Annotated in this window: 42 protein-coding genes, 3 pseudogenes, 1 CRISPR repeat array and 1 riboswitch (2 of these 47 only partly in view); of the genes and pseudogenes, 33 read left to right on the top strand and 12 right to left on the bottom strand. The window is 49.9% G+C overall.

The annotated features are described in order from the left end of the window. From ACTVIM_RS01910 to ACTVIM_RS01920, 3 genes and pseudogenes are all read right to left on the bottom strand, one after another. Positions 1-253, bottom strand: a pseudogene (locus ACTVIM_RS01910) (IS5/IS1182 family transposase) (its annotated part extends 27 nt beyond the left edge of the window); the annotation flags it as partial. A 28-nt stretch (positions 254-281) separates the two neighbouring features. Beyond that, positions 282-1,514 (bottom strand): CPBP family intramembrane glutamic endopeptidase, encoded by a 1,233-nt coding sequence (locus ACTVIM_RS01915; protein ID WP_445613464.1) that lies wholly within the window; start codon positions 1,512-1,514, stop codon positions 282-284. A gap of 177 nt (positions 1,515-1,691) precedes the next feature. Then, positions 1,692-2,066 carry a transposase gene (locus tag ACTVIM_RS01920; RefSeq protein ID WP_445613465.1) on the bottom strand — a complete coding sequence of 125 codons (375 nt, stop codon included), beginning with the start codon at positions 2,064-2,066 and terminating at the stop codon, positions 1,692-1,694. A 430-nt stretch (positions 2,067-2,496) separates the two neighbouring features. On the opposite strand from ACTVIM_RS01920, the gene ACTVIM_RS01925 reads away from it, so the two are divergent. Both ACTVIM_RS01925 and ACTVIM_RS01930 read left to right on the top strand, forming a co-directional pair. After that, complete coding sequence (locus ACTVIM_RS01925) at positions 2,497-3,885, top strand: hypothetical protein (RefSeq protein ID WP_445613466.1); 1,389 nt, start codon at positions 2,497-2,499, stop codon at positions 3,883-3,885. Between the two features lie 346 nt (positions 3,886-4,231). Beyond that, a pseudogene (locus ACTVIM_RS01930) lies at positions 4,232-4,454 on the top strand (aldehyde dehydrogenase family protein); the annotation flags it as partial. Between the two features lie 422 nt (positions 4,455-4,876). On the opposite strand, the gene ACTVIM_RS01935 reads toward ACTVIM_RS01930, so the two are convergent. Then, on the bottom strand, positions 4,877-6,589 hold the full coding sequence (locus ACTVIM_RS01935) for a M56 family metallopeptidase (RefSeq protein ID WP_445613467.1): 1,713 nt from the start codon (positions 6,587-6,589) through the stop codon (positions 4,877-4,879). Between the two features lie 810 nt (positions 6,590-7,399). Here ACTVIM_RS01935 and ACTVIM_RS01940 point away from each other — a divergent pair. The 4 genes from ACTVIM_RS01940 to rlmD (ACTVIM_RS01955) all read left to right on the top strand — a co-directional run bounded on the left by ACTVIM_RS01940 (position 7,400) and on the right by rlmD (ACTVIM_RS01955) (position 12,186). Beyond that, complete coding sequence (locus tag ACTVIM_RS01940) at positions 7,400-7,939, top strand: hypothetical protein (RefSeq protein ID WP_445613468.1); 540 nt, start codon at positions 7,400-7,402, stop codon at positions 7,937-7,939. A gap of 21 nt (positions 7,940-7,960) precedes the next feature. Further along, the gene (locus ACTVIM_RS01945; RefSeq protein ID WP_445613469.1) at positions 7,961-9,478 is read left to right on the top strand and encodes an SPFH domain-containing protein; all 1,518 of its coding nucleotides are present in this window, start codon (positions 7,961-7,963) and stop codon (positions 9,476-9,478) included. Between the two features lie 201 nt (positions 9,479-9,679). Then, the gene (locus ACTVIM_RS01950) at positions 9,680-10,600 is read left to right on the top strand and encodes a diacylglycerol kinase (protein ID WP_445613470.1); all 921 of its coding nucleotides are present in this window, start codon (positions 9,680-9,682) and stop codon (positions 10,598-10,600) included. A 209-nt stretch (positions 10,601-10,809) separates the two neighbouring features. Further along, a complete protein-coding gene (gene rlmD / locus ACTVIM_RS01955; RefSeq protein ID WP_445613471.1) occupies positions 10,810-12,186 on the top strand; it encodes a 23S rRNA (uracil(1939)-C(5))-methyltransferase RlmD in 1,377 nt (458 codons plus the stop codon). 420 nt (positions 12,187-12,606) lie between these two features. Further along, a CRISPR array of direct repeats spans positions 12,607-14,377; the repeat unit is 30 nt; unit sequence GTTTTTATCGTACCTATGAGGGATTGAAAC. An 86-nt stretch (positions 14,378-14,463) separates the two neighbouring features. On the opposite strand, the gene istB is transcribed toward rlmD (ACTVIM_RS01955), so the two are convergent. Together istB and istA are read right to left on the bottom strand one after the other, a co-directional pair. After that, positions 14,464-15,216 carry an IS21-like element helper ATPase IstB gene (istB, locus tag ACTVIM_RS01960; RefSeq protein ID WP_445612972.1) on the bottom strand — a complete coding sequence of 251 codons (753 nt, stop codon included), beginning with the start codon at positions 15,214-15,216 and terminating at the stop codon, positions 14,464-14,466. Beyond that, positions 15,213-16,718: an IS21 family transposase gene (gene istA, locus ACTVIM_RS01965; RefSeq protein WP_445612379.1), complete on the bottom strand. Its 1,506-nt coding sequence runs from the start codon at positions 16,716-16,718 to the stop codon at positions 15,213-15,215. Before istA ends, istB begins: the two co-directional genes overlap by 4 nt. Before the next feature lie 526 nt (positions 16,719-17,244). On the opposite strand from istA, the pseudogene ACTVIM_RS01970 reads away from it, so the two are divergent. The 10 genes and pseudogenes from ACTVIM_RS01970 (at position 17,245) to ACTVIM_RS02015 (ending at position 28,995) form a co-directional block, all read left to right on the top strand. After that, positions 17,245-18,379: pseudogene (locus tag ACTVIM_RS01970) on the top strand (IS701 family transposase). Positions 18,380-18,602: 223 nt separating this feature from the next. Continuing rightward, a complete protein-coding gene (locus tag ACTVIM_RS01975; protein WP_445613472.1) occupies positions 18,603-20,318 on the top strand; it encodes a hypothetical protein in 1,716 nt (571 codons plus the stop codon). A 20-nt stretch (positions 20,319-20,338) separates the two neighbouring features. Next, positions 20,339-21,928: a Cas10/Cmr2 second palm domain-containing protein gene (locus ACTVIM_RS01980; protein ID WP_445613473.1), complete on the top strand. Its 1,590-nt coding sequence runs from the start codon at positions 20,339-20,341 to the stop codon at positions 21,926-21,928. Beyond that, complete coding sequence (locus ACTVIM_RS01985; RefSeq protein WP_445613474.1) at positions 21,906-22,541, top strand: RAMP superfamily CRISPR-associated protein; 636 nt, start codon at positions 21,906-21,908, stop codon at positions 22,539-22,541. Before ACTVIM_RS01980 ends, ACTVIM_RS01985 begins: the two co-directional genes overlap by 23 nt. Before the next feature lie 11 nt (positions 22,542-22,552). Next, complete coding sequence (locus tag ACTVIM_RS01990) at positions 22,553-24,049, top strand: RAMP superfamily CRISPR-associated protein (protein WP_445613475.1); 1,497 nt, start codon at positions 22,553-22,555, stop codon at positions 24,047-24,049. 16 nt (positions 24,050-24,065) lie between these two features. Next, positions 24,066-24,869 (top strand): type III CRISPR-associated RAMP protein Csx7, encoded by an 804-nt coding sequence (csx7, locus tag ACTVIM_RS01995; protein ID WP_445613476.1) that lies wholly within the window; start codon positions 24,066-24,068, stop codon positions 24,867-24,869. Then, on the top strand, positions 24,856-25,641 hold the full coding sequence (locus ACTVIM_RS02000; RefSeq protein ID WP_445613477.1) for an RAMP superfamily CRISPR-associated protein: 786 nt from the start codon (positions 24,856-24,858) through the stop codon (positions 25,639-25,641). Before csx7 ends, ACTVIM_RS02000 begins: the two co-directional genes overlap by 14 nt. After that, positions 25,638-26,042 (top strand): hypothetical protein, encoded by a 405-nt coding sequence (locus tag ACTVIM_RS02005; RefSeq protein ID WP_445613478.1) that lies wholly within the window; start codon positions 25,638-25,640, stop codon positions 26,040-26,042. Before ACTVIM_RS02000 ends, ACTVIM_RS02005 begins: the two co-directional genes overlap by 4 nt. Then, positions 26,043-27,305 carry an RAMP superfamily CRISPR-associated protein gene (locus ACTVIM_RS02010; protein ID WP_445613479.1) on the top strand — a complete coding sequence of 421 codons (1,263 nt, stop codon included), beginning with the start codon at positions 26,043-26,045 and terminating at the stop codon, positions 27,303-27,305. It abuts the gene before it with no gap. A 214-nt stretch (positions 27,306-27,519) separates the two neighbouring features. Then, complete coding sequence (locus tag ACTVIM_RS02015; protein ID WP_445613480.1) at positions 27,520-28,995, top strand: alanine/glycine:cation symporter family protein; 1,476 nt, start codon at positions 27,520-27,522, stop codon at positions 28,993-28,995. A 470-nt stretch (positions 28,996-29,465) separates the two neighbouring features. Here ACTVIM_RS02015 and ACTVIM_RS02020 read toward each other — a convergent pair whose 3' ends face one another. Both ACTVIM_RS02020 and ACTVIM_RS02025 read right to left on the bottom strand, forming a co-directional pair. Continuing rightward, the gene (locus ACTVIM_RS02020) at positions 29,466-30,341 is read right to left on the bottom strand and encodes an SDR family oxidoreductase (RefSeq protein ID WP_033020213.1); all 876 of its coding nucleotides are present in this window, start codon (positions 30,339-30,341) and stop codon (positions 29,466-29,468) included. 78 nt (positions 30,342-30,419) lie between these two features. Next, positions 30,420-30,836 (bottom strand): Rrf2 family transcriptional regulator, encoded by a 417-nt coding sequence (locus ACTVIM_RS02025; RefSeq protein ID WP_033020211.1) that lies wholly within the window; start codon positions 30,834-30,836, stop codon positions 30,420-30,422. 443 nt (positions 30,837-31,279) lie between these two features. Between ACTVIM_RS02025 and rlmD (ACTVIM_RS02030) the strand changes: the two genes are divergently transcribed. Beyond that, on the top strand, positions 31,280-32,662 hold the full coding sequence (rlmD, locus tag ACTVIM_RS02030) for a 23S rRNA (uracil(1939)-C(5))-methyltransferase RlmD (RefSeq protein WP_445613481.1): 1,383 nt from the start codon (positions 31,280-31,282) through the stop codon (positions 32,660-32,662). A gap of 180 nt (positions 32,663-32,842) precedes the next feature. On the opposite strand, the gene ACTVIM_RS02035 is transcribed toward rlmD (ACTVIM_RS02030), so the two are convergent. Both ACTVIM_RS02035 and ACTVIM_RS02040 read right to left on the bottom strand, forming a co-directional pair. Beyond that, entirely contained in the window at positions 32,843-33,604 is a 762-nt protein-coding gene (locus tag ACTVIM_RS02035; RefSeq protein WP_445613482.1) for a sporulation protein, read from the bottom strand. 381 nt (positions 33,605-33,985) lie between these two features. Further along, positions 33,986-35,152 carry a Gfo/Idh/MocA family protein gene (locus ACTVIM_RS02040; protein ID WP_445613483.1) on the bottom strand — a complete coding sequence of 389 codons (1,167 nt, stop codon included), beginning with the start codon at positions 35,150-35,152 and terminating at the stop codon, positions 33,986-33,988. A 293-nt stretch (positions 35,153-35,445) separates the two neighbouring features. On the opposite strand from ACTVIM_RS02040, the gene ACTVIM_RS02045 reads away from it, so the two are divergent. The 16 genes from ACTVIM_RS02045 (at position 35,446) to ACTVIM_RS02120 (ending at position 56,235) form a co-directional block, all read left to right on the top strand. After that, complete coding sequence (locus tag ACTVIM_RS02045) at positions 35,446-36,489, top strand: sugar phosphate nucleotidyltransferase (RefSeq protein WP_445613484.1); 1,044 nt, start codon at positions 35,446-35,448, stop codon at positions 36,487-36,489. After that, positions 36,486-37,673 (top strand): glycosyltransferase family 4 protein, encoded by a 1,188-nt coding sequence (locus tag ACTVIM_RS02050; RefSeq protein ID WP_445613485.1) that lies wholly within the window; start codon positions 36,486-36,488, stop codon positions 37,671-37,673. The genes ACTVIM_RS02045 and ACTVIM_RS02050 overlap by 4 nt, the downstream gene beginning before the upstream one ends. After that, positions 37,654-38,769: a glycosyl transferase gene (locus tag ACTVIM_RS02055; protein ID WP_445613486.1), complete on the top strand. Its 1,116-nt coding sequence runs from the start codon at positions 37,654-37,656 to the stop codon at positions 38,767-38,769. The genes ACTVIM_RS02050 and ACTVIM_RS02055 overlap by 20 nt, the downstream gene beginning before the upstream one ends. Then, positions 38,720-40,126, top strand: coding sequence for a phosphomannomutase/phosphoglucomutase (locus tag ACTVIM_RS02060; protein WP_445613487.1), 1,407 nt, complete (start codon positions 38,720-38,722; stop codon positions 40,124-40,126). Before ACTVIM_RS02055 ends, ACTVIM_RS02060 begins: the two co-directional genes overlap by 50 nt. Before the next feature lie 229 nt (positions 40,127-40,355). Further along, complete coding sequence (locus ACTVIM_RS02065) at positions 40,356-41,999, top strand: LuxR C-terminal-related transcriptional regulator (protein WP_445613488.1); 1,644 nt, start codon at positions 40,356-40,358, stop codon at positions 41,997-41,999. A gap of 246 nt (positions 42,000-42,245) precedes the next feature. Then, positions 42,246-42,647: an ATP-binding protein gene (locus ACTVIM_RS02070; protein WP_144972669.1), complete on the top strand. Its 402-nt coding sequence runs from the start codon at positions 42,246-42,248 to the stop codon at positions 42,645-42,647. A gap of 21 nt (positions 42,648-42,668) precedes the next feature. Beyond that, entirely contained in the window at positions 42,669-43,001 is a 333-nt protein-coding gene (locus ACTVIM_RS02075; protein ID WP_033018122.1) for an STAS domain-containing protein, read from the top strand. 6 nt (positions 43,002-43,007) lie between these two features. Continuing rightward, positions 43,008-44,537, top strand: a complete 1,530-nt coding sequence (locus ACTVIM_RS02080; RefSeq protein ID WP_445613489.1) for a SpoIIE family protein phosphatase — start codon at positions 43,008-43,010, stop codon at positions 44,535-44,537. Between the two features lie 27 nt (positions 44,538-44,564). After that, a complete protein-coding gene (locus ACTVIM_RS02085) occupies positions 44,565-44,780 on the top strand; it encodes a hypothetical protein (protein ID WP_445613490.1) in 216 nt (71 codons plus the stop codon). Between the two features lie 68 nt (positions 44,781-44,848). Next, positions 44,849-45,256, top strand: coding sequence for an RDD family protein (locus ACTVIM_RS02090; RefSeq protein ID WP_445613491.1), 408 nt, complete (start codon positions 44,849-44,851; stop codon positions 45,254-45,256). An 829-nt stretch (positions 45,257-46,085) separates the two neighbouring features. Beyond that, positions 46,086-47,339, top strand: coding sequence for a methyl-accepting chemotaxis protein (locus ACTVIM_RS02095; RefSeq protein ID WP_445613492.1), 1,254 nt, complete (start codon positions 46,086-46,088; stop codon positions 47,337-47,339). A gap of 126 nt (positions 47,340-47,465) precedes the next feature. After that, a riboswitch (TPP riboswitch) is annotated at positions 47,466-47,579 on the top strand. Positions 47,580-47,746: 167 nt separating this feature from the next. Then, on the top strand, positions 47,747-49,438 hold the full coding sequence (gene thiC, locus ACTVIM_RS02100; RefSeq protein ID WP_445613493.1) for a phosphomethylpyrimidine synthase ThiC: 1,692 nt from the start codon (positions 47,747-47,749) through the stop codon (positions 49,436-49,438). A gap of 727 nt (positions 49,439-50,165) precedes the next feature. Continuing rightward, entirely contained in the window at positions 50,166-51,344 is a 1,179-nt protein-coding gene (locus ACTVIM_RS02105) for an aminotransferase class I/II-fold pyridoxal phosphate-dependent enzyme (protein WP_445613494.1), read from the top strand. Further along, positions 51,341-52,996: a thiamine pyrophosphate-binding protein gene (locus ACTVIM_RS02110; RefSeq protein ID WP_445613495.1), complete on the top strand. Its 1,656-nt coding sequence runs from the start codon at positions 51,341-51,343 to the stop codon at positions 52,994-52,996. Before ACTVIM_RS02105 ends, ACTVIM_RS02110 begins: the two co-directional genes overlap by 4 nt. Positions 52,997-53,184: 188 nt before the next feature. Further along, positions 53,185-54,666, top strand: coding sequence for an aldehyde dehydrogenase family protein (locus ACTVIM_RS02115; RefSeq protein ID WP_445613496.1), 1,482 nt, complete (start codon positions 53,185-53,187; stop codon positions 54,664-54,666). Positions 54,667-55,080: 414 nt separating this feature from the next. Next, positions 55,081-56,235, top strand: coding sequence for a saccharopine dehydrogenase family protein (locus ACTVIM_RS02120; protein WP_033018491.1), 1,155 nt, complete (start codon positions 55,081-55,083; stop codon positions 56,233-56,235). A gap of 94 nt (positions 56,236-56,329) precedes the next feature. Here the strand turns inward: ACTVIM_RS02120 and ACTVIM_RS02125 are convergent, their stop codons facing one another. Both ACTVIM_RS02125 and ACTVIM_RS02130 read right to left on the bottom strand, forming a co-directional pair. Then, positions 56,330-57,487, bottom strand: coding sequence for an MFS transporter (locus ACTVIM_RS02125; protein WP_033844631.1), 1,158 nt, complete (start codon positions 57,485-57,487; stop codon positions 56,330-56,332). Further along, positions 57,487-57,671, bottom strand: partial view of a MerR family transcriptional regulator gene (locus tag ACTVIM_RS02130; protein ID WP_033018488.1) — the 3' end only. It continues 241 nt past the right edge of the window; only the last 185 of its 426 coding nucleotides appear in the window; its start codon lies beyond the right edge, outside the window; it ends in the stop codon at positions 57,487-57,489. Before ACTVIM_RS02130 ends, ACTVIM_RS02125 begins: the two co-directional genes overlap by 1 nt.

The following is a 57,671-nucleotide window of genomic DNA, read 5'->3' on the forward strand; positions in this document are numbered from 1 at the left end:
GGTTGGGGATTTTTTTCTCCCCTTGCGGCGCAGCGACAAGAGCGGCGTGATGCCCTAGACGAAGAGCGCTTTCAAATCCTCCGTGGTGCCCTACGCTTTGCCTGCGGACAAGGTTCGTGATCGACGGGGGCGAAACCGAATGGAAGCCAGCTGCTCCCAACTCGTCTCCCGTTTCACCGCTCCGGTGGCAAGGCTGGCCCGTCGGGACAAAATCGTGCGACTGGACATCGATGACGTCGTGCACTAGATCCCGCCTGAAAATTGATTCAAGACTGCCGAAATCATACATTATTTTTCAAGTCATTTTTTGTAATATATGGCCAACATATTAATGCTATTAAAGCATAAAATACCACTAAATTCGCAATATCTTCAGTATACGGAATTATTTCTTTTGGATAAAAGAGTGGAACGTGATAATCAATCAAGCCATGAATAAAAATAGACACATATAGGCTACCTGTTCGAAGGTAAACAAGCACAAAAAATATACCGAGCATAAAAGTTCGAAGCAAATAATCCCATCCCATTCCAAACTCTGACCATTTAGGCAAGTGATACATCCCAAAACAAACCTGTGATATTATTAAAGAAATGAAAATACTCTGCTCTTTTTTGAATGGAAATTTACTTGAAAAAAGTGCATAAAGTTGAGTGAACATAACCCCCCGCATCAAAAGTTCCTCAGGCAATCCCACGCCCCAAATATACCCAAAATGATTTCCAAGCCATTCTACAGGCATGATATCATCATGGGTAAATACCCAAACAACTCTATTCGTCAAAAAATAAACAACAGCAAATTGCGTGAACTGGATCAAAACCCAAATAAAGAGAAATATTGCAATACCATTTATAAAGTTCAATGCGTTGAATAGTCCTAGACTTCTAATATTTAACTTGCCAAACAACTTTATACTTATTAAAAGTATAATAAAGTGAACAATACCGATCACTAGAATTGGTTGAACAACATAAAAAGTTTTGTTTTTCAAGTATTGGGTGATTTGAGAAACTTCTTCCTTATACATGACAAGTGCTATTGTGATAAAAAAATCGACTATAGCGATAGCAAGTAAGCCAATAAAGGAAGATGTCTCTAACGGTTTATAGATCGGAAGTCTCCAAATAGCCAATACCATTAAAATTATCTGTAATAATAATAAAGCATCAATGATCATGTCTGTGCGGTATACAGTAATAAATTTAAAAATATTAGAGCCAATAAAGAAAAAGGAACAACAAACGCCTACTAAACTATAAAAAACTAGATTCCTTCGATGAGGGGAAGCCCCCTTTTTTTCCATTTCCAAAAGAACATTTAATGTTATTAGTAAAATCACAAATGTGAATTCATCTTTGAGTACGAGCGTTTTTCGGTTCTCTAAGAACAATTCTACTAAACTGTATGCAGTACGTGTAAAACAAAATGAACATACTAAGACTATGAACAAAAAACTAATAAAAAAAATAGCGAAACTTTTTATATCTATTTTTCTTTGATAATGAATCATTGCTAAACACTCCCTCTATTTCAGACCAAGCTGTTTTGGGGGCGACTATATAGGATGCACCTTGAAAAGTTCACTTCTCGATTACGCTGCACACCCCAGGCGTTGCAGCACTTCCCCGGGGCGTTCATGAATGTAGTCCACCAACCGGGCAATGGCTTGGGTGAATCGTTTCGATCCTTATGAAAGACATTGGTGATGACGGTGTCTTTCCGCCATTTTCCGCAAGCGTTCGATCGGATTCCGTTGCGGAGAATACGGAGGAAGGGAAATGAAGTGAACCCACGGTCCTTCTTCCTGCAAAAACGCTCTTCCCATTTTGGCATGATGAATTTGGGCGTTATCCAGCACCAAGACGATGAGTCGATCCGGGCAACGCTCTTTGAGAGCTGGCAGGAAATCCAAAAACGTTGTCGCATTGGCCGTCCCTGCTGATTGAAGAACCGTTTTGCCATCATGGACGTGAACCGCCCCAAACAGCGATACGTGGGCATGATGGCCGAACGTCGGCACTTGCGTTTGACGGCTAACTTCTGACCATGTCGTACGCCGCACATGATACGACCGGATGGGCGTTTCATTATAACAGGACGGAACCTTAGGAGCAGTATCACCGGAGTGGGCCCCACGAAGGTGAATCTTTTAATGAAGTTGATTTCATTTCAAGTCGTTGATGCTAACTATTTTATCATTTTATATAAACAATTTCCATACGATGTGTTGTATATACAATCGTTTCGTGTCACCATGTATGAAAATCGTTGATTTACTGTTTTTTTCTTTAGAGTAAAGAAGTATGGCATGTTTTCAAACAGTCAAGTACAACTTTTGGTGAAGAGCCGAGAAAATGAGGATTTACCAACTTTGTGGAGGGAAGCAAAATTTCAGCAGTTATTTCATTGGAGGAGAAAATCTTTTCACAAAGAAGGAAACAGTATCCATTTCATCGAATATTCCAACTATCATGACTGGAAGGGGATGCAACATGGGTCCAAGTGCACCGTTATGGATGACAATGTTGTACTACATCGTATGCATCGCAACGCTGCTCGTCGGTGTGGTGATGCTAGTGAAAGGGACGGTTCACCGCTTGTATTCGCTCGCTGCGGTGCTCGCAGTGCCGCTCTTTTTTCTGAACAATTTTCACACGATCGCCAGGGTCGGTGTCGATCCGTTCGAGTATTGGCAACAATCCCTTATCGAAGGACAATGGTGGGCGTGGCTGTCGCTTGCGTTGTTCCTTTACATCATATGGTACTGGGCATGGCTTGTTCAACGCATAGGAGGTCAAAAGGAAGGACAAGTTTGGTGGAAGCGGCAGAGATGGATATGGGTGGTGCTGGCGGCAGCTATGCCTGTCATCGTGTATTGGGGGCAGAACATTGACGATTCCGTTGTCTCTTCAGTGCGGACGTACGAGCCATCCAAAGCCCGCTTGCCGCAAGATCCGTCGGCGCGTATTTTCTTTTTGTATTCTCATCCGTTAGAACGAGAGTCATATATCGTGGAGGCGGACGAACATCATGTGCGCAAAGTGGTGACGCTCAAAGCGGTTGGAATTTCTCACCTTTCGCCCGTTTCCTCAACAAAGGAACTATTGTTGTGGTCCGATTATACGGGAAGGTATGTGTATCGACTGAATCCAAGCAAATGGACGGTTACCGATCAAGAAGCGCTCTCCGATCCTCTTTCGTTTGCCTCGTTGCAAGGAGAGTGGGATATTCGTTCGCTCAATCAAGATGTACAAACGAATAAACTCGAAGTACGAAAAGAGGGGAAATTGCGATTTTCTAAACGCCTCCCTCCTTACATCCTTCAAGTTTTGTACGTAGCGCCGTATTTCTATGTATTCGCCGATGCGATTGAAAAGGAACAAGGCGTATTGTATGTGATCGATCAACGCGGTGAGGTCGTGAAAGAAATTCCGTTGCTCACTTCCTCCGCCCGATCGATGGCGGCTTTCCGCAACCACCTTGTCATCGCCACAAAGCCTCGTCTCACCATCATTGATTTGCGTTCATGGCGGGTGGCGTATAGGGATATAGGAGAGGAAGAAACACGATTCGATCAGCTTCAAGTACAAGGAGACACGCTGTGGGTGAGCTACGTACAGCGGGAGAAATCGGGATGGGTGGCTTTGAACGCTCAGTTCCAGCCGATCGAAAAACACGAACTGCCCGCATCGTACTGGGAAGCCCGATTTCATGGCGACTATGTGTATGTGCTATTGGAGCCGCCAGCAGGAAGCGAGTCGGATCATGCAGGGGAAATGCAAATCTTTCATTTGCGCACGTCTCAACCGGTGTCGCGCCTGAATGTGCCAAAACAAGAACACAACTTGCAGACATTTTGTGTCATGGATGACATTCAATAAGCAATGGTACTATATACATGCAATATGAAGAGTTCACCCTCCGTTATCCTGCACCCCCTAAGCGCTGCATCATTTCTTGCAAAGATCCTGTAGACCCAACCTGCAAGCAGAGCGATGCGGAGGAAACTCGCTACAGAAGAGGCCAAATGTTCATTTTTCAATGAGCGTGTATATAGATGCCGCTATGGAGGGTGAAGGTTGGTCATCGTCACGTTCCTTGTTGGCGTGGCGGCCGTTCACGGAGCGGTTCGCCGCTTGTATTCGCCCGCTGCGTCGCTATTTCGCCCTGTTCACACGATCGCCAGTTTGAATAGGAATAGGAAGCCATTCAACGGGGACTAAATTGGGGTTTGTTCCAAGCATTGGGCCATCAGATGTAAAGAGGGCTCATCGTGTTGCAGAAAGGGTTCAATCTGGACAGGTTTTTACCAAATAATTATAGGGCAGGTCGAGGTATTCAAATGCTTTTCGGCAAATATAAACGAAGTGGGTTCGGAAGAGAAAAAGGACTAGAAGCATTGAGAAATTATACACAGTTAAAAAATATAGCTTTGACATACTCTGACTAGGTTTACTCGTTATTATATAAGTGGCAATTTTGTTTTACATGGTATTGTTCGCCCTTCTTGTCACGGTGCCAATTTGTCAGGTGATAAGATGGAACACGGAGATCGGAAACTCTTTATGACAAACTAATATAATTTTGTATTTGTGGTGATGATAACGTCTTCATTATTTAAGGTGGTATTTGGATGAATTGAAAAGAGGGTGTTCTCGAATTCGAACGATTTAGGAAAGTTTCTATAACGCTAAATAAGCCAATTATCCAATCGATTGACGACCAAAAAAAGAGACACGAACCGAGCAGAGCTCATAGGCATATGCCCATCACGAGTCACAACGCGGTTCGTGTCTCATGTGTACAATGACGAGATCTCACGAGGAGATCTCAGTTGACCATTGAGATGATTCAGTCTGCTCCCCTACAGTTTCAATGGGGCAACGACTCCCGGAAGCGGCTGCATAACCATAATTTGATTTTTCCGATGCTCCAGCCGGTTTCTGTTGTTTGCAGCGAATGAACACGCCAATACATGGGTGGATGAGACATAAACTGAAACTCCAAAAATCTGAAAAACCAAGAATCTCTTTCTAAAGAAGAGATTTTTTTGTTCTTTTGATTCACTTCCTGCTCCTTTTCAAACGTAACACGGTATCCCGCAGACTTTTCCAATGCTCGATCTTGATATTCACACAGGATCGTCAAGCTGTTAGCCATTTGAGCATTCCCACCGTCCAGCAGCGTTGCTCCTAAATGATCTGCCCGTACTTCCATCCACTGTGTGAATAGAGACTGGAAAGCAGGAAGCAGAAAAATCAAGAGCCAAAGGCTGAGAAATGCAAAGGTTTTTCCGTTTTCATCGTGAACATATTTATTAAAAAAGAAAACGCTAGCTAAAATCAACCCGATCAACAAAAATCGCAATAGCTGTCCAATCAAGACATCTCGCTTTTTCACATGAATGGCCTCGTGAGCCAAAATGCCTTTAATGGCTTCATGAGGAAGTTTCAGTGTTTCGGAAGTCAGGGCTACCAATGATCGGCCGATATTCGCGCCTATCGCAAAACCGTTATATTCGGTTGATTCCGTGACATAAATTTCGACATGGGAAAGGCCGGCGCGTGAAAAAACGTTCTCGATGATAGGCAGCAAATCGGGATCGTCTATTTTCTTCATATCTAAAGCGATTTTTAATACGCGATCAGAAATCCATAGATTGAATATCCAAAATAGTACCATAACAATGGTTGTTACGATCGGTCCGATCCCCATCAAAGTAAACAGTGTGATGAGAGCTGCATAAGCTCCCACCCCTTTTACCGCAGCTGCAAAATACCATTTTCCTAAAAGACGTTTCCAATTGTTTTGATGATAGAAAGGCTTTACTTCGACCTCTTCCATTTTATGTATTTCTTCTTTGAGGAGAAATGCCATTGATTCCGATGGATCCGGAGTGAGATAGACTTTTTCACCGGAAAAAGATAGCTTCCACGTTTTCCCCATGCTGGTCGTATAGTCCACGTTAGGAGAGAACAAAGAAAAAAGCTGGAATAGTTGCAACACATCCGGCCGGGTTTGAACGCTGACTTCTGAAAGTTCCTCCAATGGATACTTTTTTGTTTCAAACAAAGATACAGCATATAGTACTTCTTCGTGTTCTGCGTAAAAAAGGCGGAGAGAGCGAAACAACTCCACTCTTTTTGTCAGTCCAACGACAAGAGAGACGAAGCTATATAAAAGTATGAGCGTGATCGGGGAATCCGGTCCGAAAAGGAAGTAAAGAACAGCGATGACTATAAACAATCCGGAAAATAAGAAATCCACTAAAAGGCGCTCTTTATTTTTAGACAAGACAATTTCTCTCGCGCCTTGTTCTTTTAGTTGATCGATGATCTCTTGCAATTGGACCTTGCTTCTTTCTGGTACCGGAGAGCTAAAAAAGCTAAATACAAATATAAAAAAAATAGACACCGTTTTTATAAACCCTTGATCTAAGAACACATAGACGATCCATCCGCTTCCGAGTATAGCCGTCAGGATATGGACATATAAATAAGGGATCCATTTTTTTAAAAAGTAGGCTAAGAAACTAAGAAAAAAGCCAGCCGCAGCAGTCCAAATCGATATCGTCATATCTGGCATCTGTTGTTCCCCCTGTCTAGTTGAAAAAAGTGCAAGAAAACCCCCAGTCATTATTTATCACTTAAGTAAATCCACTAACACCCATTGGTAACGAAACTCCTCCTTTCTACATGTAGGTAGGTTGACAATGACATGTTGTTGAACGTTCATGAACGTTTTCTTCTAATATTGGTTTTTTTTTCTAATTAGCATTATAGCAGGGATAGGTCCTTTTTGTATATCTTTTTTTTCACTCCACTGCGCTTGTTGGGGAACCTGAATGTGACCTACAATATTTTCATCACATGTAACGGATAACGATCATTCATGTAGGAGAGGAACCGTATGATTAAGAGAACCGTTTTTGTATGACTCATGTTGTTGCCTTCCTCATGATTCGGGATTCACGCTTACGAAAGCGAGCGGTCAGTGCCCTGATATGTTCTTTGCATGGGTGGATCAGCAGATTGTTGCTGATGTTTTGGCCATTCATTGTAGTAAAGGTGGGGCGAGCATGTCATGACGGAAGGGCATCGGCATCGCCACGCTCATTGCTGGCATCATTACAAACACATTCTGTCGTTCGTATTTGTTCGTTGTTGTACTCTTGGTTCCAGTATTTGTTCTGAACAACTCAATGGATGGGTCAGCCGATTTTTTGGGACTTGATTTTCTGAACCTAGGAACAATCGTTTGTGAACAGAATGTATGTTTTTTCTCTGGAGACAGGAAACATGAGGAATGTTGTCGAATATTGATGGAGGTGGAAAAATCATGAAACCTCTAACGGCTTCGGTCGTATGAATTGTTGACAGGAAAGGAGGGGAGGAGATGGTGTTCGGCTATTCGCCTGAAGTCGTATACGGCGCGGTGCTGGTGGTCAGTGCGTTGCTTACGGTGTTGTATTTTTTCTTCAGCGATGTGCTTGACGGTCTGTTCGATGTGGCCGACCATCCGCTGTTCAGCCCGCAGCTCGTCTTATCATTTTTCATCGTCGCGAGCGCGGTCGGTTTGTTGGCGGAATGGTATACCGATTGGGCGTCCCGGTGGATCGTTTGGCTGAGTGTCGGTGTGGCGCTTGTCGTGGTGTTGCTTTTGCACTTTTTCGTTTTTTTGCCGCTTCGGTCGGCTGAGGCGTCGCTTGGGTATACGGATGCCGACTTGGAAGGGTCGCTGGCGAAGGTGATCGTGTCCGTGCCGCCGGATGGGTTTGGTGAAATTCTCATCTCCCGTCAAAGCGGTGTGGTGGCCAAAACAGCGAAAAGCGCAAATAATGAAGCCATTCCGTCAGGAGAAGAGGTCATCATCGTGCAAATGGAAAACGGCGTCGCCGTGGTGGCGAGGCACGATCCGTATCATCTTTCCATCTAAAACAAAGAAAGGGGACCTGTCATGGTTGCGCCATGGTTGATTGTCATTGGTGTTGTCGTCTTGCTTCTCGTCGGACTCATTGCCATTTTTATCGCCCGCTACCGCACGGTCGGGCCGGATGAGGCGCTTATTGTCACAGGTAGCTACTTAGGAAGCAAAAACGTTCACGTGGACGAATCGGGAAACAAAATTAAAATCGTCCGCGGCGGCGGCACGTTTGTCGTGCCGATTTTCCAGCAGGCTGAGCCGCTCAGTTTATTGTCGATCAAGCTCGACGTGCAAACGCCGGAAGTGTATACGGAACAAGGCGTTCCCGTTATGGCGGACGGGGTGGCGATCATCAAAGTCGGAAGTTCGATCAGCGAAATCGCGACCGCGGCCGAGCAGTTTTTAGGCAAGACGCGCCAAGATATGGAAAACGAAGCAAAAGAAGTGCTTGAAGGCCATCTCCGCTCGATCCTCGGGTCGATGACGGTGGAGGAAATTTACAAAAACCGCGATAAATTTTCGCAAGAAGTGCAGCGTGTCGCTTCGCAAGATCTCGCGAAAATGGGGCTTGTCATCGTCTCGTTCACGATCAAAGACGTGCGCGACAAAAACGGCTATCTCGATGCGCTCGGGAAGCCGCGCATCGCCCAAGTGAAGCGCGACGCCGATATTGCGACGGCCGAAGCAGAAAAAGAGACACGCATCAAGCGGGCCGAAGCGGATAAAGAAGCGCGCAAAGCGGAACTCGAGCGGCTGACGGAAATCGCTGAGGCGGAAAAAATCAACCAGCTCAAACTCGCTGAATTCCGCCGCGAACAAGATATCGCCAAAGCGCGCGCCGATCAGGCGTATCATCTCGAAGAAGCGAAAGCCAAACAAGAAGTAACGGCCCAACAAATGCAAATTAAAATCATCGAGCGGCAAAAACAAATCGAGCTTGAAGAAAAAGAAATTTTGCGCCGCGAGCGGCAATACGACTCGGAAGTGAAGAAAAAAGCTGATGCCGAACGCTACGCGATCGAACAAAAAGCGGCCGCCGAGAAGGCGAAACAAATCGCTGAAGCCGACGCGCAAAAATACCGCGTTGAGACGCTGGCCAAAGCGGAAGCCGAGCGCATCCGCCTCGACGGGTTGGCGAAAGCCGAGGCCGAGAAAGCGAAAGGGGAGGCGGAAGCGGAAATTATCCGCCTGAAAGGTCTCGCCGAAGCGGAAGCGAAACAAAAGATTGCCGAAGCGTTCGAACGCTATGGCCAGGCGGCCGTGCTCGACATGATCATCAAAATGCTTCCAGAATACGCCAAACAAGTGGCGAGCCCGCTTGCGAACATCGAGAAGCTGACGATCGTCGATACGGGATCGGGAACAAACGGCGGCGCCAACCGCGTCACGGGATATGCGACGAACTTAATGGCGAGCCTGCAAGAGACGTTAAAAGCATCGACCGGCATCGATGTCAAGCAGCTGCTTGAGAATCTCACAACGAGCGGCGCATCATCGGCCGTCACGGCCAAGCCAATCGCTTCCGAACAGGCGAATGCGAGTGAGTTATAAACAGTGTCAGGCGCCCTTGGTCGAACAAAGGGCGCTTGTTTCCCACGATAAAAGGGGGAAGGTTCGGGTTATCGCACAAAAAGTATTTCCTTCGCGTCCATATCGGCCAATGTTCACGACATTCTTCGGAGTTGCGCGTCAAGCATTATTTCGCTATGATGGGAACGGGTGGAATGGAAAAAAGGAAGTAGGTTGAGGACAATGAAACGAGCTCGAATCATCTACAATCCGACATCGGGCCGCGAGCAGTTTAGGCGCCATTTGCCCGATGTGCTCGTTCAGTTGGAAAAAGCGGGCTACGAAACGTCGTGCCATGCCACCGAGGGTCCGGGAGATGCGACAAAAGCTGCTCGGCAAGCGGTGGAGCGCGAATTTGACCTCGTGATCGCCGCCGGTGGCGACGGAACGATCAACGAGGTGGTCAATGGACTGGCTCATCAACCGTACCGGCCCAAACTGGGAGTCATCCCGGTGGGAACGACAAACGATTTCGCCCGCGCCATCGGCGTGCCGCGTACGATTGAAGGAGCGTGCGAGGTGATCACCACGGGCGAGCCGGTGGCGATCGACATCGGCTGTGTGGCGAACGAAGACAAAACACGCTATTTCATCAATATCGCGGGCGGCGGCCGTCTGACGGAGCTCACCTACGAAGTGCCAAGCAAACTCAAAACGATGCTCGGTCAGCTGGCCTATTATTTAAAAGGGATGGAAATGCTTCCGTCCATTCGCGCCACTGAAGCGAGCATTGAATATGACGGCAAACTGTTTGAAGGCGAAATCATGATGTTTTTAGTCTCGCTGACCAACTCGGTCGGCGGCTTTGAAAAGCTGGCGCCCGACTCGTCACTGAATGACGGCCTGTTTGACCTCATTATCGTCAAGAAAACGAATTTGGCCGAATTTGTCCGCCTTGTGACGCTGGCGGCGCGCGGGGAGCACATTAACGACCCGCATATCATTTACACGAAAGCGAATCGGGTGAAAGTCCGCTCACCGATGCAGCTGAACTTAGACGGCGAATTCGGGGGCATGCTTCCGGGCGAGTTTGTCAACTTATACCGCCATCTCGAAGTGTTGATGCCAAAAGAAAAGGCGGAACAAGTAAGAACAGGGTCATAAGCCTGTTCTTTTCTTATGTGATGACGCCCCTAAAAGGTTGGTGAAAAACCGCTGTTTGCCTTGATCGATGATGGAACGCCTGAACATAGAGGTTGATGCAACAAATTTTTCCACTTGAGAAATGATTCCTAGAAAGCGGTTGTGCGAGTCAATCACCAGCCTCCGAAGGGAACGCTAACTTTACACGAATCGGCAGAAAGGGGAACGATATGGCGAAACAACAAACACCAGTCGCCAAAAACGACTATTATGACGTCACATTCACCGATTTGACCCATGACGGGCTCGGCGTGGCGAAAGTGGACGGCTTTCCGTTGTTCGTGAAAAACGCGCTTCCTGGCGAGCGGGCCAAAGTGAAGGTGATCAAAGTGAAAAAAGGATACGGGTACGGCCGTCTCATCGAGCTGTACGAACCGAGCCCCGACCGCGTCGAGCCCCCGTGCCCTGTTTATCGTCAATGCGGAGGCTGTCAGCTGCAGCACCTGAGCTACGAAGGCCAGCTGAAGGCGAAAGAGAAGCACGTGAAAGAAGTGCTCGCCCGCATCGGCAAGCTAGAACACGTCACCGTCCATCCCGTCATCGGGATGAAGAACCCGTGGCGCTACCGAAACAAGGCGCAAGTGCCGGTCGGCGAGCGCGAAGGGGGGCTGGTCGCCGGATTTTACAAAGAGCGCAGCCACGAAATCATCGACATGGACGTCTGCCTCATCCAGCAGCAGAAAAACGACGTCGTCGTCCAAGCGGTGAAACGGATCGCCGCGCGCTACGGCGTCCTGCCGTACGATGAACTCACCCACCGCGGTGTCCTCCGCCATATTGTCGCCCGCTACGGCGCGGCAACAGGCGAGGTGATGGTCGTGCTCGTCACCCGCACCGGCCATTTGCCTCATAAACAAGAGATCGTCCGCGACATCCTCCGCGCCATTCCGGACGTCAAATCGATCGTGCAAAACATCAACCCCGAGCGGACGAACGTCATTTTCGGCGCCAACACGCAGGTGTTATGGGGAAGCGAGTTCATCACCGACCGCATCGGCGACATCCAATTCGCCATCTCCGCCCGCTCGTTTTATCAAGTCAACCCGGAACAGACGAAAGTGTTGTACGACAAAGCGCTCGAATACGCTGAGCTGACCGGAACGGAGACGGTTATGGACGCCTACTGCGGCATCGGCACGATCTCGCTCTTTTTAGCCAAAAAGGCGAAGCATGTCTACGGCGTCGAAATCGTCCCCGAAGCGATCGAAGACGCCAAGCGCAACGCCGAGCTGAACGGTATCAAAAACGTCACCTTCGAAGTCGGCGCCGCCGAAGACGTCATCCCGCGTTGGTATCAGGAAGGTATCCGGGCTGACTGTCTCGTCGTTGACCCGCCGCGCAAAGGCTGCGACGCCACGCTTCTTGAGACGATCATCGCCATGAAGCCGCCGCGCGTCGTCTACGTCTCGTGCAACCCCGCCACCTTGGCCCGCGACTTGCGCATTTTAGAGGATGGGGGTTACGAAACGATCGAAGTCCAGCCGGTCGACATGTTTCCCCATACGGCGCATGTGGAGTGCGTAGCGAAATTGCAATGGCGGATGTAAACGTCAAACAACTGATCTCGATTGAACGTCATTGTCCAAAAGAAGTGTCCGCCTCAAGAAATGGACAGTCCGACCGACCGCTGAGCAGGCGAGCGAGGAAGGCCGTCAGCCATCATCAACGAATTGGGTCAGTGGTGGTGAGAATGAATACCTTCGGAACAAAGGGAAGCAGAAAAAGCGGATGATGCACGCTCTCCAATCGCTTGAAGCCTCTTCTCTAAGCGAAGCGCAAATGGCCGATCCATTCACTTGTCGTCGACCTCCAATCGTGCAAAAACCCCAGGGGGTCGACGACATTGATTTTGATCGCTTGATCCCTACAGCCATGACGAATGAACTGGATTGACAGAATCTTCGGAATGTGTTATTCTGAGGATGGCGTTTAAGGGAAAAGCTTGATATAACAACGCCTTTTGGGGGGTTTTTATCGTACCTATGAGGGATTGAAACCATTTACAGCGGTTGCGCTGTCTACACGAACGGTTGGTTTTTATCGTACCTATGAGGGATTGAAACATCGTGCAGTCGGAACCAATGGACTGTTCCGAGATGGTTTTTATCGTACCTATGAGGGATTGAAACTACAGTTCAGCACCGCAGTGACGGCACTCGCCGACCGTTGGTTTTTATCGTACCTATGAGGGATTGAAACATCTTTGAAACATCACCGACCAAACCAGTCGTCAAAATAGGTTTTTATCGTACCTATGAGGGATTGAAACACTAAGTTTTGCACTGTTGTTCCATACTTTTTCGCAATTCGTTTTTATCGTACCTATGAGGGATTGAAACGCCGGATTGACCAAGAACGCCGTTCCGGCAGGCATGTTTTTATCGTACCTATGAGGGATTGAAACCATGCGCGTGACCCTAGAAGACATGGAAAAAGACCTAGAGTTTTTATCGTACCTATGAGGGATTGAAACATTCTCGTGATTGGCAGCACGAGCGTCAGGCTCGACAGGTTTTTATCGTACCTATGAGGGATTGAAACTGTAGTGATTCGAAATGTCAAAAACCCGAAAGAAGAGTTTTTATCGTACCTATGAGGGATTGAAACTGTGAAATGAAAGCGAAAATAGAAAGGTGTAAAGAGTTTTTATCGTACCTATGAGGGATTGAAACTCGTGAAATGGAAAATGGATGATCGGGAGTGGATAAGGTTTTTATCGTACCTATGAGGGATTGAAACCTCCATCATCAACTTCTTCAAAATCCGACCATTTTAAGTTTTTATCGTACCTATGAGGGATTGAAACACCAGTATCCTGATCCACAAAATCATACGGCCTCGGTTTTTATCGTACCTATGAGGGATTGAAACTAAGCTGCCTGTGTATATTGATCGGGCTAAACGGCGTTTTTATCGTACCTATGAGGGATTGAAACGCAAATCAAGGTCGTTTCTTCTAACCGCCAATATTAACGGTTTTTATCGTACCTATGAGGGATTGAAACCGCTGTCCGCAAGTTGCTGGGGGGAGCTTCATGATTGTTTTTATCGTACCTATGAGGGATTGAAACAATAGTCCACCTTCGTTGTTCCTGTACGTTTCAAAAGTTTTTATCGTACCTATGAGGGATTGAAACATCGATTTCCTCTTGGGTTTTCTTGATCCGGCTGACGGTTTTTATCGTACCTATGAGGGATTGAAACCCTACATCATCATGAGAATCCATCTTTACGGCGATGTTCGGTTTTTATCGTACCTATGAGGGATTGAAACTTCTTTGTATTGCTCTTGGAATTTTTGAGTTTAGTGAGTTTTTATCGTACCTATGAGGGATTGAAACTTCTTCAAGCTGTGCTTTCTTTTCCTCATCGACCTCGTTTTTATCGTACCTATGAGGGATTGAAACATCGATTTCCTCTTGGGTTTTCTTGATCCGGCTGACGGTTTTTATCGTACCTATGAGGGATTGAAACAAATCTCGAAAATCCGCAAATGTCCTTTTTTCATCAGTTTTTATCGTACCTATGAGGGATTGAAACTTCCACCAGTTTTCCTCCCCTACTTGTCCGCTTTCGTCGTTTTTATCGTACCTATGAGGGATTGAAACACCCCGGCAACGAAGGAAAAGGAAAAATCGTGTTCGTTTTTATCGTACCTATGAGGGATTGAAACCCAAAAGAGGAGCCAAAGCAGCCGACGCCGTTTGAGTTTTTATCGTACCTATGAGGGATTGAAACCACTGATATGAAATCACATGTTTTTTGCAAGCAAAAAGTGCAGAGAATTGCAAGAAAAAATACATAGGCTTGCCGGCTCAATGAATTTACCTTTCAACCGAGTGAGAAGGGAGCGACTGAACGGCAGAAAGCGCATGCCGCAAGCGGTAGCTCTCACCCGTAAACGCGAGAATGTGGGCGTGATGGACCAAACGATCCACCAGCGCTGCCGTCAGGCGGTTGTCCCCAAACACTCGATTCCACTGTCCAAACTCTAAATTCGATGTCACGATGACACTTTTTCGTTCATAACAATCGGCAATGATGTGAAACAGCAGTTCCGACCCCTGCTTTTGGAAAGGTACATAGCCGAGTTCGTCCAAAATCAACAGCTCGCATGTGTCGATTTGCCGTTTGAGCCGTCCGAGGGTGCCGTCTTTTAACGCCTCTTCGAGCTGGGCGACAAGATCGGCGACACGGAAAAACCGAACTTCATGGCCCCGTTCACACGCTTTTAATCCTAATGCGGTGGCGAGATGGGTTTTTCCTGTTCCCGGCGAACCTAAAAGCAGGACGTTCTGTTTTTGCTCCAAAAAGCGAAGGTCGCAAAGTTCTTCCTTCGAGGTCGTGGTCGGCCAATGAATCTGATCCGACCATTCGTAATCTTTGAGCCATTTCAACTCCCGGAACTTCGCCTTCTTGATCAATCGAGCCTGTTTTGCTTTCTGACGGAACGACAGCTCCAACGCCAACACATCACGCAAAAACTGTTCCTTGGTCTCGTAGGCCACCTCCTCGAATCGATCCGCGATGTACGCCAAATGCAGGGCTTTACAAATCTCTTTTACATCCATCTTCATGCCCGGCTTCCCCCTTCCCTTGACGGACAAAGACGTTGATCATACACATGTAAATCGGTTTCATAGTCGACGAAAACGGAAGGGGTATAGGCTTCTTCCCATTTCGCGGGATACTCCGAACGCTTCGCCTCCATCAACACCCCGATCTCATGGGGCGCCAAATCCCACCGTTGATACTTGTCAAGCCACTGAGCGATCTCATAGACGGTGTACCGGTCCAGCAGCTTCTGCACCCCTCGAATGCGTGATGCCGTCTGTTTCGGTTGTTCCATGAAGTATTTCCTAATGGCCTCCGGTAAGTAAACTCGAAACCGCGAATACTCCACCACCCGGGGCTTTTGCGCCCATTCCGCCAAAATGTCCTTCCAAGGGAGCTCCCGTTGCTTTTTCGTGTACGGCCTTGGCGCTTCCAGGTACACCTCCCCTTCTTGGGACAAAACCATGAAACGATCCCATTCCTTTTTGACAAGGACACGGTTGGGGACCGGGATCCCATGAACCACAAACGCCTCCCCATCCACCGTTACTTCCCCGTATTTATTGACATTGGCGTGGTGGAAGGAGAAGATCGGGAGATCTCTCTCCGGCAGGACAAGCAACTCCTTTTGTTCTTCCTGCCATAATTCCTCAATGGTTCTCCCTTTTTCATAGTGGGGGCGGGCTCGATCTTCGATCATCTTGCGATGCAGCCACTCCGTCAGTTCTTCATCCCCCTCGATCAACGGAGCAGGGACAAAGCAGTGTTGCCGAGTATAGTAAACTTTCCGTTCGACATTCCCTTTTTCGTGTCCGCTATACGGATTGCATGCCTGTACGTCAAACCCATAATGAAGCCGGAATCGCTCAAATGCTTCAGTATATTGACGTTCGCCTCCTTTTCGAATCGAAACCACCGCCGCCGCCAAATTGTCGATGCGCAGTTTTCTCGGGACGCCTCCGGCCTGTCGAAAGAGCTGAGTGAGCCCGTGAAGAAAACATTCGCTGTTTTCCGCCGGCAATGGATACGCATACGCGGCGTTGCTGTACGGAAAGCTCAAAATCAGAATTGATCGGTCTTCCTCTTTTCCCTCCTTCGTCACAACGGACATGGTGCCGAAATCCACCTGCGCTTCCCCCGGAGGGTGTTCCAGCCTCTCGTAACGTTGTTCCTTCTCCAGCTTAAGCTGAGGTCTTCGTTTTTGAACGTAGGCGCAAACCGTTCGATAAGACCCTTTAAAGCCATGTTCCTGCTTTAATTGTTCGTACATCTTCTTGCTTGTCCGCCGTTGTTTTCTTGGCAGTTTGGCGTCCTCCTCCAGCCAGTCATCAATGATTTGACCGTATCCTTCTTCCTCCATCATTCCCCGTTTTCTCTTTATTTTTTGTCTGACCGAAATGTCTCCATCCGCATATTTCTTGACTGTTCTCCAGTTAAATCCCGTCCTGCGGACAATTTCGGAAAGCGATAACCCTTTCTTTTCACGCAAATGTTTGATATGATGAATTTCAGGCATTGCTAGCATCCTTTCTTTACCTCCACTGTTTTGTTCTTCACAACCTTAACAGTAGAGGGAATTTTAGGAGCTGGCAAGCCTTTTTTTTATGCCATGAAGCTCTGCACTTTTTTGTTGCAGAACTCTGTACTTTCATTTTGCACTAAACAATCACAGGCTGAGACAATACTTTTAGGTTTTTATCGTACCTATGAGGAATTGAAACATTCGTGGTCGGGTAGGATTTCAAAATATTTACTTTAGATGAGTAAATTAGCTAACATAAATTTACAATTAAACAAAAAAGGAGACATGAACCCGATTCCTTGGTTAGAATGGATGTACTGTCAACTACCAACAAGGAGATTCATGTCTTAGGAGGCCGGTGATTTCGTGCAAAATACTGCTGAGTTCCACCCATTTCTCAATTAGAGAAACCTCGTAGAATCGGCTTTCTTTTCTGAATGAAAATGCCTCCAATTGGTGTTTGACAGCGGTTTTTCACCAGTCTTTTAGGAATCGATGAGCACATCATCAAGGAATCCACCAATTTTTCATGACGCTGGGATTGGCGCTTTATTTCTCGAAACCGGTCATCAAGCATCTCGTTCATATTGTGGATGCCTTGACTACCAAGGGATTTTCGGGAACATTGACCGATGTCCATCACTGGAGTTTTCATCCCAATCATCGAACCACGCTCACCCATTTTTTCAGGAAAAGCCCTCGGGATGAAGAGACGTTGCCTCGCAAACTCCAGCCATGGATCCTTCATCGCATCCAGCGAATCGCCAAACAGGAGAATCAACCCCTTTTTGTTTCGATGGATGATCCATTTGCCAAAAAACGAAGCCTTCGTCACGGGCTGTCCACGCCATTCAAGGGTGTGACTGGCCTTTCTCTCACAGCGATCATCAATGGGTCTGGGGGCACTCGCTTGTTTGGCTGATGGTGCATACCTTCTCGCAAGCGTTTCCGTTCGCCTTTCGTCTGTATGACAAGACGGCGGGAAGAAGCAAAATCGACCTAGCGATCGAGATGCTTTCCTCGCTCAAGGGGAAGTGGGCTCAGCCGGTGTATGTGCTCATGGATTCCTAGTATCCGTCCCAAGCGCTCATCGAAGCCTGCTTGAAACAAGGATTCCATGTCATCGCTATGCTCAAGACGAACCGGATTCTCTACCCGAAAGGCATCGCCATTCAAGCGAAGGAGTTTGCCCGCTATATCGAGCCCAACGACACCCGCCTCGTCACGGTGGGGAGCGAGCGCTATCGTGTCTACCGCTGCGAAGGCGCGCTCAACGGTCTTGATGACGCGGTGGTGCTGCTGGCTTGGAAGGCGGATGAACCGATGACACCGGATCATCTCCATGTTGTCTTCGACACCGACCGGGAGCTGAGTGACGAAGACATCTTGCGTTACGATGCCCAGCGCTGGACGATCGAATGCGTTTTCCGGCAGGCCAAAGACCAGCTGAAGTCAGGTGGTACCGCGTTTGCCGTTCGGGCGGTGATGGGGTCGTGGTGCTGTTCGCTTGCGCATCCAGCATCGCGGAATCTCAACAAGACCTCTCTTCCGGGCCGGAGCTTCTTCGGTCTCGGAAAGGACACAGCGTCGTCGAGTTCATCGATGACACCGCAAAGCAAGAGATTCCCATTGATGTGATCAAAAAACAGCTCCATGTTGCCTAAGGGGTCCCCTGTTTGTCTCTTAGGGAATGGAAATGACTGTAATGAAAAATGCTCATCTACAGTAGTTGAAAGAAACAATCTTAGATGTATTAAGTTGGTCTTGGGTATTAAGACTATTAAAAATTATGGAAAAACGAGCACTTCTCATGTAAAATAATGAATAGTTGCATAAAGATGGGGATTTATTATAAGGAAACTAGTCAAGTCGTTTGGAGGGAATAGTATGGGGTCACAAAATAAAGTCGAAAAAGAGCATATAAATGATCCTGATAATAGAATAAGTCTAAAGGATAGGACTCTTGGTCACAATGTAATTCATTTGATATATTCGTTGCGTACTAAATGGCAAACAAAGAACGTGACTGTAGGCGGTGATTGGAAAGCTGTTCTAACCGGAAAGAACGAAGAACGTTCACCTACATATTATTATCCGTTAACTTATTCCACGGAATATAAAGTGTTGCCAGAAGAGTCAGTAATTAAGTATTTCCATCCAAATGTTCATCATGTACTTTTTTCGAATTTAAACTATGAAAATGACGTTGGGATGAAGGTCTATCAATATCAAGGGACAAGGCAGCCACGCGTGTTTCAAGCATACAAAGTGGATGGAGGAAAAACTGAGGATTTTCCATCGTATGAATTTGAGTGGATTGCGACGGAATTGTATCAATTTCAAAACAGCCATTTTTTGGTTGTGCGGTTAAGTTTGCATGAGAATCGGCAATTTGACGTCAATTTAAACGATTTTACAAACGGGCAATTGACAGTTGCAGATTGGACTAGGTTTGTCAACCGTATTCGCCACAATCATCTAAAGTATCCTGCGCAGAATCATTTGCTTGTAAGTGATGAACAAGGACCACAGCGGTTGTTTTTTGAGTATGTTCATGAATTTTTGCACACGGAACCCCACTTAAACGGCCAGTTTGTTATTGCAAGCCGTTGCTTATCCGAAGAGAATGAGAAGTTTGTAGAAAACCATCAAAACAGCCATTTGTTGCGTGAACCAGTGGCATTTGTGCATGGATTCGTTGCTAAAGTGGATTCGTCCAAAACCCAGTGGACGGATAAAGAATTATATACGCTGCTTTCCGTCGATGATGAAGAAGGAGAAAGCGGAGGTACAGATTCGTTTATCGAATCATTTGTGCGTGATCATACGTACAAACGCTGGAGCAACGAACAAACATTTTATACAGCGATTGACTATGCAGCTATAACGGTTCTGAATTCTTCCCACTCTCCTTTTTATGAAGGCAAAGGAGAGAAAGGTGATTTTGTCGGTGACATCTTATACCAACACCATTGCAATCATTACTTGATTTTAGTGCTTCTGCAATTATACTACCGTGAAGAGTTACAGGAAATTTTAGGTAGATTTTCAAGACTGAAAGCATTTGATAAAGATGACAGAGAAATTGAAAAAGCAAGAAGTGTTATTGATGAATATTACAATTTAAACCAATATTTCATTTTTGATCGTTTAACGAATGAAATACAAGGGTTAGAACTTTGGAAATTCTATCAACAAATGTTCGGGACGAACGTGCTGTATGGATCGGTGAAACAAGATATGCAAGAACTCAATCAAAGATTGATAGAGTATGAAAATAAAAATCAATCGGCTGAACTGAAATTATTGACTGTTCTCGCTGGTTTGACTGGCTTGTTTGGCATGAATCGGATCATTGCTGTTGACAGTGAGGATCAACAGTTAAGTTGGCTGGCGAAAAAAATTGCAGATTATTCAATAATAGGGGGAATGTTCGACATCATCGCTACGGTTTTGGCAGTGATTATTATTGCTTATGTATTTATGTTTCTTTCCTTTCCTCAATGTATTCGGCGTTTTTCGAAAAAATCAGTCTACTTAGGGAGGAGCATTTTGTTTGTTTGCATCGTTTTAGTTATTTTGCAAATTTTTCTAACGGTTTAGGAGAAAGGTGATGCTGCATGATGTATCGATATGTTGCTGTAAGCGATACGAACAACGTATTGTCTTATATATTTTCTAATACACGATATAAATTTATTCGCGGTGCGAGTGCATTATTGGACTATTTAAATTTGCATGTAACGCGAAAAATTGCAGCTCGATTTCATGGAACGGTATTAAGTTTAGGGGGCGGCGAAGCAAGAGTTTTATTTCGCACAAAACAGGAAGCGGAAGCGTATGAATATGAGCTTAGAAAAGCGTATTTAGAACATACGGATGAGGTGACGCTATCCATCGCTGTTGTCGAAAGGCGTGAAGGGGAATTCATTGCAGCGTGGCTTGAGCGGGCTGAAGCGATGCTTCGGGTGAAAGAAAAGGAGAAAGATAAAAAAGTCATGCCGCTTCTCCCGCTTTTTCCATTAGTAGAGCGTTGCGAGGGCTGTGCGAAACGACCGGCTGAGAAGCATTACGATATGCCTGATGGCAAGAAAATCATGTTGTGTTTAAGTTGTTATAAGAAAGCTTATCGAGTAGACAAAATTATTGAGAATTTAAAAAAGTATTCAAAAGGGGAAATGGCTCGAATTCATGAAGAGACAGGACTGATGGACATTCATCGAAAATTGATCGAGCAAAAAGGGAAAGAGGGCAGCACATGGGTTCGGAAAATTGCGGATATATTTGGGAGCGATGAGCGAACGAGTCGTTATATAGGGTTTGTTTATGCTGATGGAAAGAAACTGGGTGCACTTTTCCGCCAGACGATTTTGGATAATCTCCAAGGGCAAGACGATGATGAATTTGTGAAAAGATATAAGACATATAGTGAAACGGTGCATGATTGCATTGTACAGTCAGCAGCCATCGCTCAACAAACATTTAGTGATTATATGGTTGATTATGCAATGGTTGGCGGGGATGATTTTGTCGCCATTATGCCCGGTGAAATTGCTCTTGCCTATACGAATACGTTTATTCAAACGTTTGAGCGATTAACGGGAAATGCTTTTTTCGGTTCCCCTCATCAAAGAGGAGTGATGATGGGAGCCGGTGTCGTTATTGCTCATATTGGTTATCCACTTTATCGAATGTTCCAAATGTCGTACGATCTGATGTATCGCGCAAAGCAAAAGTATGCCAATAAGAGTGCCATTGATTTTATGATATTGACAGATTCAACTGTTCAAGGTGTTGAAACAATTAAATATTATGAAAACACTTCCATAAGAACAGGAGTTCCGTTAGAAAATCGATATGTTCGTATGAATGGATATATGGTTGATCGCGAGCATAACGAAAGCATTGACAAATTGTTAACGGTGATTTCAAAGCTTAAAGCAGCCAAGTTTCCGCGTTCGAAAATCGAAGTCTTATATGAAATATTACGCGAAGACAACGACTATCAAATGAGATTTGAATGGTTGAAATGGCGCGCCCGAATGAGTGCGGACATAAAAAAAATTTTTGACGAATGGCATGGAATGTTTAAAGAAACGCCTTTTCCGTTTGTTTATAACGGAGCTATATACTCGCCGCTCCTCGACTTGTTTGATTTATATGACATCGTCCAAATGGTGGGGATGAATCATGACGAAGGTACAAAAAATTGAGATTTGCTACTCGTTTAAACCGGAGTTTGCCGTTTGCATCGGGTCGGGACAAGGAAAGTACGGAATTATTGACAACGCGTACCGTACGAGAATGGACAATGCACGTCGGGAGAAAATTACTATACCAGCAACGACGGCGAAAGGAAGAATTCGCTATACATTTCAACGGCTTATGCACCTTTTTCCTAATATAAGTGCTGAAGTTGAAAAGGACATTTTTGGTGAAAGTGGGATCGAGGGTTGGGCTCGTTTTTCCGATTTATTGCTTCAAGAAGAAAACGATGCTGCGCTGATGGTACAAGCCTCCACAGCGATCGACCGCTTCCGGAAAGCAGCAAAAACGAAAATGTTGCGAGTTCAAGAAGTTGCAATGTTACAAGCAAATAAACGTTTCTATGGAACGGTTGAAGGATATGCAGAACTGAAGAAAGAAGAAAGCATTTCTGCAGAATTAGCTTATTTCTTATTGGCGATTTTAAATACAACATCATTTGGCGGAAGCAAGTCCACAGGATTTGGGAAAGGAGAAACAAACATTTTGTCGCTGAAAATTGGAACGGATTACTATGATGAGCGAGCCATCAAAGAAAAAATCCAACAATTGCTTTTATAGGAGAGGTTGCTATGGAGAAATGGAACGTCGTTATCGAGGCGCTGCAGCCGATCTCAATTGCCTCCATGCCTGATCGCGAGACACATTGGGATACAACGATTATTATTCCAGGAAGCACGTTACGAGGAGCGGTCGCCGAAGAATGGAGAAATCGGATTGGCTTTGACCATCCGCTTACATCGCAGTTATTCCAACAAGGGCGTTGGTGTGATGCGCTGCCGGAAGGGACGGAATTGATAACAGCCGATTTGTTTTATAGTAAACGTACGCAAGAAAAGAAAAGTATTTTAGCCGATTACATTAGGCAACAGCTTACTAGTTTGAAAGTAAATGAAAATGATTCCTTGTTGCCTGCTGAGCAAGGGATTGTCAATGATTATCTTGTATTGAATCAAGCGGTGAACATCTCGGTTAGCCCCACTCGAAATGCCGCACGCCATGGTTACTTGTATTCGTTAAGTGCAATTGCCGAGGGGACATTATTTACGGCGCGTGCCACCCTCCCGCGAGAGGCGCTGCAGCTATTAAATGAAACCGGTCAAGGGGACGATATTTCGTTTACATGCTATATTGGAAAAAAGCGATCGAGCGGTTACGGGAAAGTCAGAGTGACATTTCAAGAACCCAAGCAAGATGAGGAGAGCATTCGCCAAGATCTATGGAAGAGAATAAAAGAGTACAATATGCTGATTGGCAATGAAGATTTTGAACATGGAACATGGTATATTGCGCTTATTTCTATCTCTCCGCTAATTTTGCTTGATCGGTTTTTACGTTATGCGATGGCGATCGATTGGGAAACCCATATCTGTGATGAGGACGAGCATAAGCCGCTTAAAGACCTGTTTAGCGAAAAGGGAAAACTGGTTGTCAGTTGGGGAGTCAGTTCTATGCGTCACGGATGGAACAGCGCATGGAATTTGCCGAAACAAGCCGAATGGGTGCTAAAACCAGGAACCATTCACGTATTTAAGTTTACAAACTTAACATTTGAAGAGCAGAAAGCCCTTGTAGATTTGTTGATCTCCCTAGAAGAAAAGGGGATTGGCGAGCGCAGGGAGGAAGGATTTGGCCAAGTCATCGTCAATCATTGGATTGGGGACAAACCGAAACGCAACGTGAACGTGACACAGGATACAAATGTGAGTGAAACAGTGGCCTTTGATAGTAAAGTGCTTGAAAAAGCCGAGAAGTTTGCAAAAGAAATAGAATCGGTGATTAAGAAGTCGCAGCTGTATGAACTTCAACAGTATGCTGCCGAAAAGATAGTGGAGCAAATTTGCGGGAAAGGTCCCGATTGCTATATTGAAAAGCGTTTGGTTCGTAAATCGAAAAACGGTTGGAAAAGAAAAATTGAATTTGACGGCAATAAACAAATGGTTGGAGAACATTTGCGCAACATCGTAAATGAATGGAGGGAGCGAGACGGAGAGAAAAAAGCGGGGGAAAAAGCAAAAGCGTTCCTGCGATATGTGATCGGCTATTATGATATACATCACAATGGCTAAGAGGGGAGATATCACAATGCATTACCCAAATTTTTCAAAACTAGAAAATAAACAAATATTTACAATCGGATTAAAACTAAAAACGCCACTTCACATTGGAGGCGGTTATGACAGCGATACCGACACAGACTTGCCAATCATCCGCACAAAAGATGGCTTACCTTACATACCAGGTTCATCGATTAAAGGGGTGCTGCGAAGCACTAGCGAAAAACTATACCATATCATCGGTGATGAAGCCATTTGCTTCTTAGAAAAGAATGCTTCATGTACGATCAAACTAAAGCAAGAGATCGCCAATATAATTGAAAAATATGGTGAAGAGGAAGCGTATGAAGAGATTTACAAACGAATTTGCCCAGTCTGTCGCACGTATGGGATGGGAGCCATTGCCTCAAAAGTATATATCCCTAATGTCGTATTGGCGGATCAAACTATGGTGCGCGATGGCATTCAAATTGACCGTGAGACAAATGTTGTTAGCGGAACGGCCAAGTTCGATTACGAATATGTCGAGGCAGGGCAGGAATTTACGCTCCGCATTGAAACAGAAAATATGACGAAAGAAAACGAGAAAGTGCTCGGGCTTGCTCTTTTGCAATTGATGAAAAACTACATTCGCCTCGGGGGATTGCAAGCTCGCGGTTTAGGAGAACTGGAATATATTTTTGGACATGTGAAGACAATGGACTTCTCCCCAAATAATCGGAAACAAGCATTGCGCATGTTATTAGGTGAAGAGGATGCATTCAAAACGATTCCTCTAGAGAAGTATTTAAGCGATTTATTTAGAGGAGCTGAAGAAGATGAGGCTTCCTAATCGTCATTTATATCATCGCATCGAGTGGAATGTCACGCTCCTGACAGAGACTGCGTTGTATATTGGTGGGAGAAAGAAGGAGAACAAGGAACGCTCAACACTTAATGAGAGCCTAAAGACGAGCGATCAGAGCTTTTTTATCATTCCTGGCAGCAGTTTGCGCGGGGTATGTAGCTCGTTTGCCTATCGAGTGTTAAATGAAGTTTTCGGTGACTGTGCCCAACGCACGGAAATTTTGAACGATTTATTTGGTTGTGTTCCTCCTGAAAGGGGGAAAGCTGCTAAAAACGGGCGGATTTGGTTTGCTGATTCCTATATTCCTAAAACAGCAACGACTAGGAAACATATTACGCCAATTGACCGAATCAAGCAAATTCCGCTTATTCCGTTGGAATTCGAAAGCATTGCGCTAGGTCAAACGTTTCATATGAAGTTTACGATTGAAAATGCCGCGCTTGTTCACTTAGGGATTATTGCGTTATTTTTACGTGAATTGAAGCAGGGACAAATCGCCTTTGGAGGGAATACGGCCAGAGGATTTGGATATGTCAAGCTCCAAAACATTCAAACAACCGTTGTTTTGTACAACAAAGAAGGAGAGCAATTGAAAACGATTGACAACGTTGATCTTCCAATCCAAGGACAGTATTGGAAAAAACAGGGCGAATGGCTTTTTCAAGTATGGGAAAATAATGATTTGAATGAAAGCATTCAGTGGCTAAAGCAAGGAGTCCAAGCATTGAAAACGTTGAGTGAAAAGGTGATCACATGAGCAAAGCGGGAGTTTGGGCCAAAACGTGCACGTACGAAGAGCTAAGTGCTTTGGTCGAACGTTGGCGGCATGATTTGCTTTTCACATACGTGGAAATGGTTGATCAGCTCCCACAGATTCAAATGGGGATCCAACTGCCAACATCATTTTTATCTCTACGCATCTTCGGAGAGTTATTCGAACTATACGTCAAACCGGGTGCATGTCCTGACCAGTATCGAGCTGTTTTGATAACCGATCGTTTCGATCTTATAGAAGGGGAGTATATTCCGCTTACGATAGGTGGACAACGATCATTTTTTCTCGATAAGAGCGTCTTAGGTGGAGATCGAAAACTGTTAATTCAATATTACGAGTCGGAACAATATGGTGAGTTTATGCGATGGAAAGGGGTGCTTTAGATGGACAAAGTGCAGCCATATGATTTCATTCCGATCTCTTCTCCGATTGAGAAAAAATCGATTGAGTCCAATCAGAATGAAAAACGTTGGTCTGGCTCTATGAAAGTGAAAATGACGGTCATCACTCCGTTAATAGAAGTAAAAGAAACCGATCGCCTTGCCCAAGGCAAAAGAGGGCAAACGATTCCGGGTTCATCGATTCGTGGAGCGTTGCGCAGCGCAGCGGAAATATTATGGAATGGAACGATCGCTGTATTTAAACCGGAATCAGACAGCTGCTTTGTAAAAGAAGAATGGAAAATATCGAATTCTACGATTTTTAGCCATTGCCCTGTTTCGCATTTATTTGGATTTGCGGCAGCAGAAAAAGATGTACCCAAAACAGAAGAGTTTGAAGGGCGAATCCCTTGGGCGCTCGGTTCAAAGCTTAAATTTTCTAAAGCGACGGTGGTGGAAGGTACTTTTTACGGTGCACCAATTCTAATGGATCAGTTGTACTCTCCGAAAAAAAATCCACCTTTACAAATGGAGAAGAATGGTCAAAAGTATTTTTTAGGAAGAAAGGTATATTTAGCAGGCCGCTTACAGCATGTCTCCAACAAAATGAAAATAGTCGGGTCTATAAAACGAGTTTCATCATTTAATGTGGGCGAATTTTTTCACCCAAACGCACGATTAAGCAGAAACAACAGTACGGAGTATGCCATTTTCCCGGGAACGCAGTATACTTTTTTTATCGAGTTTTCCAAATTGACAAAAGAAGAACTTGCAGATGTCATTCGTTTGTTGGAATTGAAAGAAGGATACTATCATGCAATTGGCAAAGGGAAGCCGTTAGGGCTCGGACGGGTGCGTTTTGAAGTCGAGGGAATTTTGCGGAAAGACAAAAGTTATTATTTGCAACTCGACGCTACCAATGCATACGATGCCACGTGGAAAGAAGAGCTGTTGCGTGAGACCACCAATCGGTATGAAGAGAATTTTCAAAAATATTATGAGTTAATAGATATCAAAAAATTTGATGGCAAAAAATCATACGGTTCACAGCGGGAAAAGGTATATCGCTATTCCGAATTGAAGAATAGAGCGAAGGAGAGCGAATCAAAAGCACAAGCACAGCCGATCAAGCGATCAACGGATAACGTCCGAAAAACGCAGGAAAAACCGAACAGGAAGTCGTATACCGGAGAAACATTTCGAAATACGAGTCTGCATGAGCAGTTGTTAAAACTTCAAGAGCATTTTAAGGGAAAGAAGAAGTAGAAGAACATTGATGGTGAATGAACTTTTTGCTGGATGGTGTCCCAAAAGGATTGAAATGTCTTGCTTCTACGCTCATAAAATAAGAGCGGGAATGTTTATTCTGAAAATATAGAAAAAACTATTATAAAAAATTATTGAAACAGAAATATGCGATATTTATAATATAGCTTAGCCGTGTGTTATACAACAAAAGCAACTGAATCAATGAGGAGGGATGAATTTGATTGACAAACTTGTCCAGACGGTGAATGAGTTACTATGGAGCCCTCTCTTAATTCTCTTTATCGTGTTTTGCGGGTTGTATTTCAGTATTCGCACCCGGTTTTTGCAGATTCGTCATGTGAAAGAAATGGTGCGGCTTGTGACGACCGGGAAGGGTTCTGATGCGGGAGTATCTTCATTCCAAGCGTTGACAATGTCGTTATCCGGCCGCATTGGGGTAGGGAATGTCGCCGGGACGGCGACGGGGATCGCTTACGGAGGGCCGGGCGCCGTCTTTTGGATGTGGGTCATTACCTTTATTGGGGCCGCGACGGCGTATGTCGAATCCACGCTGGCGCAAATTTACAAAGAAGAGCAAGATGGACAGTACCGAGGTGGTCCGGCTTTCTATATTGAAAAAGGCCTTGGTTGGAAATGGTTTGCGGTCGTCATCGCCGCTGCCATCCTTCTTGCCATGGCGGTGTTAATGCCGGGAATTCAGGCTAATTCGATTGCCGATGGCTTTCACAATGCGTTTGGCATTCCGCAACTGGTGACAGGCATAATCGTCATTGCGCTTCTTGGCTTTACGATTTTTGGAGGGGTCAAGCGAATCGCGAAGACGGCGGAAATCGTTGTTCCGTTTATGGCCGTTGGCTATTTGTTGGTCGCTATTGCGATCATTGCGGTGAATTTCGAAAAAATTCCTGAGGTTTTTGGTTTGATTTTTAAAAGTGCATTTGGAGCGGAACAAGTATTTGGAGGCATTATCGGGTCAGCCGTCATGTGGGGCGTCAAACGCGGTCTTTATGCCAATGAAGCCGGTCAAGGGACAGGCGCTCACCCGGCGGCGGCGGCCGAAGTGTCGCATCCGGCCAAACAAGGGCTGGTGCAGGCGTTTTCGATTTACTTGGATGTATTCTTAGTCGTCACGGCGACTGCGCTGATGATTTTATTTACCAATCAATACAATGTCATCAATGAAAAAACAAAGGAACCGATCGTTGTCCATCTCGAGGGAGTCGAACCGGGCGCTGGCTATACGCAGGCTGCGGTTGATACGTTGATTCCGGGATTTGGATCGGCGTTTGTCGCGATTGCTCTCTTCTTCTTTGCGTTTACGACGATGTACGCCTATTACTATATCGCTGAGACCAACCTCGCCTATCTTGTGCGTGGCAAACATCGAGGAATTGCCTTTTTGGCTTTAAAAATCATCTTTTTGGCTGCCACGTTCTATGGAACGGTCAAAACGGCGACAACCGCGTGGGCCATGGGCGACACCGGGCTCGGCATCATGGTCTGGCTGAACTTAATCGCGATTTTATTGTTGTTTAAACCGGCTTATCTTGCCTTGAAAGATTACGAAGAACAATTGAAGCAAGGCAAAGATCCAGCGTTCAATGCGTCAAAATACGGAATCAAAAACGCGACGTTCTGGGAAAATGGGTATAAGAAAGCCGAAGAAAAGAAAAAGGAAGCTTTATAAAATAAGGGCTGCTTTGCCGAAGAAGTCTGTGTTTAGGCTGCCTAGTGGGTGAATATCAATGTTTCTGAAGTGGAGGGTGTTCCATTTTTTGGGACACCCTTCCGATTTGTGCATTGCGAACAAGAGATGAAAGGATCCATCTTCCTGTTCTCATTCCTATAAGGCCGGTGAAAAACCGCTGATTCCTCTCATCAATGGGAGAATGAGCGGAAAAGCAGGACCGATGTAACAAGGTTTTTCTAATTGAGAAATAACATTGTAAAGCGGTATCCACGATTAAATCACCAGCCTCCTATACAAGATGTAGCTGTTCGTCGTCATTGAAACCGGCGAATACGATGCGATTTTGTCGTCATCAGGGCTTTTCGTCTGTTTTCCCCCACTGTTTTTGATGGTAAAAAATCAAACGGAACATGGAGCGAGGGAGATGCATGTGGAAAAACCGGCCGGGCGGCCGGTTTTGGTGGGAATCAATGGGCTGTTTTCCGAATGTCATGGACGATTTGCGTCAGTGCTTCGTTGATCGGCGTCACTGGTCTGCCGAGCAGTTTTTCGAAATCGTTGCTTTCGACTTCTAAGGAGCCTTCCCGGATGCTGCGTTGGATGTCAACGAGAAACGACACGAGCGGTTCCGGCAGACCGGCGTTTTTCATGATGTCAGCATAAGCAGCGTCATCTACTTGTTGCACCGGTACTTCTTTGTCTAGGACAGCGCCGAGGGCGTCCGCTAGCTGTTCTTGAGTCAGCAGTGGGCCGGACAGCTCATAGATGGTGTTTTCATGGCCGTTTCCTGCCAGCACGGCAGCTGCGGCTTCCGCGTAGTCTTGGCGAAGAGCCCAGCCGACTTTTCCTGCGCCCGCCGACGTTACCCAAGGCGCTCCTGCCAAAACAGCTTGAATGGTTCCGATTTCATTTTCCAAGTACCAGTTGTTGCGTAACAACGAATACGGGATGCCCGTTTTGATAATAGCTTCTTCCGTGACTCGGTGCACCTCGGCGAGGGAGAGCCGGCTTTCATTTGCCTTCGCCAGACTTGTGTACGCAATGAATCCGACTTGGGCGCGCTTGGCTGCTTCGACTGCATTTGTGTGCTGGCGGATTCTTGTCTCATTATCGCCATCCGTCGAGATGATCAATAACCGATCGATCCCTTGGAAAGCAGTGTTCAGTGTTTCCGGACGGTCGAAGTCTCCGCAGCGAACATCGATTCCCTGAGCACGCAAATGTTCGGCTTTTTCCGGTTGGCGGACGCTGACGGCGATTTGGTTGGCAGGGACGGATTTCAGCAGCGCCTCGACCACTTTCGCGCCGAGTTTTCCTGTGGCGCCGGTGACTAACAGTTTCATTGTGCTGAACCTCCTTTGGGGATTTGTTGTAACTATTTTGGTTACAACGGTGGTGTAAAAAAGCCCTTGAAGAGCTTTTTATTGAAATTTGGCAACCAGTTGACCCACAGTCGTTTGCGCTAGGCGCTGTTCCATGGCGAATTGAGCTTCTTTGAGTTCCGTTTGTAGCACAGCCTCAATGTTTCGTCCGACCGGGCACTCGATATTTGGAGCATCATGGATGCGAAACAGTTGATCCACTTCGGTCGCGTTGACCGCCCGGTACACGTCAAGAAGGGTAATGTCATCCGGAGGCTTCCGCAGCGAAGCACCGCCTACGCCAGGCCGCACTTCGACAAGCCCGGCCTTCTTTAGCATGCCCACAATTCGCCGGATGATGACAGGGTTCGTATTGACGCTGCGGGCGATAAACTCCCCGGTGCAATCGGTTGAGCTGATCGCAAGCAGGCAAAGAATATGCACTGCTATCGAAAACCGTGTACTAATTTGTTTCATTAATAAAACACCACCGTTGTAACCATTATAGTTACATCTCTTGAAGAAGTCAAGCTTATTCATGATCAGGTTGATGAATGTTTATTGTTTCATCGCTGGATGGGTCTATATAAGTTTTTTCGTTGCGGGTTTCATCTAAGTACAAGCCGATATGAGAGTAATCAGCGGGATGTAAAATAAAATTTCAACTTAGTATATATTCAAGGTTTTTTATGCTAAAGAGCCAGATTTCCCTTTAACTCATCGAGCTTTTTGGAGGTGGTTGAATCCGCATTGTTGGCCCTTGCTCGTCGTCGGATAAGGTGTTCTGAGACATTTTGGTAATCATTATAAACAAAGGGTTTAACTGGCATCTTGGATCGCTCGATCTTTAGATTCGTCGTCTTATTGTGTACAATACATAAAGTGATTAGCTAATTCTAAGGCAGGAAGGAGGAACAACATTGATTGATAGATCGTCATTCAGTATTACTGTTGATAGTTTGGATAAAAAAGGAATTGGACAGGCTAACGTTTGGCATGAAGAGGAAGGAAAAAGAAAGAAGATGAAACTGGCCATTCCGTCTACACTGCCGGGTGAGAAGGTGCGAGTCGTTGTCGATGAGCCAAAACGGCGCAGAGTTCAGGGACGGCTGGAAGAAGTGATCGAGCCGCATCGGGAACGGCTTGCGCCGCCGTGTCCGCACTTTGACCGTTGCGGTGGCTGTGTCTGGCAGCACTGGCATTATGAAGGGCAGCTGCGCCATAAAACGGAGCATGTGAAGGCGCTTTTGGAGCAGCACGGATTTGACCCGAACGTTGTTCGCGGGACGATCGGAATGGAACATCCGTGGCATTACCGCAATAAAATGGAGTTTACGTTTTCTCCGGAAGGGTTGCTTGGACTGCATGAGCACGGGAACTTCCGGCAAGTCATTTCGTTGGAGACGTGCCTCATTGCCGGCGAGAAGATCGTCAAAGCGGCCATGGAGGTGGCGCGTTGGGCGCGCGACCATCGGCTGCCTGGGTATCATAAGGATACGCATGAAGGGCTGCTTCGCCATCTCATGGTGCGCGAGTCGTTTGCGACCGGGGAAGTCATGGTGGCGCTTTTCGCGACCGAGGCGCCGGAAGGGAAGCTAAAGCAGGCCGCCGATGATTTGACGGAACGGATGACAAAGGCGATCCCGGAAGTGAAAAGCTTGCTTTGGCTGGAAAACCGGGCGTGGGCCGACCGCACTCAGTCCGAACAAACCCATGTGTTGGCCGGTCGTGATTTCATTTATGACGAGTTGTGCGGGTTTCGCTACCGTCTGTGGTTTGACACGTTTTTCCAAACAAACCCGGTGCAAGCGGCCAAATTGGTCGAGCTGGCGTTGGAGATGGGAAATCCGCAGCCGCACGAAAAAATGATCGACCTCTTTTGCGGGGTTGGCACGTTTTCTTTGCCGTTTGCCAAGCGGGTCAAGGCGTTAGCCGGCATTGAAATTGTGGAAACATCAATCGAATCGGCGAAACGCAATGCGAAAGACAACGGCATCGACAACACGTACTTTTTGGCGCGGGACGCCCGGCGCGGCATCGATGAGGTGCTCGAACAATTCGGACGGCCGGAGCTGTTGCTTTTGGATCCTCCGCGCTCAGGGGCAGGCGGGAAGGTGATGCGCAAAATCGGCCGGGCGCAGCCGGAGCGGGTCGTTTACGTCTCGTGCAACCCAGAAACGTTGGCGGCAGATATGGCTGAATTGGTTCCATTTGGTTATACATTGAAAATCGTCCAGCCGGTCGATTTATTCCCGCATACCGCGCATGTGGAGTGTTGTGCGTTGCTGGTGAAGTCATCATAAGGAAAGACTTGTTCCTTTGGCCGGAGGGAATCGAATTTTGCTGAACTGCTTCATTCATCGGGAGCTGAACCAAAAGGCCGTCTGTCTTTCAGTTGAGCACAACATATAGTGCGGCAAAAACGGATGGTTCGTATGATGAAGGAGGGTGTCCCGATCCTTGTGGGACACCCTCCTTGTGGTTCAGCTATATCGATGAATGGCATTGGCCAGCAATTGCGGCAGCGAGGCGAGATCGTTCGGCCCGTAGGTGAAGCGGACGAGCGTTTCGTCCATATCGAGCGCCTCGGCGAGCAACCCGGCCAATCCGCGCGCTTTGCGGTCGATTTCCAAAATGGTTTCGACGCCGTGCTCGGACACAAAGAAGATGGCTTCCAATTCGTCAAGGCGGCCCCGAAACGCTCCGCTTGCCGGGCGAAACTCGAACTCTTGGACAAACGGCAGCCGCCGCTGCCAATAGCGCGGCGCTTGTTCGCACTGCACATGGTGGAGGCGGAATCCCAGTTGGTGGGCCGCCTCAAGAAACGCTGTGACGAGCGGATGCGGTTCGATGGTGAGGTAGTCCCGGTCTTGCGGATCCAGTGCCATTTGAATATCCAAGCCGGTTTGCAGCCACACTTTAGAAGAGCCGAGCGTCACCGGTGTGTCATAGGGCAGGGTGAATCGGAACGGGATCGTTTTTGTTTCGTTCGGCCCAATTGTCAACGAGTCAGACACTTTGTGTCGGGCGAGCACAGCTTTTTCTTCGAATTTGTGATCGTCGACTTCGCGAATATACGTCGTCACTAACGCTAGATCAATTTTATCAATGTGCTGCTCCACGCTGCCGCCGCGAATTTCGACGACGCCTTCGACTGTTTCCCCTTGAGCGTATTGCGCTTTGGCAAGTTTTGTGTCGACCGTGGCAGATCCGATGCCGATGGAACTTAACAGTTTTTTGAACAATGAGTTCGCCTCCCTGTCATCGATTTCAGTTGAGAATACGGAGCGTCCAGTGAAAAAGTTTCGTCCTTTCAAAAAAGAGGGAACGGCACCGTCCCTGCCTGTTCCGTTTGGCTTCACAACAGCGGAAAGCGTCTTCTTGTCCTGTTTAGATTGCAGCAAGGAAAACGGTTTGATTTAAAGCTTCACAACAGCAGAAAGCCTCTTCTTGTCCCCCAACCGTATGGTTTGGCAAACCCGTATAGCTCTTTAGTCAAGTTGACCAGCGGATGCCGCATTCGTCATGTTTGAAGGAGCTCCACTGTTTTGGAAAAAAGCGGTGTTTCAAACGAAAAAGCCTGTTGGCGGTTACTTTGCAGCCCCAACAGGCTTGTTTTGTGCTGCTTAGCGAGCAGACGATGATGTTTCTGCGGCGGTGCACGCTTCGGCTAGGGCGAGGTCGGCGATGGCGTCCTGCAGCGTGACAAGACCGCGCTCATTCGAATTTTCGATCAGGCGGCAAAAGTCAAGAAAGCGCGCTTGGGCGATCGCTTCGTACCACCCGTGGCGGTCCGAGAGCACCACGGTGCGTTCGTACGGGATGCGCGGGGCGTCTGACCGTGGAACCGACGGCAACAGGCGGTCGGCCGCTTGCCTGATTTGTTCGATGGCGCGGGAGGACGGTTGTTTCGGAATGGCATCGAGCAAAGCGTCCATATGCGCCGCCTCATCGGTTGAGACGAGGCCAGAGACGGATAGCTGCATTGGGATCCAGCCGTCAAGCGTGATGCGTCCGCGCGTCGTATGAACGTCCCAATGTGTCGACTCCGGAGCGGCTGGGTCCATCGTAAAGCCGTGGTAATAATGGACGGGGACGCGTCGTCCGTTGCCTTCATGAATGATCGTGGCACCGACGCGCGGCCGTGTGCCGTCCGAATCCGTTAAGGCGAACCCTCGCGCTTCAGCCGCCTCGCCGAACCAGTCACGTCCAACTTCAAAAAAGTGAACGCCGTGCTCGATCAGGATGCCTCCGCTTCGCCGTTCGTCCCAAAACCAATGGCCTTCGGCGACGCGATGGGCGGCGTTGTGAAGGCTTGCGTAGTCCACCGCTCCGAGAAGCGCGCGGCGGATGAGTTGCTTGACAGTTTCGGTGAGCGGGTGGTAGCGAAGAACGAGATTGACGGCCAACGCCCGGTTTTGGCGGGCGGCGAGCTGGCTGTTCGCCCGCAGCGCTTCGGCGGTGAGGCCGCCGGGCTTTTCAAGCAACACATGTTTTCCTTCCTCAAGCGCCCGCTTGGCCAGCGGCGCGTGCAAATGCGGTGGGGTGGTGAGAATGACGATATCAACGTGTGGGTCAACGATCAATTCTTCCGCCTCGCGGTATTCGCGCACATCGCCCGCCTGCGGCTGACGGCGGTGATAGGCGTCGATCACGCGTTGGCGCTTGGCGTCCGTCCGCCCAGCGACAGCGAAAAGATGAAAGGAAGGAAGCGAAGCGAGCGCGCCGGCGAGAAACTCCGCGAACGCGCCGGCACCGGCAATGCCAACATGGTAACGGAAAGATGAAATCATGGCGTATTCTCCTCCTCCCTCACATATATATAGCATTACCGATATTCATTATACCGCAAAGAATAACGAAGAAAGAGAGAATGAGAGGCGGAACGCTCCTTGCTAAGCGGTAAAAAAGCTCGCCGACACGATCCGACAATCATTTCACTTGCCATCAAAGAAGAAAATTATGTATAGTATTATTAGCAATCATCACAGCTGAGTGCTAGCAATCTACGAACAACTTTCATTCTCTCGTTCATCCGTCGATGCCATGTTGATTTTGGTGAAAAAAGATATGGAGGGATGAGGAAATGAAAGCATTGTTGCTGGCAGGAGGATTAGGTACACGTCTTCGTCCGTTGACGGAAAACATCCCCAAACCGATGGCCCCGATTGCCAATCGGCCATGGCTTGAACACCTCATCGTTCATCTTCGCGACCAAGGAGTCAACGAATTTGTCATCGCCGCACATCATTGTTCAGACGTGATCCGTCGCTATTTCGAAAATGGGAAGCGCTGGAATGTGAAGATTACATACGCGCTTGAACCGTACCCGCTCGGAACGGCTGGAGCGATCAAAAACGCCGAGCGTTGGCTGAACGAACGCTTCCTTGTGTTTAACGCCGATATCGTCCACTTGCCTGAGCTAATTCCGCTGCTCGATTTTCATCGCCAGCACGGAGGATTGGCCACGATTGTCCTAACAGAAGTCGATGATCCGTCATCGTATGGAGTTGTGGAACAAGATGACTGCGGACGGATTTTGCGCTTTGTCGAAAAGCCGCGCCGCGAGGAAGCCCCATCGAACCGGATCAACGCCGGCATGTATATTTTCGAGCCGGACGTAATGCGCTATATCCCGGCTGAGCGGGAAGTGTCGATCGAGCGGGAAACGTTCCCGCTGCTGATCGAGAAGAATGTCGGTGTATACGGCATCGTCAGCAACGGATACTGGCGCGATATGGGGACGCCGGCCCGCTATCGCCAAGTGCATTGGGATGCGTTGAGCCGGGAATTTCCGATTCCGCTCAAAGGACGTGAAATTCAACCGGGCGTGTTTGTTGGGGAAAACGTCGAGATTGGGGCTGGCGTCTTGTTTGTGCCGCCTGTGCTCATCGGTGATCACGTGAAAATTGGTCCGCAGGCTGTCATTGGTCCGAATGCGGTCATCGGTGATCGTTGTCAAATTGGCGCCCGCGTCCATTGCGCGCAAACGATCGTTTGGGACCGCTCTGTCATTCGTGACCGCAGCCGTTTGCAAAACAGCATTTTCGGCTATCGGACGGTGACGCCAGCGGGCGAAGTGTTTGAAGATTCGATTATTAATCAGTTCAAGGAGGCGGTGCAAGCATGATTCGAATCGCCTACGTTAGCACGTACCCGCCGCGGCGGTGCGGGCTGGCGACGTTTACGGAACATTTGCGCCAAAGTATTGATGGCGTCCGCGGTCCGTCCGACGGTGACCGCATCATCGTGTTGTACAACGAAAGCGATGGCGATGACGCCTATCGCCACCACCCAATGTATTGGCCGCTTCCGGCGCAAAACCGCGCGGCGTATGCCGAGATGGCCAAACGGGTGAATGAAAGCGACATCGACGTCGTTTTATTGCAGCATGAGTTCGGCATTTTCGGCGGCGAGGCGGGCGAATACATTCTTGATTTCATCGCCGCGCTCCATAAGCCGCTCGTAACGACGTTTCATACGGTGTTTGCCGAGCCTGAGCCGCCGTATCGCCCGATTCAAGAGAAAATCGCGACAGCAAGCGATGCGATCATCGTCATGAACCGGCAGGCGATCCCCTACTTAGTGAAGGCGTTCGGTCTGCCAAAGGAGAAAATCGTCTACATTCCGCACGGCGCTCCGGGTCCAAGCAGTGAGGACCGCGATTCGCTGCGCCGTCGCCTCGGATTCAGTGGCCGCAAAGTAATGTTGACGTTTGGCTTGCTCAGCCGCGGCAAAGGCATTGAGTCGGTCCTAGCCGCATTGCCGGGCGTTGTTCGCAAGGTGCCGGAAGCGCTGTATGTCATCGCTGGACAGACGCACCCAGAAGTGAAAAAGAGGGAAGGAGAAGCCTATCGCGACGAGTTGAAATCGCTCATTCACCGTTTGGGGCTTGAGCGCCATGTCCGTATGGAAGATCGGTATTTCAGCGAAGCGGAATTGATTGATTATTTGACGGCATGCGATCTATACGTCACCCCGTACCCGGGCATGCAACAAATTACAAGCGGCACGCTTGCCTATGCGGTCGGCGTCGGTCGTCCGGTCGTTTCGACGCCGTATGAGCATGCGCGCGATTTGTTGCAAGGTTGTGAAGAGCTGTTGTTGCCATATGGCGATACAACTGTCTGGGAAGAGCGGCTCGGGCAGCTGTTGGCCGACGAGGCGGCGTTAAAGCGCTGGGAGGAAAAGATGCGCCAAATCGGGGCAAACACGCATTGGCCGCGCGTCGGCGAACAGCATGTCGCCTTGTTTGCGCGCATGTGCGCCGCGAAACGTGGGGAGGTGAAGACCGTTGGCATCGTCAGTCATTAAGTTCGATCATCTCGAGCGCATGACTGACGACACCGGGTTGCTCGAGCACAGCTTAGGCCGCATTCCTCGCCGCCGCGAAGGGTATTCGACCGATGACAATGCCCGGGCGATATGGGTGTGTTTGGAATGGCTCGCCCTGTGTCAAGACACAAAAACAAACGAGCGGCTCTATCGCCTGCTTGATCGCTATTTGGCGTTTTTGCTTTGGGCGCAAAATGAGGATGGCACGTTCCATAACAACTTTTTCTTTGATCGGACAAAGGAGGAAGAAACCCCATCGGATGACTGTTTTGGTCGCTCGTTTTGGGCGGCGGCCATGGCGTACGTCCGCCTTCGTGATCCGGCGCGGCGCGAGGCGGCGGCTGAGATGTTGCGGCGAGCTATACCGGCGGCATGGGAGCTTCGGTCGTTGCGAGGCTCGGCTTGGGGATTGGCGGCTTGCGGGGTGTTGCTGACGGAAGGCCGCCCTCCAAGCGTCGATGAGCAGGAAGCGGCCGCGTTGGCGGCACGATTCGAAGAGCGGCTCCTATCAGCGTACGCAAGCAACGCTGATGCCCGCTGGCGATGGTATGAACCGGAGCTGACGTACGCCAACGGGGTGCTGCCGTGGGCGCTTTGGACGGCGTATCGGCGCGCGCCGCGCCATGAGGTAAGGGAAGTGGCGGAAAAAAGTCTTGCTTTCCTTATTGACAACATGAGCGGACCGGGAGGGGTCATCCGGCCGATCGGCAACCGTGGTTGGTGCAATCGCCGCTATCGCGCCGATTGGGACCAGCAGCCGCTTGATGTGATGAAGCTCGCTTTGGCGGCGCGTGAAGCGTATTGGGCAACGGACGACGGCCGGTATCGGGATGTCGTCCGCCGCTGTCTTGCTTGGTTTTACGGGGAAAACGATGGCAAGGTGCCGCTGGCCGATCCGAGCGACGGCAGCTGCTGTGACGGGCTTGGTCCGAACGGTCCGAACCCGAATCGGGGGGCGGAATCCACACTATCGTACTTGTTGACTGCAGCGATCGCACAATCTATTTCGGTGGAGGTGGCTGTTGATGAACTCGTTCACTACAAAACCGTTCGCATGGCCGGCGCACGTGTTTAAAGAGTACGATATTCGCGGACGAGCTGGCGAGGAGCTCGATGAGTCGTTCGCGTATTGGCTCGGACGGGCTTTTGCCGATATGATGCAAAAGGAAGGGGAGAAAAAGGCGGTTGTTGCCCATGACAACCGTCTGTCATCCCCTGGGCTGCATCGAGCGCTCAAAGACGGGCTGCTCGATGGCGGCTGCGATGTTGTCGATATCGGACTTTCGACGACACCGATGTTTTACTACAGCTTATATTACACGAACATCCCCTGCGGCATGATCGTCACCGCCAGCCATAACCCGGGCGATGAGAATGGATTTAAAATCGCCATGGGAAAAACGACGATTTACGGCGAACGTATTCAGGCGCTCCGCCAAGCGATGGAGCGGCTCAGTCAAGAACAGCCGCAACTAGCGGCGCGCGGGCGCGAGGAGACGTTCGATCTTGTTCCGGCGTATATTGGCATGCTCAAAGAGAAGATTCAGCTTGGCCCCCGCAAGTTGAAGGTGGTCGTTGACTGCGGCAACGGTACTCCGTCGATCATTGCGCCGCAAGTGCTCAAAGAGTGGGGATGCGATGTCATCCCGCTTTACTGCGAATCCGATCCGACGTTCCCGAACCATCATCCAGATCCGGTCGTACCGGAAAACTTGACGGATTTGATTGAAACGGTGCGCAAAGAGAACGCGGATCTCGGCATCGCCTTTGATGGCGATGGCGACCGAATCGGAGTCGTCGATGAAACAGGAACCATTCGCTGGGGCGATCAGCTGATGGTGCTGTTCTGGCGCGAGATTCTCAAGCGCCATCCGGGAGCGGCGGCGCCGGTTGAAGTGAAATGTTCGCAGGCGCTTGTCGAAGAAATTGAACGGCTCGGCGGAAAGCCGTTCTTCCATCGGACGGGCCACTCGCATGTGAAGGCGACGTTGCGTCGCCGTCCAGACATCCCGTTTGCTGGCGAAATGTCTGGCCATTTGTTCTTTAATGATGAGTTTTACGGCTATGACGACGCTTTGTACGCCGCCGGGCGGTTGCTCCGTCTCTTGTCGCACGGCGAGCGCCCATTGTCCCAATGGTTTGCCGATGTTCCCCATTACGTGGCGACGCCGGAGACGCGCGTGGCTTGCCCAGAAGAGAAGAAAACAGATGCCATTGCCGCGGTGAAAAACCGGTTCGCCGGCCGCTATCCGGTTGTTGATGTGGATGGCGCTCGCATCCAGTTTCCGGAAGGCTGGGGATTGGTGCGGCCATCAAACACGCAGCCCATCCTTGTCTTGCGCGCCGAGGCGAAGACGAAGGAGGCATTAGCCGAGATTAAGCGTGAACTTGCCGATGGTTTGCGGCCGTTTGGGCTGCGGGTGGATTGGTAAATTTTTTGGGGCTAAGGATGTTTTTATTTGGAAGAATGTTTGAAGCCGCTCACGCGTCCTTCCGTCTGAAGGGCGAATGATTGTTCCGGCGTTGGACGCCCGCCGGTTTCTGCGGGCGCTGCGCCGGTTTGTTTTTGTCGCTCCGATCAAGCCTTAGGCTTGATTTCTTGCAAATGGTTTGTCCATAATATATTGAAGAATAAAAAAGTGGTGTAGGAGAGTTGAAGGCGTGGCGATTCGTGAACTGTTGCAATATGTCCAAGATGCGTATGCGGCCTTGACCCAACTGAGCATGATCATCGTTGACGATGACGGCAATCCTGTCACAAAAGTGTCCAACTTGACCGAGCTGGCTGAGCTCGTTTTATTTGTCGCCCAAAAGGAGGGGACGACGTTTTTTTGTCCGCGGGAATTATCGATTGAAAGTTGGCAGCGGCCGATTTTGGCGCCGGTCGGTTGCCTAGGGATGAAAAGCATCCTCGCTCCCATCTTTGTCGATGGCAAGGCGGAGTATTGGATTTGGTCTGGGGTGCTGATCGAAGAGGAAACGAAGTGGCTCGTTCGCGAGCAATCGATGGTTGATGACAAATGGGCGGCAGTGATTGCCCAAGCGGCCGTTCTGCCTGCCGGTGCGGTGGAGGCGAAGCTTCGGGACATTGAGCGAATGGCGGCCATATGTGGAGAACTGATCCGCGGCGAGCGCTGCAAACAGCGGTATCACGCGTATGGGAAACCGCTGGAGGCGGCGGTGGCCGACCATCCTCTTGTGTATGATGCCGGCCGGCTGTTAGCGCGCCTGCAAGAGTTGGATCCGCGGCTCGATGTCGCGCTATATATTGAAAGGCGTCCGCAGGCATGCGTCGTGGTGGCAGCCAACGGGGAGAAGGCTGAACGATTAAAAGGAAGGACCATTGATCCGCTGTTTCCGCCATTGGTAGCTTGGGATGGGCCGTTTCATCCTATTTATTTTCAAGACGTTGCCCTTGACCCGCGCTTTTCTTTTTTCGTCCGCCACGACATCCGCCCCAAGATGCTGATCGTTTATCCAGCGGTGTATGAACAGACGCTGGAAGGATGGGCCGTTGTCGCTAGTGAGACGGCTCTTTCGCCGGCGGAGGAATTGTTGCCGCTTGGCCATATGCTCGTCCAACATTGGCTGCTGTTGACGAGATGTGCGGAAGCGAGCGCGAAAACCGACCGCCATTTAATGCGGCTGTCGATGTTAATGGAAATTGGCCGAGCGATGCGCGTAGTGCAAAATGAGGAAGAAATCGTGCGGATGATGGTCGAATTCGCGGTTGAGCTTGCGTATGGTGAGTTTGTTTGTGCCGTCTGGTGTTGTGACGATAGGACGACGGTGATTCATGAAGGGGCGCTTACGGCTTCGGCGGCGTCCGGCTACCGGGATGAGGTGCGCCGGCGCTACGGACGCGGTGAGAAAGCGAAAAATCAAGCGCCGACCCTCGTTCCGATCGGGGACAAGACCGTGATGGAAGTGCCGTTTTTTGTCCGCGACGGTTATTATGGCGTGCTCGCTGTTCATATCAGACAGCCGGTCGAGGCGAAAGAAGCGGAAGTCTACATAGCGGCGCTGGCCGCCATCGGAGCATTAATGATGCAAGGCGCCGTCTACCAAGGTGATGAAGGAATCGTCGATATTGATATGTTGTCCGAACAGTTGACCGCCCGGGAGATGGATGTGCTTGAGCTGCTCATTCAAGGATGCAGTAACCGCGAAATTTCTGAACGGCTATTTATTAGCGTTCATACTGTTAAAAACCATATTACGAATATTTTCCAGAAAATTGGCGTCAATGACCGGTCGCAGCTGATCGCTCTAGTGTACCAATTAAACCACCGACGGCGCCGTTAGGGGGACATCATTGGGCAGACGATGCCATGATGTCCTTTTTTATCATGTAGGAAATTGGAACGAGACCCATTTTGTATTATAATGTGAGTATAGTAAACAGGAACTATATCTAGTGTCTAGATGAAAGAGTAAGGAAATCAAATGACCCTTTGAATCTGTTTCCCCAAAGTAGCCGTGCTGTATAGTGAGGGAAGTGCATATTGCCATGGCTGCACGTACAAAGTGCACAAGGATAGGGGAATGTCAATGAAACATACGATCATGATCCGAACGATGACGATCATGAAACCGGCTGATATTTTAAAAGCGATGGAAGTGACAGAAGAGCTGGCCGAGCGGATGGGATTTTTGCCGCGTGACTGCCTTTTTCTCCGTTTAGCGACGGAGGAGGCATGCATGAACGCCTATGAATACTGTCAAAAGGTCCAGAAACTTCCGTTTAGGGTGTTTTGGAAAATCGATGAGGGGCAGTTAATGATTGTGGTTAAACAACAAGGAGGATGCTTTTCCATCACGAATCATGACACTGTCAACACAGGACCGCGTGGCAGAGGGCTACAGCTGATCGCCCATATTGTTGACGATGTGTACGTAAAGCAGGAAGGGAACAACGTTTTGTTTTGTATGTGCAAATGCAAAAAAAAATGAGTGGCCATTGGAGGAAGCAGGATGGAGACGAAACAAGGAGCAATTTGCACGCTGACATGGACAGAGGATATTACACTAAACAATGTTGAATCGTTCCGCCAAGCGCTTGAAACCTTGTTGAATGAACAGGCCGACTATCTCGTTGTCAACATGGAGAAAGTCAACTACATTAACAGCGCCGGGCTCGGTGCGATCGCTGACAGCGTGATGACGGCCAGAGCTTGTCAGAAGGAACTGGTGATTGCCGGTGTCAAAGGGTCGCTTGCTGAGATTTTCCATATTGTTAAATTTTCTTCGTTTATCAAACTATTTGCCACAGAGAAGGAAGCGCTTGATTATTTCGTCGGAGAATGACGTTCTATGGTGGATGGGTTTTGGGAAAGTGTGCAATGGAATGACAGTTTGGCGTGGCGCGAGCTGCTCGCCAATCTAGAAAAAATGAATGTGCTCTTTGGACCTCGGGATTATGTATATTGGCTGGCCGCTCCGGAAAAGAAGCAGCTTTTGTTTATTTCAGCATCATGTGAGCGGCTCTATGGACTGCCGCCAGAAGCGTTTTATAACGATCGGGACATCTGGGAGAAAGTGGCCCATCCGGACGATCGAATCAAGGCGAAAGACAAATGGCGGCTTCTTTCGCAGATGGAGGAGAGCGCTCAAACGTACCGCATCATCAACCAGCGGGACGGCTCGGTGCGCTGGGTGGCTGAACAAACGGTCCCCGTGTTGGCGCGCACGAAGGGGATCAAGCTGGTCAGCGGCGTTGTCGTGGAGATTACGGAAGCGAAACGGAATGAGGACGAGCGCCAGCTGGCTGAACACGTGTATGAAGCCATCGAGCAGGCGATGCTCGTGACGGATGGACAGTTTACCGTCCGGCTTGTCAACCCGGCGTTCACCAAAATGACCGGCCATGGGGTGGAAATTATCGGCCAGCCGTTGCATATGCTGTATGCCGGCTATTATGATGCGTGGTTTTATGAGGTGGTCAAGGCCGAGAATGAAGAAAGGGGGGAGTGGAGAGGGAGGGTGTGTTGGCGGCGAAAGCAAGGATCGCCATGCGTGAGGCAAACGATGGTAAAAGCCGTTCGCGATCGCGCGGGGGAGATTGTTTTTTATTTGTTCCTCTTTTCTGGTTCGTCTTTAGAAGAGCCGGATATCATAGCGGTGAAAGATGATTTAAAGCTGGCCCGCGAAGTGCAAAAACGGGTATTGAGCAAGCCGTTATCCGCTGAGGGGATTTCCATTGCTGGAACGTACATACCGTCGCGGGAGGTGGGTGGGGATATGTACGCTTGGTATCCGATCGATCAACGGCGTTATGGCATTTTTTTAATGGATGTGATGGGGCATGGGGCGGCGGCTTCGCTCATTTGCATGTCCGTTCGTTCGCTTCTGAACGGGGTTATCCGCAAGGGAATCGTTCCGAACGAAGTGTTCCAAGAGCTCAACCGCCATATGCGCCAACTGTATCACGAAAACGGGCGGACGACGTATTATTTTACGGCGATGTATGTGCTGGTCGATGTGAAGGAGCGAATGATCGAATATGCCTCGGCCGGTCATCCACCTGGATTTTTGTTTCAGCCGGATGGAACGGTGGCGGAGTTGGACCGCGGCTGTGCGCCGATCGGTTTGCTCCCGCGGCTTTTTGTCGAGAGCGGGCGGCTGCGTTATGAACCGGGGGCGACGCTCATTTTGTATTCGGACGGAGCCATCGAAGGGGAGGAGGTGGGTTCAGTGCGTCAAAAAATTGAGACGTTTCGCGATGCGATCGCGCCGTATGTTTCGCTCGATGAACGAGCGCTGTTATCGCGCTTGCGCCGTTATTTCGTCCAAAAAGGGCCGCTCCCGGACGATTTTTCAGCAGTGGCTGCGAAATTATGGTAGTGAAACAGCGCCGGCGATCAAGGAGCGGTGATTCCGTACAAAATAGTGCGATTCGATCTGTTTCTCAGTGAGAAAAGCCTGACGAAATCGACTTTTTTTTCGCGCGATGCCGCCGATTTGCTGGTGGCAGCCGTCACCGACCTTATCGTCCTTGCGTGGTTACGTCCTCGTGCTAGAGAACGTTTAGCGGTCATGAATGGTGAAAAAGATGTTTTTCATTTGGAAAAATGTCTGCTGAAATAAAGACAATTCCGCCGTTCGTCAAGAATAGAATGATATCAGCGGAGCAAAAGGAGGAATGACAGATAGAAATGAACCGTCCAGCTGGATTTTGGAAGCGGCTGTTGGCTAACTTGTTGGACGCCATTGTGATCGGCATTCCGATTTCGGTCATCGGCTATTTGATTACGGGCAGTATGGAAACGAACTGGTTTACCTCGGTCGCCAACATTCTTTACGCTCTAGTAGTTCCAGCGGTCTGGTATGGCTATACGGTCGGCAAACGGATGATCGGCATCCGAATTGCCAAAGTAAACGGCGGCAAAGTCGGCCTTGGTACGATGTTTTTGCGTTCGTTTGTCGACAGACTTGTGTATTTTGTTACTTTTGGAATGGGACTTCTTATTAGTGCGATGATGGTAGCTGCAAGAGAAGACAAACGATCGATTCACGATTTTATCGCCGGCACGTATGTGACAACAGAAAAGCCGACGGCGTAAACAAGGAAACGAGCGGGCTTCCAAATGGGGGCCTGTTTGTTTTTGCTCGCAGAGTTGCGATGCGGGATGAGGACATCAGCGCTGACTCTCAAGAAGCGAAGCCTTGATAAAACGTGTCTTTGCCTCTCAGTCAGCTCTCGCGTTCTTCGAAAGCTGGCGATTTCATCGCGGGTACGGTTTTACCATATTGATCCTGTTTTTCACTCATTCTCCCATTGATGAAAGGAATCAGCGGTTTTTCACCAGCTTTCTAGGGGGATAGTGATGAAAGCGTGCACACCGCTTCCTAGCATCGTTTCTCAAATAGAAAAGCCTTGCAACACCGCGCACTTTTATTCATCGACCAAAGGAAACCACTGTTTTTCACCAGCCTTCTAGGAGGCCGGTGATTTTGTGCAAAATACCGCCGAGTTCCACCCGTTTCTCAATGAGAGAAACCTCGCAGAATCAGCTTTCTTTATCTGAATGAAAATGCCTCTAATTGGTGTGTGACAGCGGTTTTTCACCGACCTTTTGGCAACGGTGTTCATCCAATTCATATTTCGTGTGTGTTCGACGGAAATCGGGAGGATTTTTTATTCCAATGTCGAATAAATTGGCTTAGCCATCAATACATATTCACGCGCTTGAGAAAAATTTCAAAAAGACAAAAACGTGGTTGTTGGGGGGGCAGAGAGGCTTGAGGCATAAAAATGTTGTTCGGATGATCATTTTTCATTAGTATAATTCTTATATCGGTAAAATTTACATGAACGCACGGCAGCGAATCGATCTCATGCAGTGATCACCATGAAACGACTGACGTGACAAAAGAAGGAGGAGAAAGGGTTTGTCGCTAACGAGCTATATCATCCGCACGATGTTTGTTGTCATTCCGGGCACGGCAGCGATTGGCGCGGGGGTCTGCCTAGCGAATGACATTCATGGTGCAGCGCTTGGCTGGACGTTGATGGCCACCGTGCTGTTTGGTGCGCTGATCGGTCTGATCTCCGCGTCGCTCAACTACCGGCGGTTTGTTGCGCCGATCGCCGTTATTAACCGCCACTTAGAGAAGATGACGGAGGGGGATTTGACGGCGCGCGTGCCATTGGACCGGGTGCGCCAGCTGCGGCCGATCGCGGCATCGTTAAATCATATGGCGGACGCATGGCAAGAAGTTATGAAAAGCATCCAGCATCATGCCGAGGAAGTCGCGCAATATTCGCAACAGCTTGCCGCTGTCGCCGAACAGACAACAAAAGCTACCGAACAAATCGCGACCACCATGGAAACGATGGCGTCTCATGCCGAAGAGCAGACTAGCGCTGTTCGCGGCACGGCGGCGGCAGTCAATACCATTTCCCGAACGCTCGGCGATGTGGATCGTCGGACAAAAGATGTCACTCATCGGGCCCAGGAAACCGCGGCAAAGGCCGAGTCTGGGGAGCAATCGGTGGAGAAAATGTCGGAGCAAATGCAGTTTATCTACGGTCATGTCCAATCGCTAGGCCAGATCGTCAAAGCGCTTGGCGAACGATCGAACGAGATCGGACAAATTACCGAGGCCATTACGGGCATCGCCTCACAGACGAATTTGTTGGCGCTCAACGCGGCGATCGAGGCGGCGCGCGCTGGTGAGCAAGGGAAAGGATTTGCCGTCGTCGCCGGCGAGGTGAGAAAACTGGCTGAACAATCGGCTCGTTCTGCGCAGCAAATTTCTGAGCTGATCGGCTACATCCAAGAAGAGACGAAGCGGGCCATCGCTTCCACCGAACGGGTCGTCTCGGAAGTGGCGCATGGACTGAATGCTGCCCATGCTTGTGGGGAATCGTTTGCCCATATCCGTGAGGCGGTGGGGCAGGTGAGCGAACAAATCGGACAAGTTTCGCTGGCGCTTGAACAGATGACGGATCATGTCCGTCATGTGGATGAAGCGTTGCAACAGATGACCGATATTGTAGAACAATCGTCTGCCAGCACCGCTAACGTATCGGCGGCAACGCAAGAGCAGATGGCTTCCGTCGAAGAAATCGCTTCTTCGTCGGCATCGTTGGGCCGAATGGCGGACGAGATGCGGACGATGCTGAAGCATTTTTCGGTGTGATTTAAAAAAAACATGGATACGAAAGGGGGGGCTAAATCTCGCCCCAGTCGGCAGTGAAAAAAAGATTGCCTGCCGGCTGACGATGCGATACAATGAGAAAAAATGAGCTGTGATCGCGTCATACGCGTAATCTGCTAGGGGAGTCCGAGAGCCGGGCTGAGAAAAGAACGCGATGAAGTTCTTTGACCCTTTGAACCTGATCTGGGTCATGCCAGCGTAGGGAAGCAGGCAGCGGGAACAGATGGACGTGTCATGTTCGTTTGCCCTTTTGCCTTCGATCAGGTTCCGTTGTCGGAACCTGTTTTTGTTTTGTCTCGTCCTCTCTCTTTCCCTTTTGGATGGTTGCCTTCTTCCAAGCGTGATGGCATGGATCCAGTCGATGAAATCAAAAGAAAGGGGATCCATGCATGGAAAACATCCGCACATTAATGTCATTCCCATCTAGCCGCAAAGTGTATATCGAGGGATCGCGTCCGGACGTGCGCGTGCCGATGCGAGAAATTATGCTGTCGCCGACGAAGACAGCCCACGGCGAAGTGGAAAACGAGCCCGTGCGTGTGTACGACACAACAGGGCCGTATACAGACCCTCATTTTGAGCCAGATATCGAAAAAGGATTGCCACCTCTCCGGCATCGCTGGATCGTTGAGCGCGCCGATGTCGAAGAAGTGGAGCCGCGGGCGGTCGCTCCTCGTTCGCTGGCGCTTCCCTTTGCCCGCCGACCTTTGCGCGCGAAGCTAGGAAAAGCGGTGACGCAAATGCATTACGCCAAACAGGGGATCATCACGCCAGAAATGGAGTTTGTCGCGATTCGCGAACGAATCGATCCGGAAATTGTCCGCCAGGAAGTGGCGGCGGGGCGGGCGATCATCCCCGCCAACATCAATCATCCGGAGAGCGAACCGATGATCATCGGCCGCCGCTTCCATGTAAAAATTAACGCCAATATCGGCAACTCGGCTGTTTCGTCATCGATTGACGATGAAGTGGAAAAACTGCTGTGGGCGGTGCGTTGGGGCGCCGATACGGTGATGGATTTATCGACGGGCAAGCACATTCATGAAACGCGCGAGTACATTCTCCGCAACTCGCCGGTCCCGGTAGGAACGGTGCCGATTTATCAGGCGCTCGAAAAGGTCGGGGGAGCGCCCGAGAAGCTGACATGGGACGTGTACCGCGAAACGCTGATCGAGCAAGCCGAGCAAGGGGTCGATTACATGACCATTCATGCTGGGGTGCGGCTTCACTACATTCCGCTCACCGCTAGCCGCGTGACCGGCATCGTCTCGCGCGGCGGCTCGATCATTGCGCAATGGTGCTTGGCACATCATCAAGAAAACTTTTTGTATACGCATTTTGAAGACATTTGCCAAATTTTGCGACAGTATGATGTGGCCATTTCGCTCGGAGACGGGCTGCGGCCGGGTTCCATCGCTGATGCGAACGATGACGCGCAGTTTGCCGAACTCAAGACGCTCGGGGAGTTGACGGCCATCGCCTGGAAGCATGACGTGCAAGTGATGATCGAAGGGCCGGGACACATTCCGATGCATAAAATTCGCGAAAATGTCGAGCGGGAGCAGGAAATTTGCCATGGGGCGCCGTTTTATACGTTAGGGCCGCTTGTCACCGACATCGCGCCCGGATATGACCATATTACGTCAGCCATTGGCGCCGCCATCATTGGGGCTTATGGAACGGCGATGCTTTGCTACGTCACGCCGAAAGAGCACTTAGGGCTGCCCAACAAAGAGGATGTGCGTGCCGGGGTGGTCGCTTATAAAATCGCCGCCCATGCCGCTGATCTGGCGAAAGGACATCCGGCCGCCCAGCAGCGCGACGATGCGCTCTCAAAGGCGCGCTTTGAGTTTCGGTGGAACGACCAATTCCATTTATCGCTTGACCCGGAGCGCGCCCGTGAATACCATGACGAAACTTTACCGGCTGCCGCGGCGAAAACCGCCCACTTTTGTTCGATGTGTGGGCCGAAATTTTGCTCGATGAGCATTTCTCATGAGCTGCAGCGGAAAATGAAAGAAGACGGCATGCAAGCGAAAGCGAAGGAATTTGTTCAGAAGGGCGCTTCTCTGTATCAATGACAAGTCCATTCAGGACGGACGAACGTATGAAAGCGCGGAAGCCCGCCAGTTAGGCAAGAGTATATGATTATGCAGAAAATATAGAATAAAAATATATTTACAAATTATTTTTTATCCGTTATGATAATGGCATAAGGGGTAAATTTCTAGTCATAACATAATTTGTGAAGGAAAAACTGCGCAGTCTATTGCAGCGCCTTCGCCGGCGTTTCGCTTCCATAGACAGCGGCCAGTTGCGTCATCGAACGATAGATGGTGCCGGCCGCTTCTTTTTATGGGCCAACGGCGAAATGCAAGACTTTTCGAAACGCCTCCGAATTTGTATGGCCGAGCACGTTGTTTTGGAAGCGTTTTCTGAAAAAGTGCAGGATTGACGCCGATGTTCATCCCCGGTGGTGGAGGGCAAAACGTTGCTCATGCAACATTTCTGTGAAAATGCCGGACTGACGCCGATGTTCATCCCCGAATGGAGGGTAAAACGTTGCTCATGCAACATTTTTGTGAAAATGCCGGATCGGCGCGGGATGTTCAACCCTGGGTGGGGCGCGCTGCCTATGGAACAGCCGAACTGGCGTGAGATTTTCATCCCCGGGTGGGGCAGATCGCGTTGCCTATGAAACGTTTCTTTGAGAATTGGGAGATGTCAGTGCGGGCGGGATCAGGAATGGGCATGTGAGCAGCTAGCGGGCGCATACACTGAAACGAAGGGGCATGAGGAGGGAGGGGATTGACTTTGTTTTCCGATCTTGTGGAGACGATGCCGCCTTATTTGTTTTCCCGTTTTCAACGGAAAAAAGAGGAGCTGGTGAAGCAAGGGGTCGATGTCATTGATTTAGGGATCGGCGCTCCCGATTTGCCGCCGCCGTCCTTTGTCATCGAGGTGTTGAAAAAAGAGCTCGAGGCGCCGGAACATTATACGTATTCGCCGTATGGCGGCTGCAAGGAATATCGGGAGGCGGTCGCCCGGTTTTATGAACGGGAATACGGGGTCGTGCTCGATCCGGAAACGGAAGTGCTCGCTTTGATCGGCTCGAAGGAAGGGATCGTTCATCTGTTGCAAGCGGTTCTGAAGCCGGGAGAGCTTGTGCTTGTGCCGGATCCCGGTTATCCCGTTTATCGAACGGCGGTTCATTTTGCCCGCGGGCGGAGCCGGGCGCTGCCCTTGGATGCTCAAAACGGTTACGCGCCTCAGTTTGCTGCGCTTTCTCCCGACGTGTATGATGAGGCGAAGCTGATGCTCCTCAACTATCCAAGCAATCCGACCGCGGCCGTGGCCGAGATCGGCGTGTTTTCCGAGGCCGTTTCCCTCGCGCGCCGGCATCGGCTGTTCATTGCCCATGACGCCGCGTATTCATTGGTGACGTTCGCCGGGTTTCAGTCACCGAGCATTTTGCAGGTGGACGGGGCGAAAGAGGTAGCGGTCGAATTTGGCTCATTGTCGAAAAGCTATAACATGGCGGGCTGCCGCATCGGGTATGTGGTGGGAAACCGCCACCTAATTCGAGCGCTTTCGGTCATCAAAAGCAACATCGACACATGTCAATTCATTCCCATTCAAAAAGCGGCCGCTGCTGCGCTGACGAACGGGCAGGCTTTTGCGAAAGCGAACAGTTTGGTTTATGAAGCGCGCATGAACAGGATGGTGGAAGGGCTTCGCGAACTCGGCTTGAACGTGCAGCGTCCGAAGGCGACTTTTTTCCTATGGGTTCCCGTTCCCACAGGGTACTCATCCGAATCATTTGCCACCCAACTGCTCGATGATGCGGGGATTATCGTCACACCGGGAACGGCGTTTGGCCCGGCCGGAGAAGGGTACGTCCGCGTTTCGCTCTCGGCGCCGATTGAGCGGCTCGAGCAAGCATTGGAGCGGTGGAAACGAGTGAATGGGGGGACGCTGGCGCCATGAAACGAACGATTCGAAACGTGACGGTGGCCAAGGTCATCGTGGAATGTCTAAAACAGGAACAGATCCGCCATGTGTTTGGCGTGCCCGGGGAAAGCTACTTGCCGTTGCTTGACGCCATTTATGAAGAGCCGTCGATTGAGTTCATTTCCGCCCGCCATGAGGGAGGAGCGTCGTTTATGGCGGAAGGGTATGCGAAAGCGGCGCGGACATGCGGCGTCGTCTTAGCAACAAGGGCGGTCGGCGCGGCCAATTTGGCGATCGGCGTCCATACGGCTAGGCAAGATTCCACGCCGATGGTCGTATTTTTAGGGCAAGTGGACAGCCGCTTTCTTGGTCGGGAAGGTTTTCAAGAGGTTGATTTGGAGGCGTTTTTTCGCCCGCTCGCGAAATGGACGGTCGAAATTCGCGACGCCGAACGAGTGCCGGAGCTGGTGCAGCGCGCGTTTCGCACCGCGAAGACGGGCAGACCCGGTCCGGTTGTCGTTTCGCTGCCGGAGGATGTGCTTTGGCAAACCGTCCCGGAAGCTGTGATGGCTTCCACCCAAGTGCCGAAGCCGGCTCCGCGCCACGAGGACGTTCGGGAAGTCGAAGCTTGGCTGACGCGCGCCAAGCGGCCGCTCGTCATCGCCGGCGGAGGTGTCAAGTGGGCGGGCGCGGAGCCGCTGCTGCGGTTATGGGCTGAAACGTATTCGTTGCCGGTGATGGCAGCGTTCCGTCGCCATGACGTATTTCCCCATGATCACCCGTGCTACGTCGGGCATCTCGGCTTGGGAGCGCCAGAAGCGGTGAGGGAGACAGCGGAGCAGGCCGATGTAGTGATTGCGCTCGGAACACGGTTATCGGAAGTGACTACGCAAGACTACCGTGTACCGTCTGCTGATCAGACGCTCATTCATATTGACTTGGACAGCGATGGGTTTGGAAAAGTGCGCGCGCCGGACGTGGCCATTTGGGCCGACTGTCGGGAAGCGCTATCCCGCCTGCTGACGATTGCGGTGCGGCCGAGCTGGCAAGAATGGGTGGCAAAACGGCGGGAGCAGTATGAACAAACGGCAACGCTGCCAGAAAAACCGCGCAATGTGTATGAAGCGGCCATGGCGAGTTTCGCGCGCCATTTGCCGAACAACGCTGTTTTCACAAACGACGCAGGGAATTTTGCCGGCTGGCTTCACACGTTTTTCCCGTTTAGCGAAGGCCATACGTATATCGGGCCGACGTCCGGAGCCATGGGATACGGCATGCCGGCGGCCATAGGCGCCAAACTGGCATTGCCCGACCGAACGGTTGTGTCGCTGTCGGGAGACGGCGGATTTATGATGACGATGCAAGAGTTGGAAACAGCTGTCCGGTATGACATTCCGATCATCTCCGTCGTATTTAACAACCGCATGTACGGGACGATTCGCATGCATCAAGAACTGCGGTTTCCGGGTCGGGTCATCGGCACGGAGTTGGGGAGCGTTCCGTTTGCCCGCTTGGCGGAATGTTTGAATGGGCTTGGCTTCCAAGTGCAGACGGAACAGCAGTTCACAGAGGCGCTGTGCGCGGCGCTGGCGGCCAAACGCCCGACGGTCATTGAAGTGCTGGCTGATCCCGATTGTCTTTCGGTCTCGACGACGATGCAGGAGCTGCGGGCGCGGCAATCGCTGTGACCGCGGACGGCAGTCGTTTCGTTGGGAACGGTGATTGTTCCAAAAAATATTCACCGTTGCCAATGTTGATGTGCCGGTTGGATGGTTCGAAAAAGGAGGCGGCCGCAAAGGTGCTCCCGGCCACGGAGCCGGGAAATGCCGCGATCCGGCTCCATCATTCCATTGCGCGAAAATGGGGGGAGTAGGCGATGAACATTCAAAACTATATCAATGGAAAATGGAAAGAACCGAGCACTGGGCGGTGGGCGCCGGTGATCAATCCAGCGACAGGGGAAACCATCGCCAAGGCGCCGATGTCAGGGGTCCAAGATATCGATGAGGCGGTTCAGGCAGCCAAGGAAGCGCAAAAACGATGGGCGCTCGTGCCGGCGCCGAAACGCGCGGAAATTTTGTATCGAGTCGGGACGCTGCTTCAAGAGCGGAAAGAGGCGCTGGCTCGGCTGTTGACGATGGAAATGGGCAAAGTGATTGAGGAAGCGCGCGGCGAAGTGCAAGAAGGCATCGATATGGCGTTTTACATGGCGGGGGAAGGGCGGCGGTTGTTCGGCGACACGACGCCATCGGAGTTGAAAGATAAATTCGCCATGAGCGTTCGGGTGCCAGTCGGGGTAGTCGGTATCATCACGCCGTGGAATTTCCCAATCGCGATCGCTACTTGGAAGTCGTTCCCTGCCCTTGTGGCCGGCAATGCGGTCGTGTGGAAGCCGGCGCTGGAAACGCCAATTATGGCGCAGGAGTTGGCGCGCATTTTTGCAGAAGCGGGTTTGCCGCCGGGAGTGTTTCATGTCGTCCATGGCGACGGGCCGACAGCTGGCAATGCGCTCGTCGAACATCCGGATGTCAAGGTCATCTCGTTTACCGGGTCGAATGAAGTCGGGCGGATGATTGCGGAAACATGCGGACGGCTGTTGAAAAAAGTTTCGCTTGAAATGGGCGGGAAAAACGCGGTGATCGTCATGGATGACGCCGACTTGTCGCTAGCGGTCGACGGCATTATTTGGAGCGCCTTTGGCACCTCGAGGCAGCGGTGCACCGCGTGCAGCCGGGTCATTGTCCATGAGCGGGTGAAACAGGAGCTTGAGCGGCGTCTGCTTGAAGCCGTGAAAACATTGAAAATCGGCAACGGGCTCGATGAAACGGTCAAGGTAGGGCCGGTCATCCATGAAGAAGCGCTGCAAAAAATCGACCGCTACGTGCGCATTGGCGTAGAAGAAGGGGCGAAGCTGCTTGTGGGCGGCTATATATTGCGTGAAGGCGACTATGCGCGCGGCTTCTACTACGCACCGACGATTTTCACCGATGTCACGCCGAAGATGCGCATCGCCCGCGAAGAAATTTTCGGCCCGGTCGTGTCGATCCTTTCCGTCCGCAGTTTGGACGAAGCGATCGAGGTCAACAACAGCGTCGATTATGGGCTGTCAAGCGCGATTTTCACGCGCGATGTCAATAACGTGTTTCGGGCCATGCGCGATTTGGACACCGGCATTGTGTACGTCAACGCCGGCACCACGGGTGCGGAGATTCATTTGCCGTTTGGCGGTACGAAAGGGACGGGCAACGGTCATCGCGACTCCGGCGTCGCCGCGCTTGACGTGTTCACCGAGTGGCGGAGCATTTATGTCGATTTCAGCGGCAGACTGCAGCGGGCGCAAATTGATACGGCTGACTGAACCGGGCTGCCCTCGGCGCGGAACGGAAAAACGGCGGCCGACGGGGAGGACGGGTAGCCAAAGGAAGGGCATCTGCGGCAAAAGGGAAGAGCGTCTAGAAGGCCGGTGAAAACCGCTGATTCCTTTCATTAATGGGGGAATGAGCAAAAACAGGACCCGATGTAACAAGGTTTTTCGAGATGAGAAATAACATTGTAAAGCCGTATCCGCGAGTAAATCACCAGCCTCCTAGAAGGTCGGTGAAAAACCGATGTCACACACCAATCGGAGGCATTTTCATTCCAAAAAGAAAGCTGATTCTGCGAGGTTTCTCTCATTGAGAAATGGGTGGAACTCAGCGGTATTTTGCACGAAATCACCAGCCTTCTAGAACGCGAGCGCATGATCAACAATCGGTGACAGGAGGGAGAAACGATGAAAGTGCTCGTGCTTGGCGCAGGGTTGATGGGAAAGGAAGCAGCGCGTGATTTAGTGCAAAGCGAAGCGGTGGAAGCCGTCACCTTGGCGGATGTCGATCGAACGAAAGCGGAGCGAGCCGCGCGGCAACTCCAATCGGAAAAACTTTCGGCAGTACAAGCGGATGCTGGCGATCAGCAACAGCTGTCCGCTTTGATGAAAAAGCATGATGTGGTGGTCAATGCGCTGTTTTATCGGTTTAATGAAACCGTGGCGAAAACAGCGATCGCCTCCGGTGTTCACTCGGTCGATTTAGGGGGGCATATCGGCCATATTACTGACCGCGTGTTGGAGCTCCATGATCAAGCCCAGGCAGCGGGGGTGACGATCATTCCTGACCTAGGTGTCGCTCCCGGCATGATTAATATTTTGTCCGGCTATGGAGCGAGCCAACTCGATGAAGTCGAATCGATTCAGCTGTATGTCGGCGGCATTCCCGTCCATCCCGATCCACCGCTCGAGTACAACCATGTGTTTTCGTTGGAAGGGCTTCTTGATCATTACACCGATCCGTCTTTGATCATCCGCGACGGCAAGGTGCAGGAAGTTCCGTCCCTTTCAGAGATCGAGCCGATTTATTTTGAACGGTTTGGGCCGCTTGAAGCGTTTCATACTTCAGGAGGAACATCGACGCTGTCGCGCTCGTTTCCGAACTTGAAGCGGCTTGAGTATAAAACGATCCGCTATCGCGGCCACGCGGAAAAATTCAAACTCCTCGTTGACTTGAACTTGACGCGCAACGATTTTGAAGTGGAGATCGGCGGGCGCCCAATCAAGCCGCGCGACGTGCTGCTGGCCGTCTTGACGCCGCTTCTTGATTTAAAAGGGAAAGACGATGTCGTCTTGCTTCGGGTGATCGTTGGCGGGCGGAAAGAAGGAAAGGAAACGGTGCTCGAATATGAGACGGTGACATTCAACGACCGCGAAAACAACGTGACGGCGATGGCGCGGACGACAGCGTACACGATTTCCGCTGTCGCCCAACTGATCGGCCGCGGCATCATCCAAAAGCGCGGCGTCTATCCGCCTGAACAAATCGTTCCAGGGGATGTGTATATTGAGGAGATGAAGCGGCGCGGAGTGATGATTCGCGAGAAGAAAACAGATCGCTAGAGAAGAACGCACCAAACGAAAACCACCCCACCCCGTTTTCAGCTGCGAAACGGGGGTGGGGTGGCGGTGCTGATCGCGCCGCTATGCGCGGCGGTTAGGCGGCTTTCGTTTCCGACGGCTCGCCTTTGCGCCAAGCTAGGAAAAGAAAGGCGGCCAGCGCCAGCGCCATGGCGACCATAAACGGGGCTTTGACGGACAAAGCGTGGCCGATGACGCCGGACAGCACGGGGGCGATGGCCGCCCCCATCCAGCGGACGAAGTTGTACATGCCGGAAGTGACGCCACGTTCGTACGGCGAACTTTCCATTACGTAGCTTGTGAACAAGGCGTTGTTTACGCCGGATACAAGCCCTGACAAAATGATCAAGACGATCGTCAGCCACGTTGGTTGGGCGACGGCCAACAGCAGCAGCAACACCGCAAACAGCAATAAGCTGTACGGCAGTAGATGTTTCGGTTCATGTCTTTCCTCCAGCCGATGAGCCAGCACCGCCGAACCGTAGGCGAGGCAAAGCCCCCAGCCGAAGAAGACGAGGCCGATTTGAATGGCGGATAAGTGAATGATAAGCGGCGAATACGCTAGAACAACGAAAAAGCCGTAATAGTAAAGCATACCGCCTACCGCTCCTTTCAAAAACGGCGGAAAAGCGAGCAGACGCCGCATTTCTTGCCACCCGGCCGCCTTTTTTGGTTTTCCTTTATTCGGATCGTACACAAACAAGGCGACAAGCAAAAAGGCGATAAAAATGAGCACGCTCGTGCCGAGAAACGGGTAGCGCCATGAATGTTGGCCAAGCAGCCCGCCGATGAGCGGACCGCCGGCCATCCCGAGGCCGATCGCCGCCTCATACAAGCCGACAGCCGTGCTCGCCTGCGGTGTTAAGGCGATCAACAAGGTCATGGCGGTCGCAAAAAATGTCGCATTGCCAAGCCCCCACCCGGCGCGGAAGAGGGATAATTGGGGGATGTTCGCCGCAAAGCCGCACAATAATGAGAACATCGTGACAAGGCCAAGTCCGATCACCATCATTTGTTTATCGCCGACGCGGCTGACGATGAGACCAACCGGAATCATCATGACGGCCATCGTAAAAATGTAGGCGGTAAACAGCATTTCCACTTGCCAGTGGGTTGCGCCGATGCTTTCGGCAATGACCGGTAAAATCGGATCGACCACTCCGATGCCCATAAACGCCAAAAATGCAGCGGCAACGGTGATCCACCGCGCCCGTGTTTGTCTTCCTTCGTCCATTATTCTTCTCTCCCTTCCTGCAAAATCGTGTTGACTCGCTGTTCCATTTGTTTCAACTCTTGTTTGAGTGTTTCCATTTTCTTCATCTTTTCGTCCAGCATGGCGATTTGTTGGCGCAGTCCGGCAGCGATTTGTTCGAGTTCGCGCCGTTTTTCATGATCGGCAGTCTGAAGGAGTTCGGCCC

The organism is Geobacillus sp. YF-1 (assembly GCF_052692335.1).

Coding starts and splice junctions, on each gene's coding strand:
- ACTVIM_RS01915 (WP_445613464.1), bottom strand. CDS start 1,514: ATGATTCATTATCAAAGAAAAATAGATATAAAAAGTTTCGCTATTTTT.
- ACTVIM_RS01925 (WP_445613466.1), top strand. CDS start 2,497: ATGGGTCCAAGTGCACCGTTATGGATGACAATGTTGTACTACATCGTA.
- ACTVIM_RS01935 (WP_445613467.1), bottom strand. CDS start 6,589: ATGCCAGATATGACGATATCGATTTGGACTGCTGCGGCTGGCTTTTTT.
- ACTVIM_RS01940 (WP_445613468.1), top strand. CDS start 7,400: ATGGTGTTCGGCTATTCGCCTGAAGTCGTATACGGCGCGGTGCTGGTG.
- ACTVIM_RS01945 (WP_445613469.1), top strand. CDS start 7,961: ATGGTTGCGCCATGGTTGATTGTCATTGGTGTTGTCGTCTTGCTTCTC.
- ACTVIM_RS01950 (WP_445613470.1), top strand. CDS start 9,680: ATGAAACGAGCTCGAATCATCTACAATCCGACATCGGGCCGCGAGCAG.
- rlmD (WP_445613471.1), top strand. CDS start 10,810: ATGGCGAAACAACAAACACCAGTCGCCAAAAACGACTATTATGACGTC.
- istB (WP_445612972.1), bottom strand. CDS start 15,216: ATGAAGATGGATGTAAAAGAGATTTGTAAAGCCCTGCATTTGGCGTAC.
- istA (WP_445612379.1), bottom strand. CDS start 16,718: ATGCTAGCAATGCCTGAAATTCATCATATCAAACATTTGCGTGAAAAG.
- ACTVIM_RS01975 (WP_445613472.1), top strand. CDS start 18,603: ATGGGGTCACAAAATAAAGTCGAAAAAGAGCATATAAATGATCCTGAT.
- ACTVIM_RS01980 (WP_445613473.1), top strand. CDS start 20,339: ATGTATCGATATGTTGCTGTAAGCGATACGAACAACGTATTGTCTTAT.
- ACTVIM_RS01985 (WP_445613474.1), top strand. CDS start 21,906: ATGACGAAGGTACAAAAAATTGAGATTTGCTACTCGTTTAAACCGGAG.
- ACTVIM_RS01990 (WP_445613475.1), top strand. CDS start 22,553: ATGGAGAAATGGAACGTCGTTATCGAGGCGCTGCAGCCGATCTCAATT.
- csx7 (WP_445613476.1), top strand. CDS start 24,066: ATGCATTACCCAAATTTTTCAAAACTAGAAAATAAACAAATATTTACA.
- ACTVIM_RS02000 (WP_445613477.1), top strand. CDS start 24,856: ATGAGGCTTCCTAATCGTCATTTATATCATCGCATCGAGTGGAATGTC.
- ACTVIM_RS02005 (WP_445613478.1), top strand. CDS start 25,638: ATGAGCAAAGCGGGAGTTTGGGCCAAAACGTGCACGTACGAAGAGCTA.
- ACTVIM_RS02010 (WP_445613479.1), top strand. CDS start 26,043: ATGGACAAAGTGCAGCCATATGATTTCATTCCGATCTCTTCTCCGATT.
- ACTVIM_RS02015 (WP_445613480.1), top strand. CDS start 27,520: ATGAATTTGATTGACAAACTTGTCCAGACGGTGAATGAGTTACTATGG.
- ACTVIM_RS02020 (WP_033020213.1), bottom strand. CDS start 30,341: ATGAAACTGTTAGTCACCGGCGCCACAGGAAAACTCGGCGCGAAAGTG.
- ACTVIM_RS02025 (WP_033020211.1), bottom strand. CDS start 30,836: ATGAAACAAATTAGTACACGGTTTTCGATAGCAGTGCATATTCTTTGC.
- ACTVIM_RS02040 (WP_445613483.1), bottom strand. CDS start 35,152: ATGATTTCATCTTTCCGTTACCATGTTGGCATTGCCGGTGCCGGCGCG.
- ACTVIM_RS02045 (WP_445613484.1), top strand. CDS start 35,446: ATGAAAGCATTGTTGCTGGCAGGAGGATTAGGTACACGTCTTCGTCCG.
- ACTVIM_RS02050 (WP_445613485.1), top strand. CDS start 36,486: ATGATTCGAATCGCCTACGTTAGCACGTACCCGCCGCGGCGGTGCGGG.
- ACTVIM_RS02060 (WP_445613487.1), top strand. CDS start 38,720: ATGAACTCGTTCACTACAAAACCGTTCGCATGGCCGGCGCACGTGTTT.
- ACTVIM_RS02070 (WP_144972669.1), top strand. CDS start 42,246: ATGAAACATACGATCATGATCCGAACGATGACGATCATGAAACCGGCT.
- ACTVIM_RS02075 (WP_033018122.1), top strand. CDS start 42,669: ATGGAGACGAAACAAGGAGCAATTTGCACGCTGACATGGACAGAGGAT.
- ACTVIM_RS02080 (WP_445613489.1), top strand. CDS start 43,008: ATGGTGGATGGGTTTTGGGAAAGTGTGCAATGGAATGACAGTTTGGCG.
- ACTVIM_RS02090 (WP_445613491.1), top strand. CDS start 44,849: ATGAACCGTCCAGCTGGATTTTGGAAGCGGCTGTTGGCTAACTTGTTG.
- thiC (WP_445613493.1), top strand. CDS start 47,747: ATGGAAAACATCCGCACATTAATGTCATTCCCATCTAGCCGCAAAGTG.
- ACTVIM_RS02110 (WP_445613495.1), top strand. CDS start 51,341: ATGAAACGAACGATTCGAAACGTGACGGTGGCCAAGGTCATCGTGGAA.
- ACTVIM_RS02115 (WP_445613496.1), top strand. CDS start 53,185: ATGAACATTCAAAACTATATCAATGGAAAATGGAAAGAACCGAGCACT.
- ACTVIM_RS02120 (WP_033018491.1), top strand. CDS start 55,081: ATGAAAGTGCTCGTGCTTGGCGCAGGGTTGATGGGAAAGGAAGCAGCG.
- ACTVIM_RS02125 (WP_033844631.1), bottom strand. CDS start 57,487: ATGGACGAAGGAAGACAAACACGGGCGCGGTGGATCACCGTTGCCGCT.